The 56092-nt window shown below is 72.7% G+C and carries 53 protein-coding genes and 1 pseudogene (2 of these 54 cut by a window edge); 31 read left to right on the forward strand and 23 right to left on the reverse strand.

Features of this window, described 5'->3' with window-relative positions; genetic code table 11:
• Positions 1–570, reverse strand: the beginning of a protein-coding gene (locus tag HD595_RS22730; RefSeq protein WP_253772162.1) for an MFS transporter. Its footprint begins 588 nt before the window's first position; 570 of the gene's 1158 nt are visible here — the first part of the coding sequence; its start codon is at positions 568–570; its stop codon lies off the left edge, out of view.
• 21 nt (positions 571–591) lie between these two features.
• Complete coding sequence (locus HD595_RS22735; protein WP_253772164.1) at positions 592–1128, reverse strand: DUF998 domain-containing protein; 537 nt, start codon at positions 1126–1128, stop codon at positions 592–594.
• A gap of 144 nt (positions 1129–1272) precedes the next feature.
• Between HD595_RS22735 and HD595_RS22740 the strand changes: the two genes are divergently transcribed.
• A complete protein-coding gene (locus HD595_RS22740) occupies positions 1273–1920 on the forward strand; it encodes a DUF1707 SHOCT-like domain-containing protein (RefSeq protein WP_253772166.1) in 648 nt (215 codons plus the stop codon).
• A gap of 1 nt (position 1921) precedes the next feature.
• Here the strand turns inward: HD595_RS22740 and glpX are convergent, their stop codons facing one another.
• Positions 1922–2956, reverse strand: a complete 1035-nt coding sequence (gene glpX, locus HD595_RS22745) for a class II fructose-bisphosphatase (RefSeq protein WP_175603061.1) — start codon at positions 2954–2956, stop codon at positions 1922–1924.
• A gap of 195 nt (positions 2957–3151) precedes the next feature.
• On the opposite strand from glpX, the gene HD595_RS22750 reads away from it, so the two are divergent.
• Genes HD595_RS22750 through HD595_RS22760 form a run of 3 tightly spaced genes read left to right on the forward strand, consistent with a single transcriptional unit; the run spans position 3152 to position 4601 of the window.
• A complete protein-coding gene (locus HD595_RS22750) occupies positions 3152–3763 on the forward strand; it encodes a TetR/AcrR family transcriptional regulator (RefSeq protein WP_253772168.1) in 612 nt (203 codons plus the stop codon).
• Between the two features lie 11 nt (positions 3764–3774).
• Positions 3775–4305: a DUF4245 domain-containing protein gene (locus HD595_RS22755; RefSeq protein WP_253772170.1), complete on the forward strand. Its 531-nt coding sequence runs from the start codon at positions 3775–3777 to the stop codon at positions 4303–4305.
• Between the two features lie 59 nt (positions 4306–4364).
• A complete protein-coding gene (locus HD595_RS22760) occupies positions 4365–4601 on the forward strand; it encodes an exodeoxyribonuclease VII small subunit (RefSeq protein WP_175592747.1) in 237 nt (78 codons plus the stop codon).
• Positions 4602–4665: 64 nt separating this feature from the next.
• On the opposite strand, the gene HD595_RS22765 is transcribed toward HD595_RS22760, so the two are convergent.
• Positions 4666–5079 (reverse strand): nitroreductase family deazaflavin-dependent oxidoreductase, encoded by a 414-nt coding sequence (locus tag HD595_RS22765; protein ID WP_253772172.1) that lies wholly within the window; start codon positions 5077–5079, stop codon positions 4666–4668.
• Between the two features lie 111 nt (positions 5080–5190).
• On the opposite strand from HD595_RS22765, the gene HD595_RS22770 reads away from it, so the two are divergent.
• Entirely contained in the window at positions 5191–5823 is a 633-nt protein-coding gene (locus HD595_RS22770; RefSeq protein ID WP_253772174.1) for a TetR/AcrR family transcriptional regulator, read from the forward strand.
• A gap of 70 nt (positions 5824–5893) precedes the next feature.
• On the opposite strand, the gene xseA is transcribed toward HD595_RS22770, so the two are convergent.
• Positions 5894–7207 (reverse strand): exodeoxyribonuclease VII large subunit, encoded by a 1314-nt coding sequence (xseA, locus tag HD595_RS22775; RefSeq protein WP_253772176.1) that lies wholly within the window; start codon positions 7205–7207, stop codon positions 5894–5896.
• Positions 7208–7233: 26 nt separating this feature from the next.
• Positions 7234–8364, reverse strand: coding sequence for a hypothetical protein (locus HD595_RS22780; protein WP_253772178.1), 1131 nt, complete (start codon positions 8362–8364; stop codon positions 7234–7236).
• Between the two features lie 100 nt (positions 8365–8464).
• Between HD595_RS22780 and HD595_RS22785 the strand changes: the two genes are divergently transcribed.
• Complete coding sequence (locus HD595_RS22785; RefSeq protein ID WP_253772180.1) at positions 8465–9424, forward strand: 4-hydroxy-3-methylbut-2-enyl diphosphate reductase; 960 nt, start codon at positions 8465–8467, stop codon at positions 9422–9424.
• Between the two features lie 50 nt (positions 9425–9474).
• Here the strand turns inward: HD595_RS22785 and HD595_RS22790 are convergent, their stop codons facing one another.
• Entirely contained in the window at positions 9475–9969 is a 495-nt protein-coding gene (locus tag HD595_RS22790; RefSeq protein WP_253772182.1) for a DUF6542 domain-containing protein, read from the reverse strand.
• Positions 9970–10012: 43 nt separating this feature from the next.
• Positions 10013–11269 carry a DNA recombination protein RmuC gene (locus HD595_RS22795; RefSeq protein WP_253772184.1) on the reverse strand — a complete coding sequence of 419 codons (1257 nt, stop codon included), beginning with the start codon at positions 11267–11269 and terminating at the stop codon, positions 10013–10015.
• A gap of 81 nt (positions 11270–11350) precedes the next feature.
• On the opposite strand from HD595_RS22795, the gene HD595_RS22800 reads away from it, so the two are divergent.
• The 7 genes and pseudogenes from HD595_RS22800 to HD595_RS47260 form a co-directional block, all read left to right on the forward strand.
• Positions 11351–12085, forward strand: coding sequence for a hypothetical protein (locus tag HD595_RS22800; RefSeq protein ID WP_253772186.1), 735 nt, complete (start codon positions 11351–11353; stop codon positions 12083–12085).
• Positions 12086–12167: 82 nt separating this feature from the next.
• Positions 12168–13244 (forward strand): redox-regulated ATPase YchF, encoded by a 1077-nt coding sequence (gene ychF, locus HD595_RS22805; RefSeq protein ID WP_253772195.1) that lies wholly within the window; start codon positions 12168–12170, stop codon positions 13242–13244.
• Between the two features lie 109 nt (positions 13245–13353).
• Positions 13354–14004 (forward strand): flavin reductase family protein, encoded by a 651-nt coding sequence (locus HD595_RS22810; RefSeq protein ID WP_253772197.1) that lies wholly within the window; start codon positions 13354–13356, stop codon positions 14002–14004.
• A 96-nt stretch (positions 14005–14100) separates the two neighbouring features.
• Entirely contained in the window at positions 14101–14490 is a 390-nt protein-coding gene (locus HD595_RS22815) for a hypothetical protein (protein ID WP_253772199.1), read from the forward strand.
• Positions 14491–15259: 769 nt separating this feature from the next.
• A complete protein-coding gene (locus HD595_RS22820; RefSeq protein WP_253772201.1) occupies positions 15260–15976 on the forward strand; it encodes a conjugal transfer protein in 717 nt (238 codons plus the stop codon).
• Positions 15977–16057: 81 nt separating this feature from the next.
• On the forward strand, positions 16058–16303 hold the full coding sequence (locus tag HD595_RS22825) for a hypothetical protein (protein ID WP_205303807.1): 246 nt from the start codon (positions 16058–16060) through the stop codon (positions 16301–16303).
• A 55-nt stretch (positions 16304–16358) separates the two neighbouring features.
• A pseudogene (locus HD595_RS47260) lies at positions 16359–16604 on the forward strand (conjugal transfer protein); the annotation flags it as partial.
• A 29-nt stretch (positions 16605–16633) separates the two neighbouring features.
• On the opposite strand, the gene HD595_RS22830 reads toward HD595_RS47260, so the two are convergent.
• A complete protein-coding gene (locus HD595_RS22830) occupies positions 16634–17026 on the reverse strand; it encodes a hypothetical protein (protein WP_253772204.1) in 393 nt (130 codons plus the stop codon).
• Positions 17027–18554: 1528 nt separating this feature from the next.
• Between HD595_RS22830 and HD595_RS22835 the strand changes: the two genes are divergently transcribed.
• From HD595_RS22835 to HD595_RS22865, 7 genes are all read left to right on the forward strand, one after another.
• Entirely contained in the window at positions 18555–20036 is a 1482-nt protein-coding gene (locus HD595_RS22835) for a hypothetical protein (RefSeq protein ID WP_253772206.1), read from the forward strand.
• 47 nt (positions 20037–20083) lie between these two features.
• Entirely contained in the window at positions 20084–22558 is a 2475-nt protein-coding gene (locus HD595_RS22840; protein ID WP_253772213.1) for an ATP-binding protein, read from the forward strand.
• Entirely contained in the window at positions 22555–25221 is a 2667-nt protein-coding gene (locus HD595_RS22845) for a type IV secretion system protein (protein ID WP_253772215.1), read from the forward strand. The genes HD595_RS22840 and HD595_RS22845 overlap by 4 nt, the downstream gene beginning before the upstream one ends.
• A gap of 2 nt (positions 25222–25223) precedes the next feature.
• Entirely contained in the window at positions 25224–25856 is a 633-nt protein-coding gene (locus HD595_RS22850; protein ID WP_253772217.1) for a hypothetical protein, read from the forward strand.
• Positions 25853–26941, forward strand: a complete 1089-nt coding sequence (locus tag HD595_RS22855) for a C40 family peptidase (RefSeq protein ID WP_253772220.1) — start codon at positions 25853–25855, stop codon at positions 26939–26941. Before HD595_RS22850 ends, HD595_RS22855 begins: the two co-directional genes overlap by 4 nt.
• Positions 26938–27330, forward strand: coding sequence for a (deoxy)nucleoside triphosphate pyrophosphohydrolase (locus tag HD595_RS22860; RefSeq protein ID WP_253772222.1), 393 nt, complete (start codon positions 26938–26940; stop codon positions 27328–27330). The genes HD595_RS22855 and HD595_RS22860 overlap by 4 nt, the downstream gene beginning before the upstream one ends.
• 130 nt (positions 27331–27460) lie before the next feature.
• A complete protein-coding gene (locus HD595_RS22865; RefSeq protein ID WP_253781475.1) occupies positions 27461–28759 on the forward strand; it encodes a hypothetical protein in 1299 nt (432 codons plus the stop codon).
• Between the two features lie 59 nt (positions 28760–28818).
• Here HD595_RS22865 and HD595_RS22870 read toward each other — a convergent pair whose 3' ends face one another.
• The 7 genes from HD595_RS22870 to HD595_RS22900 form a co-directional block, all read right to left on the reverse strand.
• A complete protein-coding gene (locus HD595_RS22870) occupies positions 28819–29571 on the reverse strand; it encodes a succinate dehydrogenase/fumarate reductase iron-sulfur subunit (protein ID WP_253772224.1) in 753 nt (250 codons plus the stop codon).
• Positions 29568–31454 carry a fumarate reductase/succinate dehydrogenase flavoprotein subunit gene (locus HD595_RS22875; protein WP_253772226.1) on the reverse strand — a complete coding sequence of 629 codons (1887 nt, stop codon included), beginning with the start codon at positions 31452–31454 and terminating at the stop codon, positions 29568–29570. The genes HD595_RS22870 and HD595_RS22875 overlap by 4 nt, the downstream gene beginning before the upstream one ends.
• A 9-nt stretch (positions 31455–31463) precedes the next feature.
• Entirely contained in the window at positions 31464–32255 is a 792-nt protein-coding gene (locus HD595_RS22880; protein WP_253772228.1) for a hypothetical protein, read from the reverse strand.
• A gap of 195 nt (positions 32256–32450) precedes the next feature.
• Entirely contained in the window at positions 32451–32897 is a 447-nt protein-coding gene (locus HD595_RS22885; protein WP_253772230.1) for a response regulator, read from the reverse strand.
• Positions 32897–34075 (reverse strand): sensor histidine kinase, encoded by a 1179-nt coding sequence (locus HD595_RS22890; protein ID WP_253772232.1) that lies wholly within the window; start codon positions 34073–34075, stop codon positions 32897–32899. Before HD595_RS22890 ends, HD595_RS22885 begins: the two co-directional genes overlap by 1 nt.
• Positions 34072–35208 (reverse strand): PP2C family protein-serine/threonine phosphatase, encoded by a 1137-nt coding sequence (locus HD595_RS22895; protein ID WP_253772234.1) that lies wholly within the window; start codon positions 35206–35208, stop codon positions 34072–34074. Before HD595_RS22895 ends, HD595_RS22890 begins: the two co-directional genes overlap by 4 nt.
• 36 nt (positions 35209–35244) lie before the next feature.
• The gene (locus tag HD595_RS22900; protein WP_253772236.1) at positions 35245–36174 is read right to left on the reverse strand and encodes a LysR family transcriptional regulator; all 930 of its coding nucleotides are present in this window, start codon (positions 36172–36174) and stop codon (positions 35245–35247) included.
• Positions 36175–36309: 135 nt separating this feature from the next.
• On the opposite strand from HD595_RS22900, the gene HD595_RS22905 reads away from it, so the two are divergent.
• Genes HD595_RS22905 through HD595_RS22915 form a run of 3 tightly spaced genes read left to right on the forward strand, consistent with a single transcriptional unit; the run spans position 36310 to position 39733 of the window.
• On the forward strand, positions 36310–37074 hold the full coding sequence (locus HD595_RS22905; RefSeq protein WP_253772238.1) for a succinate dehydrogenase cytochrome b subunit: 765 nt from the start codon (positions 36310–36312) through the stop codon (positions 37072–37074).
• Positions 37071–38996, forward strand: a complete 1926-nt coding sequence (locus HD595_RS22910) for a fumarate reductase/succinate dehydrogenase flavoprotein subunit (protein ID WP_253772240.1) — start codon at positions 37071–37073, stop codon at positions 38994–38996. The genes HD595_RS22905 and HD595_RS22910 overlap by 4 nt, the downstream gene beginning before the upstream one ends.
• Positions 38993–39733, forward strand: coding sequence for a succinate dehydrogenase/fumarate reductase iron-sulfur subunit (locus HD595_RS22915; protein WP_253772243.1), 741 nt, complete (start codon positions 38993–38995; stop codon positions 39731–39733). The genes HD595_RS22910 and HD595_RS22915 overlap by 4 nt, the downstream gene beginning before the upstream one ends.
• Before the next feature lie 35 nt (positions 39734–39768).
• On the opposite strand, the gene HD595_RS22920 is transcribed toward HD595_RS22915, so the two are convergent.
• Positions 39769–40404, reverse strand: a complete 636-nt coding sequence (locus HD595_RS22920; protein WP_253772245.1) for a phosphotransferase — start codon at positions 40402–40404, stop codon at positions 39769–39771.
• Between the two features lie 135 nt (positions 40405–40539).
• On the opposite strand from HD595_RS22920, the gene HD595_RS22925 reads away from it, so the two are divergent.
• Positions 40540–42228, forward strand: a complete 1689-nt coding sequence (locus tag HD595_RS22925) for an ABC transporter ATP-binding protein (RefSeq protein ID WP_253772247.1) — start codon at positions 40540–40542, stop codon at positions 42226–42228.
• A gap of 2 nt (positions 42229–42230) precedes the next feature.
• The gene (locus tag HD595_RS22930; RefSeq protein WP_253772249.1) at positions 42231–44027 is read left to right on the forward strand and encodes an ABC transporter ATP-binding protein; all 1797 of its coding nucleotides are present in this window, start codon (positions 42231–42233) and stop codon (positions 44025–44027) included.
• 22 nt (positions 44028–44049) lie between these two features.
• On the opposite strand, the gene HD595_RS22935 is transcribed toward HD595_RS22930, so the two are convergent.
• The 4 genes from HD595_RS22935 to HD595_RS22950 are packed head-to-tail and all read right to left on the reverse strand — an operon-like array spanning position 44050 to position 49378.
• Positions 44050–45138: a winged helix DNA-binding domain-containing protein gene (locus HD595_RS22935; RefSeq protein ID WP_253772251.1), complete on the reverse strand. Its 1089-nt coding sequence runs from the start codon at positions 45136–45138 to the stop codon at positions 44050–44052.
• An 8-nt stretch (positions 45139–45146) separates the two neighbouring features.
• The gene (locus HD595_RS22940; protein WP_253772253.1) at positions 45147–46115 is read right to left on the reverse strand and encodes a helix-turn-helix transcriptional regulator; all 969 of its coding nucleotides are present in this window, start codon (positions 46113–46115) and stop codon (positions 45147–45149) included.
• 47 nt (positions 46116–46162) lie between these two features.
• Complete coding sequence (locus tag HD595_RS22945) at positions 46163–47254, reverse strand: epoxide hydrolase family protein (RefSeq protein ID WP_253772255.1); 1092 nt, start codon at positions 47252–47254, stop codon at positions 46163–46165.
• Positions 47255–47311: 57 nt separating this feature from the next.
• On the reverse strand, positions 47312–49378 hold the full coding sequence (locus HD595_RS22950; RefSeq protein WP_253772257.1) for a S9 family peptidase: 2067 nt from the start codon (positions 49376–49378) through the stop codon (positions 47312–47314).
• 45 nt (positions 49379–49423) lie between these two features.
• On the opposite strand from HD595_RS22950, the gene mshB reads away from it, so the two are divergent.
• From mshB to HD595_RS22965, 3 genes are all read left to right on the forward strand, one after another.
• Positions 49424–50329 (forward strand): N-acetyl-1-D-myo-inositol-2-amino-2-deoxy-alpha-D-glucopyranoside deacetylase, encoded by a 906-nt coding sequence (mshB, locus tag HD595_RS22955; protein WP_253772258.1) that lies wholly within the window; start codon positions 49424–49426, stop codon positions 50327–50329.
• Positions 50330–50437: 108 nt separating this feature from the next.
• Positions 50438–50893, forward strand: coding sequence for a DUF6113 family protein (locus HD595_RS22960; RefSeq protein ID WP_253772260.1), 456 nt, complete (start codon positions 50438–50440; stop codon positions 50891–50893).
• Positions 50894–50902: 9 nt separating this feature from the next.
• Entirely contained in the window at positions 50903–51406 is a 504-nt protein-coding gene (locus HD595_RS22965; protein ID WP_253772262.1) for a flavin reductase family protein, read from the forward strand.
• A gap of 261 nt (positions 51407–51667) precedes the next feature.
• On the opposite strand, the gene HD595_RS22970 is transcribed toward HD595_RS22965, so the two are convergent.
• Positions 51668–52660 carry a hypothetical protein gene (locus tag HD595_RS22970; protein ID WP_253772264.1) on the reverse strand — a complete coding sequence of 331 codons (993 nt, stop codon included), beginning with the start codon at positions 52658–52660 and terminating at the stop codon, positions 51668–51670.
• An 84-nt stretch (positions 52661–52744) separates the two neighbouring features.
• On the opposite strand from HD595_RS22970, the gene HD595_RS22975 reads away from it, so the two are divergent.
• The 3 genes from HD595_RS22975 (at position 52745) to HD595_RS22985 (ending at position 55546) form a co-directional block, all read left to right on the forward strand.
• A complete protein-coding gene (locus tag HD595_RS22975; RefSeq protein WP_253772266.1) occupies positions 52745–53152 on the forward strand; it encodes a hypothetical protein in 408 nt (135 codons plus the stop codon).
• 133 nt (positions 53153–53285) lie between these two features.
• Positions 53286–54479: an MBL fold metallo-hydrolase gene (locus tag HD595_RS22980; RefSeq protein ID WP_253772268.1), complete on the forward strand. Its 1194-nt coding sequence runs from the start codon at positions 53286–53288 to the stop codon at positions 54477–54479.
• Positions 54480–54865: 386 nt separating this feature from the next.
• On the forward strand, positions 54866–55546 hold the full coding sequence (locus HD595_RS22985) for an L-2-amino-thiazoline-4-carboxylic acid hydrolase (protein ID WP_253772270.1): 681 nt from the start codon (positions 54866–54868) through the stop codon (positions 55544–55546).
• A 15-nt stretch (positions 55547–55561) separates the two neighbouring features.
• Here the strand turns inward: HD595_RS22985 and HD595_RS22990 are convergent, their stop codons facing one another.
• Positions 55562–56092, reverse strand: the 3' portion of a protein-coding gene (locus HD595_RS22990; protein ID WP_253772272.1) for a hypothetical protein. 357 nt of this gene lie beyond the right edge of the window; the window shows 531 of its 888 coding nt (coding positions 358–888); its start codon lies off the right edge, out of view — the gene reads right to left on this strand; its stop codon occupies positions 55562–55564.

The following is a 56092-nucleotide window of genomic DNA, read 5'->3' on the forward strand; positions in this document are numbered from 1 at the left end:
CTCGACCTTCTCCTCCTCGGCCGTGCAGAGCCGCGGCCCGGCGTAGAGCGAGGCCGCCACCGCCAGCACCATCGGCACGCTCATGACGACCCCGAGGTCGAGGCCCGACGCGGCCGACGCCCACAGCGCGCCGAACAGGCTGAACACGCTCCACACGCAGTGGAAGCCGTTGAGCACGGCCCGGCCGTACCTGCGCTCGACCGCGACGCCCTGCATGTTGATGCCCGCGTCGACCGCGCCGACCGCCAGCCCGAACACCAGCAGCGCGACCACCAGCACCGGCACGTTCGGAGCGAATCCGGCGAGCACCACGCCCGCGGCCACGGTCGGCTGCGCGGCCCGCAGCAGCGGCTTGCTGCCCTGCCGGGCGGCGTAGGAGCCGGCGGCCACGCTGCCGACGCCCGCGAAGACGGGGACGACGAGCAGGAGCAGGGTCAGCGTGCCCTCGTCGAGGCCGTGCCGGTTCTGCAGGTTGGCGACCTGTGTGAGCAGGGTCGCGAACGACAGTCCCTGCACGGCGTAGGCGACGTACGTGGCGATGCGGGCCTGGAAATCACGGGGGGTCGGCACGGAGGCCTCCAGGTGGGGGGTTCAGCAAACGTGAGGCGCGGTCAGGTTAGCGTTCGACCGGCCCTTTCGCCAGGGCGCACACACCCAGCGCCACCACGGCCGCCACCTCGGTGACCGCCAGACCGCGTTCCACCAGGGCCGGGCGATGACCAGCGCCGCCACCGGCAGGCTGAGGAACGCCACCAGGCTCCCCACCCGGTGGATGCTGCCGCTCAGGCTCGGGCCGACCGACCAGTCGTGCTTGGGGAACCAGGCCGTCACCAGCAGCCCCGCGCTCCACGCCATCAGCGCCAGCGTGCCGAACGCGCCCGCGAGCCGGGTGCGGGCCAGCGCGACCCCGATGGCCGCCGACCCCGCCGCGAGCAGCGCGACGCCGAGCCCGAAGATCCAGCCGTACGTGCCGAGGCCGTGCTCGCTGATGGTCCTGCGCAGCGGGTTGACCTCGCCCGTCCCGGCCCCGGCCAGGTCCAGGCCGGCCACCACCGCCACACCGGCGCCCACCGCGCCGAGCCCCCATCGCGCCGCCTGCCGCACCAGCCGCCCGCCTCTCCGCGCCACCCCCCCGGTCAACGGGCGGGCACGCCGGTGGATTCCGCCCTTGGCCGCCCATGACCGTACGAAACCAGGACTCGTACGGACTCGTCACCTTGGCCGGACCCGCGGAGGCCAGCACGCGGGCCCCGCGCCGGATATCGTCGAGACGTGAACGAGCGCCCGGGAGCCTGGCTGCCCCGCCTGCAGGAGGTCGGCGAGCGACTGGCCGAGGAGTGGATCAGCGCCCGGCGCCCCGCCCGGCCCGACACCCCCCAGCCACAGGAGCTGCGCGCCTCCGACGACGACCGCGAACGCGTCGCGCAGGTGCTCCAGGACGCCCACGCCGACGGCCGGATCACCCTGGAGGAGCTGGAGGAGCGGCTCGGGGTCCTCTACTCCGCCCGCACTCTCGGCGACCTCGTGGACCTCACCGCCGACCTGCTCCCGGCCGACGAGCAGCCGCTGCGGCTCGACGGCCGGCCCGTGTCGGCGTTCTTCAAGCAGGAGCAGCGCGGCGGGCGCTGGGTGGTGCCGGCCGAGCTGGACGTGACCGCCATGTTCGGCACGACCAAGCTCGACCTGCGCGACGCCATCCTCCAGAACCGGCGCATCGTGATCAACGCCACGCTCGTCTTCGGCGGGCTGGAGATCCACGTGCCGGAGGACCTGGAGGTCATCCGGGTGACCAAGGACAAGACCGTACGGCTGACCAAGCAGCCGACCGAGCCGGGCGCGCCCGTGGTCGAGGTGCGCACCACCAACTTCGCCGGCGAGGTCAAGGTCAAGGAACCACCCCGCCGCAAGCGCCGCCGCTGACTCAGCCGGCGGTGTCGAAGTTGATCGCGCTGTAGGCCCGCAGCTTCCAGAGCTGGTGCTCGCTGTCGACCTTGCGGATCGTGCCCGAGCGCCCGCGCATGACCAGCGAGCTGGTCATCGCCACGCCCTTGCCGTAACGCACGCCCTGCATCAGCTCGCCCTGCGTGATGCCGGTCGCGGCGAAGAACACGTCGTCGGAGCGGACCAGGTCGTTGGTGGTGAGCACCTTGTCGAGGTCGTGCCCGGCGTCGACGGCCCGCCCGCGCTCGGCGTCGTCGCGCGGCCACAGCTTGCCCTGGATGACCCCGCCCAGGCACTTGAGCGCGCACGCCGCGACGATGCCCTCGGGGGTGCCGCCGATGCCCATCATCAGGTCGATGCCCGTGCCGACGCGGCCGGCCATGATGGCGCCCGCCACGTCGCCGTCCACGATGAACTTGATGCGCGCCCCGGTCTCCCTGATCTCCTTGACGAGCTGCTCGTGCCGCGGCCGGTCGAGCACCACGACCGTGACGTCGGAGGCCGAGCAGCCCTTGGCCCGGGCCACCGCCGCGATGTTGGCCGCGACCGGCGCCTCGATGTCCACCACGTCGGCCGCCTCCGGCCCGGTGACCAGCTTCTCCATGTAGAAGACGGCAGACGGGTCGTACATCGAGCCGCGCTCGCTCACCGCGATCACCGACACGGCGTCGGGCATGCCGAGCGCCGTCAGCCGGGTGCCGTCGATGGGGTCGACGGCCACGTCGCAGTCGGGCCCGCTGCCGTCGCCGACGTGCTCGCCGTTAAACAGCATGGGGGCGTCGTCCTTCTCGCCCTCGCCGATGACGACGACGCCGTTCATGGACACCGTGTTGATCAGCTGGCGCATCGCGTTGACCGCGGCGCCGTCCGCCCCGTTCTTGTCACCCCGCCCGACCCAGCGGGCGGCGGCCATCGCGGCCGCCTCGGTGACGCGTACCAGCTCCAGGGCGAGGTTGCGGTCGGGGGCGTGCTCGCCCGTCGCCAGCGCTGGGGGTACGGACGTCTGATCGGACATGATGGCGGGCCCTCCTTTGGACAACTGAGTCGATGGTAGTTGCGTACCCAAGGTCAACCCAGAAATGGGTGCGCCCATCGTCCTCGGGTCGCCCGCGCGGTGCCGAGCCGTCCCCGAGGCCACGTCCGTGTACCCCGGCCGGGCGGATGCCGGTTGCCCATGTATCCCCGGACAGCGGAGGATAATGTGCCTGCCATGAGCAGCGATGTGGAACAGCCGGTCACAGCCCGCACCTCCGAGCGGGGCGCGGCCACGCGCACCGCGCTACTCAAGGCCGCCAAGGAGGTCTTCGTCTCCAAGGGCTTCGCCGAGGCCGGCGTCACCGACGTCGTGGGCCGGGCCGAGGCCAGCGTGGGCAGCCTCTACCACCACTTCTCCGGCAAGGCCGACCTCTACCTCACGCTGTTCGAGGAGTTCCAGGCCAAGCAGGCCCAGCGCACCAGCCAGGCCGCGCGCGAGGCGCGCGCCGAGGGCGAGAGCGACCCGATGAAGGTGTTCATCCGCGCGGCCCGGGCCTACCTCGACGGGTGCCTGGAGGAGCGGGAGGTGGCGGCGCTGTTCCTGCGCGGCGACGGGCCGCCCGGCTTCGAGGTGGTCATGCGCGACCGGCTGCGCAAGTGGGCCGAGCGCAACGCCGCCCTGTTCGACGACGACGAGGGCGCGCTGGTCGTGGTGATCACGGGCGCGCTCGCGGCGGCGGTGTCGGAGGTCGTGCGCACCGGTGACCGCGACCTGGCCGAGGACGTGCTCGCGATCATCGGTCAGATCCGACCGGCCGCTTCGGCGACCGGCGCGGCCGGCGGGTAATCTCGCCAGGTGTGCGACGGTTCACTGAGGGGTTCTACGGCTACGCGGTAGCGCTGTTCGTCTGCCTGGGGGCGGCGGGCCTGTTCCTGCTGGTCGCACCGCAGGGCCGCGAGGAGCACATCCCCCGGCGCGACTACTCGATCACCGTCGCCAACTTCGGCCGCACCGTGCCGTACCAGGTGTGGGCCCCCCAGCAGGACCCGGCCGGCTGGATCCCCAACAGCAACCGCATCGCCAAGGGGGAGAACGGCGCGCAGGTCCTCTCCATCGGCTACGCCACCGCCAAGCGCGAGCACGCCATGCTGCTGCAGAGCGACGAGAAGCCGGCGGCCGGGTTCGCCAGCCGCATGGCCAACACCGACAAGGCGATCGGCGGCCAGCAGGTCGCGGGGCAGACGTGGGAGCGCCGCTACCGCGAGGACAAGAAGCAGCGGACGCTGGTGCGCGTCCTGCCGGACGTGACGCTGGTGGTCACGGGCACGGCCGACTGGCCCGAGCTCGGCGAGCTGGCGGCCACGCTCCAGCAGCGCCCGAAGAGCTGACTTCCGGACGCGCCGAGGTGATGGCAGCGCCCGCGTTCCCGTGACTCTAGGGTGGTGACGTGGCAGACGAGAAGACGCCCTCATACGAGCAGGCCCGCGAGGAGCTGACCGAGGTGGTGCGCCGCCTGGAGACCGGCGGGCTCACCCTGGAGCAGTCGATCGAGCTGTGGGAGCGGGGCGAGAAGCTGGCCGCGATCTGCGAGGAGTGGCTGCAGGGGGCCAGGGTCAAGCTCGCCGCCGCGATGGCCCGTCGCACCGAGGCGGGCGCCGCCCGCGACGACGACGCCCCCTTCTGACTCCCGACTTCCGGCCTTACGGCTCCCGACTTCGGGCTCGCGGCCTTCCGGCTCCCCGTGGTCGTCAGGCGGGCTGGAGGTCCAGGGCGACGACGGGGATGCGGCGCTCGGTCTTCTTCTGGTACTCGGCGAAACCCGGGGCCTGCTCCACCATCCGCGCGAAGAGCCGGTCGCGCTCCTCGCCCTCCACGACCTCCGCCTTGCCGTGGTACGTCTTGCTGCCGATCTCGGCGGTGATCTCGGGGTTGGCCACCAGGTTGTGGTACCAGGCGGGGTGGTGGTCGGCGCCCGCGTAGGACGCGATCACGATCACCCGCTCGCCGTCCTTCAGGTACATCACCGGCGTGGTGACCTGCTTGCCGCTCTTCCTGCCCGTGGTCGTCAGCAGCACCAGCGGGGCGCCCTCGAACATCCCGCCGACCTTGCCGCCGTTGGCGCGGAACTCGTCGATCACCTGCTGGTTGAAATCGTTGGCCATGGCCGTGCTCCTTGAACCGGAAACATCTCCGCTTGAGTGGAGCACAGCCTAAGCGGAGAAAATTCCGCTTACAAGCGGTTCCGCTGACAAGCCGGAGGTATGCTCGGCGGCGTGTGCGGACGCGAGCTCCTGCCCGTCCTCGGGCAACCCCAGCCCGAACGCGCCGACGCCGCCCGCAACCGCCGGCGCATCATCGACGTCGCCTCCCGGCTCGTCGCCGAGCGCGGCGCCCACCAGCTCTCCCTGGACGAGGTCGCCCGCGAGGCCGGCGTCGGCGTCGGCACGGTCTACCGCCGCTTCGGCGACCGTACCGGGCTGGTGTTCGCGCTCATCGACGAGCACGAGCGGCGCTTCCAGGCCGCGTTCATGACCGGGCCGCCGCCGGTCGGCCCCGGCGCGCCCCCGGAGGTGCGCCTGCGCGCCTTCCTGCGGGCGCTGGTGGACCGGACGGTGGCGCAGCAGGACATCTACCTGCTGCTCGACCTCGCGGCGGCCAAGGGACGGCACGGCGGGCCGTACCGGATCCACCACACGCACGTGGCGGCGCTGCTCGCCGAGGCGCGACCGGACATCGACGCGGCCTTCTTCGCCGACGCGCTGCTCGCCTCCGTCAACGTGCGCCTGATCCGCCACCAGCTCGACGAGCGCGGCAGGTCGGTCGAGGAGGTCAAGTCGGGGCTCGACGCCCTGAGCGCGGCCGTCCTCCACGCCCCGCGGGGCGGGCGCCCCGGCGGGGAGGCGTAGCGCCCGTCCTGGTCGGCGTCAGCTCTGGCTCGGGCGTCAGCCCTGACCGCGGTCAGCCCTGGCTCCGGCGTCAGTCCTGGTCGGCGTCGGTCCGGCCCGCGGCGGCCGGCTTGGCGCGGGGCTTGCGGGCCTTGGCGGGGGCGGGCGGGTCCTGCGGGGTCTCGGGGGAGTCGTCCGCGTCCGGGCCCAGGGCGCGGACCGACAGACGGTCGTCGGTGAGGCGGATCGTCAGCAGCGCCCCCGGCGACACGTCCTTGGCCAGCCGTACGACGTCGCCCGAGGGGTGCTGGACGATCGCGTAGCCGCGTTCGAGCGTGGCGGCCGGCGACAGCGCCACCAGCCGGGCACGCAGGTGCGTCATCGAGTCGCCGGCCCGGTCGAGCGAGCCCGCCAGCGAGCGCCGGGCCCGGTCGCGCAGCGCGTCCACCTGCTCCGCCCGCCGTTCGAGCTCGCGCACCGGGTCGGCCAGCGACGGCCGCGAGCGGGCCGACGTGAGCCACGACATCTCCCGGTCGAGCCAGCCGCCCAGCACCCGCCGCCCCCGGTCGCGGAGCTGGCGCACCAGCGTGAGCTGCTCTCCGACGTCCGGCACCACCTTCTTCGCGGCGTCGGTGGGCGTGGAGGCCCGCACGTCGGCCACCAGGTCCAGCAGCGGGCTGTCCTGCTCGTGGCCGATCGCGCTCACCACCGGGGTACGGCACCCGGCCACGGCCCGCACCAGCGTCTCGTCCGAGAACGGCAGCAGATCCTCCAGCGAACCGCCGCCCCGCGCGATGACGATCACCTCCACCGAGGAGTCGGCGTCCAGCTTCCGCAGGGCCTCGGTGACCTCGCCCACCGCGTACGGCCCCTGGACGGCGACCTCCTCGACCTTGAAGCGCACGGCGGGCCAGCGGCGCCGGGAGTTCTCCAGCACGTCGCGCTCCGCCGCCGAGTCACGCCCGCAGATCAGCCCCACGGTGCCCGGCAGGAACGGCAGCCGCCGCTTGCGGTCGGTGTTGAACAGCCCCTCGGCGGCCAGCAACTGCCGCAGCCGCTCCAGCCGGGCCAGCAGCTCGCCCACGCCGACCGGCCGGATCTCCAACGCGGTGAAGGCGAACGACCCTCGGTTGACCCAGAAGTCGGGTTTGACGTGGACCACCACGCGGGCGCCGTCGGCCGGACGCGGCACGGCCGCCTCGTACACGCCGCGTGGAGCGGTCACCCGGGCCGAGACGTTGGCCACCGGGTCGCGCAGCGTCAGGAACACCGTGCCGCCGCGCGCGCTCAGGTCGGTGATCTGGCCCTCCACCCAGACCGTGCCCAGCTTGCCGATCCAGCCGCCCACCATCTGCAGGACGGTGCGGATCGGCAGCGGGGACTCGGGCGAGGTCTTCGTGGTCATGCCGGAAGACTACGGGGCCGCGGCGGCTATTCCCCGGCCTGGAGCTTGGCCAGGCGGTTCTCGAACATCTTGATCACCTCGGGGCGGCCGGCCGTGGCCTGCTCGTACGTCAGCAGGCCGCTGATCTGCTCGGCGGACTTGCCGCGCATCCTGGCGCGCAGGGAGGCCACGGTCAGGTCGCCGTAGCCGGGCAGCGGCTCGGCCAGGGTGGTCGCGCCGGTGGCGCCGTCGGCGGCCTCCGCTGCCGCGGCGGCTTCCGGGGTCGCGGCGGCGGCCTCCGCGAGCGCGCCGGTCGGCTCGGCGGCCGGGGCGGCGGCTGCGGCGGCGGGCTTGGCGGCCTTCGCCGGCTTCGCGGCCTTCGCGGCGGGCTTGGCCTCCGCCTCCTTCACGGCCTCGGCCTCCGCCTCCTTCACAGCCTCCGCCTCGGGCGCGGCCTCCGCCTCCTTCACGGCCTCGGCCTTGGCCTGGGTCGCGGGCGCGGCCTCCGCCTCGGGCGCGGTCTTGGGCTCCGGCTTGGACTCCGCGACGGTCTCCGGCTTGACCTCCGGCTTCGTCTCCGGCTCGACCTCGGGCTCGGCGGCGGGAGCGGGCTCGGGCGTCACGGCGACCGGCTGGACGGGCTCGGCGGGCTCCGCGCCCGGCGCGGGCTCGGCCGCGGCGACGGGCTCAGGCGCCGCGGCGGGCTCGGGGGCGGCGACGGGCTCGGCGGCGCTCGACTCCTGAGCGGCGGGCTCAGGGGTGGCGGGCTGAGGAGCGGTGGGCTCAGGGGTGGTGGGCGCGGCGGGGGTCTCCGCGGCCGGCTTGGCCGGGGTGAAGATCACTGGCTCGGGCTTGGCCTTGGCGGCGGAGCCGTTCTGCTCCCCGGTCTTGCCCGCGGCGCCGGACGGGCGCGGCGCGAAGATGACGGGCTCCTTGCGGGCGGGCCGCTCCTCCTCACCCTGGACGGCCGTCTCACCGGCCGCCTCCGGGGACCGCGTCTCGGTCTCCTCCTCCTTGGAGCCCAGCCCCTTGATGGAGTTCTTCACCCGGTCCACCAGCAGCAACGCCTGCCCGGCTGCGCTCAACGTGGACTGGACGACCATGAGAGGAAGCTCTTTGGCCTTCTCCTTGTCGGTGACGGTCTTGGCGATGTTGCGTATCACGTCGCTGAGGGACATGACGTCTCCCTGGGAGGTCTGTATCGGAGGGCCAGTGTGGCAAACGGCGAGCGGGCGTGCACGCGCGGTCCAGCCCGTCCTCCACGTAGCATTACCAAGTATGGAGCCCCGTACTTCCCGCAGAGTCCTCGTAGCCAAGCCCCGCGGCTACTGTGCCGGCGTCGATCGGGCCGTGGTCGCGGTCGAGAAGGCTCTGGAGCAGTACGGCGCGCCGATCTACGTCCGCAAGCAGATCGTCCACAACACCCACGTCGTCAAGACGCTGGAAGCCAAGGGCGCCATCTTCGTCGAGGAGACCGAGGAGGTGCCCGAGGGCGAGATCGTGGTGTTCTCCGCCCACGGCGTCTCCCCGGCCGTGCACGGCGAGGCCAGGCAGCGGGGGCTGCGCACCATCGACGCCACCTGCCCGCTGGTCACCAAGGTGCACAACGAGGCCAAGCGGTTCGCCGCCCAGGACTACGACATCCTGCTGATCGGCCACGAGGGCCACGAGGAGGTGGAGGGCACCTCCGGCGAGGCGCCCGACCACATCCAGCTCGTCGACGGCCTCGACGCGGTCGGCAAGGTCCAGGTGAAGGACCCGTCCAAGCTGGTCTGGCTGTCGCAGACGACGCTGTCGGTCGACGAGACCACCGAGACGGTCACCCGGCTCAAGGAGCGCTTCCCGACGCTGATCGACCCGCCGAGCGACGACATCTGCTACGCCACCCAGAACCGTCAGGTCGCGGTGAAGGAGATCGCCGCCCAGGCCGAGCTGGTCATCGTCGTCGGCTCCGACAACTCCTCCAACTCCAAGCGCCTGGTCGAGGTGGCCAAGGATCACGGCGCAGACGCCGCCTACCTCGTCGACAACGCCTCGTTCATCCGCGACGAGTGGCTGGAGGGCGTCACCACGGTCGGCCTGACCAGCGGCGCCTCGGTGCCCGAGGAGCTGGTGGACGAGGTGCTCGCCCACCTGGCCCGCCACGGGTTCGGCGACGTGGAGCAGGTCGAGTCGGTGCAGGAGAGCATGCGCTTCGCGCTGCCCCACGAGCTGCGCAAGGACCTGCGCGCCTCCTGAGACGCGCCCCCTGAACCGCGGAGCCCGAAACCCGGAGCGGGCCGGGGCGGTCAGTCCTCGGTCTGCGTCCGGGGCGTGCCGTAGACCCGGGGCTCGAAGTAGCCCTCGGGTTCCGGCTCGTACGCCTGCTTGCGTGACGGGCGGGCCGCCTCGGCGCCCGCCCGCAACTCCTCGCGCAGCTCGCGCACGTTGTCGCGCAGCCCGCGCCGCAGGGCCACGCCGAGCACCACGGCCGAGCCCGCGAACAGCCAGGGCGCGCCCGCCGACAGCGAGGTGTACAGCCCGATCGCCAGCGACTGCGCCAGCTTGCCGGAGCCGAGCGCGCGGACGAACTCGACGACGAGCGTCGCCGCGAAGAACACCAGCGGCGGCGTCACCACCAGCGACAGCAGGTCGCGCGGGTTGACCAGCAGCACGCCGACCAGGCTGGCCGCCACGAACACCGCGCCCACCAGGAACGGCAGGCCGAGCGGCGCGGCCAGCGCGTAGGCGGCCACGGTGACGGCCAGGGCGAGCACGATGGCGCCGCGGGCGGTCAACCTCACGCCCGAGCGCCTGCCCTTCTCACTCACTGGCCCCCGCCCCCCCTTACTGCGATCCGTTGGCCAACTTACCGTTGACCGGGGAAATCAGAGACGGGGTTTCCAGCAGTTCGGGTGAGGCGAGCGGCCTCGGCAGGCCCTCCAGCATCTCGGGAGAGCCCAGCTCGCCGTCCACGACGCCCAGATCGTGCAGTTTGCGCGCGCTGACGAGCACGCGGCTCTCCAGGGATCCCACGGTCTTGTTGTACGCCTCGACGGCCCGGGTGAGCGACTTGCCGAGGGTGTCGACGTTCCTGCCCAGCGACGCGAGCCGCTCGTACAGCTCCTTGCCCAGCTCGAACACGGCACGGGCGTTCTCGCTGAGCGCGGCCTGCTGCCAGGCGTAGTGCGCGGTGCGCAGCATGGTGATGAGCGTGGTCGGGGTGGCGATGTGCACGCGCCGGGTCATCGCGTACTCCAGCAGCGCCGGGTCGCGCTCCAGCGCCGGGGCGAGGAACGCCTCGCCGGGGATGAACAGGACGACGAACTCGGGCGACGGGTTGAACGCCTGCCAGTAGGACTTGCTCGCCAGCCGGTCGATGTGCTCGCGGACGTGCCGGGCGTGCGCGTCGAGCCGCACGGAGGCCAGCGACTCGTCGGCCGCCTCCGCGGCCTCCAGGTAGGCGGCCAGCGACACCTTGGAGTCGACGACGATGTTCTTGCCCCCGGCCAGCCGCACCACCATGTCGGGCCGCATGGCGCCCTCGGTGACCTGCTCGTCGAAGTCGCAGTGGCGCTGCATGCCGGCGATCTCGACGACCCGGCGCAGCTGCAGCTCGCCCCACCGGCCGCGCGCCTCGGGCCGTTGCAGGGCGCGTACCAGGGCGGTGGTCTGCGAGCGCAGCTCCTGGCTGCTCTGCCGGACGAACTCCATCTGCTTGGCCAGCTCGGCGCGGGCGGCGCGCTGCCCGGCCTCGGTGTCGCGCAACTGCGCCTCGACCCGGGCGAGCGCGTCCTTCAGCGGCTCGACCAGGTGCTCGACCGCCTGCCTGCGCTGGTCGAGGTCGCCCGCGGCCTCGGCCCGGGTGGCGGCCAGCCGGGTCTCGGCGAGTTCGAGGAAGCGCAGGTTGTTGACGTCGAGGGCGCGCGTGGACAGCGCCTGAAAGCGCTCGGTGAGCTGCTCCTCGACGTAGGTGAGCTTGTCGCCGGCGGTTCTGGCCCGCGCCTCCGCCTCGGCCACCCGCACGGCCGCCCTCGTACGGGCGATCATGAAGCCGATGGCGAGACCGGCGGCGAGTCCGACGAGAAGCGAGACGACGTCCATCACAGCGATGATGGCAGGATCGCCGGGCCCGATCCGCGAGACACGCTTGCGCGGGCCCCGACCGTCACGCAGAGTACCCACATGACTACTGGTTTGCGCACGGCGCTGTCGCTCGCCGTGGCGGCCTTCGGGGTGGCGGGCGTGGTCGTGCTGGCGGGAACGGCCGTCCGCACGGGGCCGTCCGCCCCTGACGCGACCAGAGCGCCGCTCCACTGGGAGCCGGGCGCCTGCGTGAACGGCTCGGACGCCGGTTACGTCCTCACGCCGTGCAACGGGGGACAGTACGAGGTGCTGGCCATCGCCGCCGACCCGCCCGGCCACGGCGGCTGTCCCGACGACACCGACGACGTGGTGCGGATCGGCGACGGCCGCACGGCCTGCGTCCGCTCCTACCTCGACCCGCACCTGGGCGCGCCGGGGGTGGGCGGGGGCATGCTCAGGGCGGGCGACTGCGTCACGCTCGACGGCCGCGAGCGGCCCTGCGCGCAGCGCGGCTGGTACGGCAGGGCGCTGGCGATCGAGACGCGGGCCGCGGCCTGCCCCTCCGGCACGCTGGACACGGTCGGCACCGGGCCCGTCGCCTGTCTGGGGCCGGGCGGCCAGGTGCTGGACCGCGGCATGTGCGTGGCAAGGCCGGACGGCGACACGGTGGACCGCGCCGCGATCACGCGGGTGGGGTGCGGCTCGCGGGGCGCGTGGGCGCGGGTGACCTCGTTCGAGACCAGGCCGCGGAGCTGCCCGAAGGGCTCGCAGCGCTACCTTCGGGCCCGGGGGGCCTACCGGCCGGTGACCTGCCTGCGTCTCGTCAGCAAGTAGACTCGCTGGACGTGAGCGAGCGCAGCCAGGCAACCACCACCAGCAGCGGCCGGGGGCTCGTGCGGCCGGTTAAGGAGCACGCATGAGCCTGTCCATCGGCATCGTCGGCCTGCCCAACGTGGGCAAGTCCACGCTGTTCAACGCGCTGACCAAGACCGGCAACGCGCTGGCCGCCAACTACCCGTTCGCCACCATCGAGCCCAACGTGGGCATCGTCGGCGTGCCCGACGACCGGCTGCCCAAGCTGGCCGAGATCTTCGACTCGGCGCGCATCCTGCCCGCCAAGGTGGAGTTCGTCGACATCGCGGGCCTGGTCAAGGGCGCCTCCGAGGGTCAGGGCCGGGGCAACCAGTTCCTCGCCAACATCCGCGACACCGACGCGATCTGCCAGGTGATCCGGGTGTTCAGCGACCCCGACGTGACCCACGTCGACGGCGAGATCTCGCCCAAGCGCGACATCGAGACGATCAACACCGAGCTGATCATGGCCGACCTGCAGACGGTCGAGAAGGCCATCCCGCGCCTGCAGAAGGAAGCGCGCAACAACAAGGACAAGAAGGCCGCGCTGGAGGCCGCCGAGAGCGCCCTGAAGGTGCTGGAGACCGGCAAGACCATCTTCGAGAGCGGGCTCGACGGCGAGGGGCTGCGCGAGCTCCACCTGCTGACGGCCAAGCCGTTCCTGTACGTCTTCAACCTCGACGCCGACGAGCTGACGGACGCCGACCTGCGGCGGCAGCTCGCCGACCTGGTGGCCCCGGCCGAGGCGGTGTTCCTCGACGCCAAGATCGAGTCGGAGCTGGTCGAGCTCGACGACGAGGAGGCGCTGGAGCTGCTCCAGTCCGTCGGCCAGGAGGAGTCCGGGCTGTCCCAGCTCGCCCGGGTCGGTTTCGAGACGCTCGGCCTGCAGACCTACCTGACGGCCGGGCCCAAGGAGACCAGGGCCTGGACGATCCGCAAGGGCGCGACCGCGCCGGAGGCGGCCGGCGTCATCCACACCGACTTCCAGCGCGGCTTCATCAAGGCCGAGGTCGTCTCGTTCGACGACCTGATGGAGGCCGGCTCGATCGCCAAGGCCCGCTCCCTGGGCAAGGCGCGCATCGAGGGCAAGGACTACGTCATGCGCGACGGCGACGTGGTGGAGTTCCGCTTCAACGTCTGAGGCCGCGCCGGAGCGCGTACGCGAGGTCCGATTTCCACCGGCGTCCCGCGTCCGGATCGGGGAGAGTCGTCACGACCGACCCCTATGCGGAAGTTGAGGACCAGCGGTAATGCACACGATCTCCGACCTGAAGGTGCTGTACTTCGGCACGCCGGTGGTGCTGATCGGCTCGCGCAACGAGGACGGCTCGTCCAACCTCATGCCGATGTCGTCGGCCTGGTGGCTGGGCGAGCACGCCATGCTCGGTGTGGGCAACAGCTCCCAGACCTCGGCCAACCTGGCCCGTGAGCGGGAGTGCGTGCTCAACCTGGTGCCGTCGTCCCTGGTGGACGCCGTGGACAGGCTCGCGTTGCTGACCGCGAACCCGGCGATCAACGAGCGCCGGGTGGAGCAGGGCTACCGGCACGAGCGGAACAAGTTCGCGGTGGCGGGGCTGACCGAGCAGGCGGCCGACCTGGTGAAGGCGCCGAGAGTGCTGGAGTGCCCGGTGCAGCTCGAATGCGTCGTGGAGGAGAGCCGCCCGTTCGGCGGCCCGGACGGGAACGCGACCGCGTTCCAGGTCAGGGTGGTGCGCGCGCACGTGGACGAGGAGCTGATCATCCCCGGCACGCACTACGTCGACCCGGTGGGCTGGGACCCGCTGATCATGAAGTTCTGCGAGTTCTTCGGCGGCGGGTCCAACCTGCGCCCGTCGCGTCTGGCCAAGGGCTGGCGGATGCCGCACCGGCTGGAGCGGGAGGAGGGCGCCGCGCGCGGTTGAGCATCGGCCCACCCGGGAAAAGGATGAGGCGTCAACCACTTTGGGCACCTGGGCGTCGAATCGTCACGGCGTTCACGCTGACTCGGGAGGGCCCTCATGATCCGTCGCATCATCCGGAAACGACGTCCCGCACCCTCGCTCACGGGGATCACCCTTGAGGAGGAGCTCGCCCTGCTCAGGGTCGAGCTGATGTACGGCCTGCGGGTGAACCGCGAGGCGTACCTGCGCAGGAAGGCGGACGAGCGGGAGGAACTGGCGACGTGGGTGCGCGAGCGCGACGCCGCCGCCATGCTCGCCGAGCTGCGCGGGGCCCTGGAGCGCACCGTCCCCCGGCGCGACCTGCCCGCCCCCGCCGTCCGCGACCTGCCCGCCGCGTCCGGGCGTGACCTGCCCGCCGCGTCCGGACGTGACCTGCCCGCGACGGCCAGGGACATGCGCGTCGTGCGCCGCCCGGCCGCCGCGGGCGACTCGGAGCCGGCCGCCTGATCCTTTCCGTCACCGGAGGGGCGCCTCGCGAAGGGCGCGACGCTCTGGGGAGCGCGCATGGGGGCGGCACGTACGCGCAGCGCGTAACGCCTCCCCTTGCCCCACGTCCCGCGGTATAGGCGCTGACCAGGCCGCATGCCCGTAGCGGCGTGCGGCCTGCCCGTCATATACCAAATGCGCAGGTCGCGACAGTCCCTACGCCATTTGGACAGGAACCTCTGGCCGCCGGGTAATGCGACAAAGGGCATCTGGCCTGGTCAAATGCCTATTCCGCGCGTTCGGCGCAAGAACCAACACTCCGGGGAGTCATGCGTACTCGGTTTGCCCCCGGACGGCGATGCCTGCAGCATGGGCGTGGCTTTCCTGGAACAATGGCGGAGACCGGATAGGGTGACTGCTTCACCACGGATGATGGGGATCGGCAACGGACGACACCGCGCCAGCCGGGGGGATTGGCGCGAGCGGAGGCGTGATGGCTCGTAGGTCAACCGTCCAGCACGGTCCTCGGATCGCTGGCGACCCCGAGCTTTCGGCGCGCCCTGAGCTCTCCGACTACGACCTGCCGCCCTCGCGGCGGCCGCGCCGCGGGCGCTGGTCGGGTGGTGGCGGGCGCTGGCTGGTCTGGATGGGCCGCGCCATTCTCTGGGCGCTTATCGTGGTAATCGTGGTCAATGGGGTCCGTGCACCATTTGAGCGGTTTACCCAGCAAAACGCCCCCGCGCCGAATGCGTCGCCCGCGACGGGCACCGGATTCCCCACCCAGCGTGGCATGGCGTTCGCCGCCCAGTTCGCGGGCGTCTATCTGAATTTCAGCCCGGCCGACGCCACGAGCCGGCAGGGCAAGCTCGCCGCGTTCCTGGCCGAGGGCATGGCGCCTCAGCTCGGATGGGACGGCAACGGCAAGTTCGCCGCCGTCGCCATCCAGCCGTACGACATCAAGGCCGACGACGCCCACAACGCCGTCGTCTCGGTCGCCTTCCAGTCGGGCACGCGCAGGATGCTGCTGTCCGTGCCGATCTACTACTCCGGCGACGACGCCGGCGGCCGGTTCGTCGTCTCGGGCAGGCCCGCGATCCTGCCCGCGCCCGCGCCCGCCGACCTGCCCCAGGTCGCCGCGGCCGAGACCGACGACGTCGCCGAGGCGGAGCTCAAGCCCCAGATGGAGGGCTTCTTCAAGGACTACGCCTCGGGGGACGCCGCGGGGTTGCAGCGCTACCTCGCCGTCGGCGCGAGCGTGCCGAGCTTCGGCGGCGCGTTCACCTTCGGCGGGTTGCAGGATCTCGTGGTGCCTGTGGGGGGTGCCACCCGAGAGGTCGAGGCAGTGGTGGTGTGGGTCGTGCCCGGCGCCTCGCCGTCGGCCGACGCCGGCGCCGACGCGAGCGCGGCGGCCGGCCGCATCGAGCAGGCCTACCGCCTCACCGTCGAGAAGCAGGGCGACAAGTGGTACGTCAAGGACATCCGCGGCGCCGGTCGGGCCGTTGGATAGACGCACGACCGCGCTGCTGATCGGCACCCCCCGGGAGGACAAGAAGTGATCTTGAAGACCATAGTGCTCAACCTGATCCACATGACGCCGTCGCCCGCGCCGACCGGCGTCAACACCGAGGGGCTCGCCGACTTCCTGCGCGCCTTCTTCGCCCCGCTGTTCCTGGTCGTCGTGTCGGTGGTCGCGCTGTTCTTCCTCTTCACCCGCGAGATCACCAGGTTCGTGCAGTTCCTGATCCTGGCCGTGGCCATCGGTGTGATCTTCTACGTGCCCAACATCATCGAGGTGACGGCAAAGGCGATCGCGGGCGCGCTGGGCATCAAGTAAAGGATTGAGACCGCTCCACGGCGGTCATGAACGAGCGGGTGGAGAGGAGGACCGCGTGGACCTGCCCACGTACACGAACATCTGGCGCATCGAGAAGCGGCTCTACAAGCTGTACGACCTACGGCTGCCGATGCCGTTGCCGATCGTCTGGATAGGCGTGTTCGTCGGGGTCTTCGTCCCGTGGTCGCTCCTGCTCGTGCTGATCGGCGTGCCCGTGGCGATGCCGTGGCACGTCCTTTTCCTGGTGCCGCCGGGCATCGTCACGTGGCTGGGCACCCGCCCCGTCATCGAGGGCAAGCGGCTCACCGAGCTGCTGGAGTCCCAGCTTCGCTACCTCGGGCAGCCGCGCGCCTGGTACCGCCTGTCGCCGATGTCCGAGCCCGAGACCGTCAGCTTCTCCGGCCGCATCTGGCACACCGCGCCCGTTCCTGTGCGTGTGAAGCGCCCGAAGAAGGCCCGCAAGGCCGGCGCCGCGCAGCGCAGGTCGCGCGCCGTCGAGACGCCCGCCGGGCCGCGCGCCGTGCGCCCCGCCGTCGCGGCCGCCGCTGCCGCCGCCGCGCAGGCCCCGGTGGCCGAGCCCACGCCCGTCGCCGCCGTCACGACCGGCCGCACGGGCCGGGGCGTCACCGCCCGGCGCGGCACGGCCCCCGCCCTGGGCCACCGGGACGAACCGGTGACCGTGCAGGGTGAGGCGTCGACGGTCACCCTCCGGGGCGACGTCACGGTCGGAGGTGACGTGACGGTACGCGGCGACGTGCACGTGGAGGGCGAGGTCACCGTACGGGGGGAGACGCCGTCGCCGGTGCGGTGGGGCGAGCTGTACGGCGAGGAGGGGACGGAGCGCGCTTCCGCCAGACGGGGCGTGACGCCCTCGCAGATCGTGGCGCCTTCGGAGCCTTCGAGGTCTTCGGAGTCTTCGGAGCCTTCGGACGAGGGTGTGCGGCTCGCGGACGGAGGCGCGCCCGAGGAGGGAACCGACCGTCCGTCGAAGCGCCGGAAGGCGCCCCGAGCGGGTGACGGCCGGCCCGAGGATGAGGACGTCGCGGGAGCCGGCGGCGGTGCGTCGGGACGCGGAGAGCTTGCCGAAGAGGGACGTGGCCGGGCCGCGCAGTCGGAGACGGCCGAAGAGGCGAATGGCCGGTCGGGGTCTCGGGCGCTTGCCGAAGACGGCCGTGGCCGGTCGGTGAACCAGGAGGATGCCGGAGAAGGGGCCGGTCGGTCGGGGCGTCGAGAGCCCGCCGAAGACGGGATCGGCCGAGCAGGGGGTCGGGAGACGGCCGACAAGCGGGGCGGAGCCGCCGGGGGCGAGCGAGGCGTAGCCCCTGGAAGCGGGGAGCGAGAGCCCGCCGGGCGGCGTGACGAGCGTCCCGGAGTGCGCCAGGAGCCCGTGGTGGGCAAGCCCATCGACACGGAGGCCCTCCGCCGCCTGCGCAAGCTCGCGGCCAGCGCCGACCCGCAGCGCTCAGCCTCTGCCGGTGGCTCACCGGCTCTACCCGGCCCGGGCTCGTCCGCGCTTCCTGGTCAGGGCTCGACCCGGCTGTCTGGTGAGGGCTCGCCCACGCTTCCTGGTCAGGGTTCGTCCAAGCGGCCGGGTCAGGGTTCATCCTCAGTGTCCGGCTCCCGAAGCGACCTGCCCGCGTCCCCCTCACGACCCGGTCGACCCGCGTCCGGCCCGCAAGCTGACGCACCCGCACAGTCCACGCCGCGGGAGGTATCGCCGTCCGTCCGTGAGGTCGGAGGGTCCCCGCAGCCAGAAGAGGGTCGCGGCGGCGTCTCGCCGCAAGCTGGTCTGCCTGAGTCGTCAGCGCCGCAGGAGGGGGCACCGTCCGTTCGTGACGCCGGAGGGGCCACGCAGCCTGAGGAAGCCCGTGGCGACGCCTCCTCGCTTGCTGACATCCCCTCGCCGACGGACGCCTCGACACCTGCCGAAGTCTCCCCGTCTGCGGACGTCTCCTCGTCTGCGGACGTCTCCTCGTCTGCGGACGTCTCCGCGTCTGCGGACGTTTCCGCGTCTGCGGACGTCTCCAGCTTCGCCGAAGCCTCCCTGTCTGCTGAGATCATCCCGTCGTCCGAGGTCATCCCGCCTGCTGAGGTCGCCCCGTCTCCCCAGGACGGCGCCGGTCGAGAGGCGGCTGCTGCGGGCGAGCCGGTATCGGGCGGCGAGTCGGCTTCGGACGCGTCCGGCGAGGCGGTCGGGCGCGCTGGAGGGCGGTCGGGGAGCGGAGAGACGCGTGACGACGAGGCGGCGCGCATGCAGCACCGCAAGGGGCAGCCGCCCCGCCAGGTGCCGCCGGTGCCGGGCGCGCAGCAGGTGCGGCCGTCGCAGGGATCAGGCGCCAAGCCCGTTCGTCTCGTCCCGTCGGTCATCGACGGCCCCGACGCCAAGCAGGCGGCCTCTAACGAGCCTGTCGCCTCCGCGTCGGGCGACGACCAGAACGTGACGCCGACGCCCGGCGGCCGCGACATCCCCGCGCCCGAAAGCCGCGAAGCCTCCGCCCCCGAGGGCCGCGATGCGTCCGCACCCGTAGACCGTGACGTCCCCGAACCCGGAGACCGTGACGTCCCCGAGCCCGGAGGCCGTGACGTTCCCGCGTCCGGAGGCCGCGACATCCCCGCGCCCGGAGGCCGCGAGGCGTCCGCGCCCGAAAGTCGCAACGCCCCCCATGACGACGGTCCTCAGGCGGCCGGCGCGCCGGCCGAGGGAGTCGGGGGCATCGGGCAGCCAGGTAGTGGGCGGCCGGTGCAGCGGGTCGGCGGGGGCGGGTCGCGGGAAGGGCGCGTGCGCAGGGTCGAGTCCGTGGTCGGGCGGGACTCCGGCGGGTGGCGGCGCATCGCCCAGGTCGTCGTCGGCGGCGGCGGGGTGCGCAGCGACGGGTCCGAGATCGACGAGGCCCGCGCGCGGGGCGTCTTCAACGGCAGCCGCAGGATCGTGGTCCTCGGCTGCACCGGCGGCGCCGGTCAGAGCACGACGGCCCTGATGCTGGGCCACACCCTGGCCAGGTACCGCGACGACAAGGTGATCGCCGTCGACGCCAACACCGGCGGCGAGACGCTGACGAGCCGGGTGGCCCCCGAGACGCCCGAGACCCTGGCTTCGCTGCTGGCCGGGCTCGACCACGTCGGCGGCTACCTGTCGATGCGGGGCTACACCACCCGCACCGCCTCCGGCCTGGAGGTGATCGGGGCCGACACCGACGCGGACGCCGAGCGGCGCCTGTCGGACCGCAAGCTCTTCTCCGACCACCGCCTCGGCCAGGTCATCCACCTGCTCGACCGCCACTACAAGCTGACCGTCATCGACCCGGCCGCCGCGCTGGCCGCGCGGGTCCTGCCGTACGCGGACCAGCTCGTCCTCGTGGTCCCGGCGAGCGAGGAGGCGGCGGAGGCGGTGGCGATGACGTTCGAGTGGCTGGACGGGCACGGCTGCGCCGACCTGCGCAGGCGGGCGGTCATGGTGGTCAACGGGGTGAGCAGGCGCTCGATGTCCGACGTCGAGCAGGCGGAGGCGGTGGCCCGGGGCAGGTGCCGGGCCATCGTCCGGGTCCCCTGGGAGGACGACCTGGCGCCGGGGGGCGCCGAGCTCGTCGACCCGGGGCAGTTGCGCGCGGCCGGACGCCGGGCCTACCTGGCCCTCGCCGGCGTGGTGGTCGCGGGCTTCGCGGCACAGTCCGTCCGAGTGAGCGAAGAGGAGTTGGCGAGTGACCCCCCGGGCACGAGAATCGGTGAGCGTTAAGTGAACGAGCGAGCGGGGACGCCCGGCTCATGCGCCGAGGGGGTGGCATGAGCCGGGCGTCCAGAGCGCACCAGCGCCTCGCGGTCCGCTACTTCGACGACCGCATCCTGCTCACCGACACCAGCGCATGGGCGTACTTCCGCCTGCCGACGGTCAGCTACGAGTTCGTCACCCCCGACGAACGCGAGGCGCTGGCCACCAACATCACGATCGCGCTGGCCGCGATCCGGATGCCCGACGCCGAGGTTCACCTGCGGGTGGCGCACCGCACGTACCCCGCGGCCGAGTGGGCGATGGCGCTGAACGGCACCTCCGACGAGGGGCCGGGCTGGCGCGACTATCTGGAGGAGATGTACCGCCACGTCTGGGCGAAGGACTTCTGGACGAAGGAGGTCTACCTCGGCGTACGGCTGGGCCCGCGCGGCCGGCAGATCGGCGGCGGCGTGCTGTCGCAGCTGTTCGGCTTCTACCAGCGCACCGAGAAGGTGCTCGGCATCGACGACGACCACGTACACGACGGCGAGATCGCCCGCTGGACGGAGCAGGCCGAGCGGCTCGGCAGGGCGCTGGCCTCCAGCGCCCTGTACGCCCGGCACGCCACCTCGATCGAGGTGGCGTGGCTGTTCCAGCACGCGGCGGCCGGCGGCATCGGCGACCCGCCGCCGTCGGCGAGCCCGAAGCGGCGCTGGGGCAGGGGCGAGATCGAGTCGCTGGTGGAGGGTGAGATCCACAACGGCCGGTCGCTGCTGCGCATCGTGCAGCCGCAGGGCGACTCGTACGTGGCGCACCTGTCGTTCGCCCGTTTCCCCGACCTCATGCCGTTCCCGGACGGCGAGCCGTGGCTGCACTTCGCCGACCAGCTCCCGTTCCCGGTGGAGATCTCGTCGCGGATGCGGCTGATCCCGCCGGTGAAGGCGTCCAAGGACGTCGCGCGCAAGCTGGCGCACGCCCGCGACATGGACATCCACATCCGGGAGGCGGGCGCCGAGGCGCCGATCGCGCTGGCCGAGCAGATCGACGCCGCCCGCATGCTGGAGCACGGCATCACCAAGGAGCGGCTGCCCTTCGTGTACGGCTGGCACCGGCTCATCGTGGCGGCGCCGACCGAGGACATCTGCGTGCAGCGGGTGGAGGCGGTCGTCGAGCACTACCGCGACATGGGCATCGACGTGGTCAACTCGACCGGCGACCAGTTCTCGCTGTTCTGCGAGGCGCTGCCGGGCGAGAAGGTACGGGTCAACGCCTACGCCCAGCGTCAGCCGCTGCGCACGATCGCGGGCGGCATGGCCACGGCCACGGTCGATCTCGGTGACCGGCTCGGCGAGGGCAGCGAGGGCTGGCACGGCCCGTACATCGGCGAAACCGTGGGCCGGGCGCGCAGCATCGTGCACTTCGACCCGCTGGTGGCGGCGACCCGCAACCGGCCGACGGCCATCGCGATCACCGGCGAGCCGGGCGGCGGCAAGACCACGCTGGCGCTGTTGATGATCTACCAGATGGCGCTGCGCGGCGTGACGGTGGCGGTGATCGACCCGAAGGGTGACGCCGAGTCGCTGGTGGAGCTGCTGCAGAAGCGGGGACGCAGGGCACGCGTCATCCCGCTCGGCTCGGCCTCGCCGGGACTGCTCGACCCGTTCTCGTTCGGCGACGACATCGCGGCCAAGAAGACGATGGCCACGGAGACGCTGCGCCTGCTGCTGCCCCGCATGTCGGAGGAGCGGGAGTCGGCGATGATCCAGGCCGTCGCCGCCGTGTCCAACCAGCCGGACCCGTCGCTGGGCAAGGTCGTCGAGTTCCTGGAGCAGTCGGAGGACGCGGCCTCCAAGAACCTCGGCGCGGTCCTGCGCTCCATGTCGGAGATGCACCTGGCGCGGCTGTGCTTCGACCCGTCGGGCGGCGAGCAGGTCGACAGCGAGGGCTGGACGACGGTGTTCACGCTGGGCGGGCTGACGCTGCCGGACGCGGCGACCGGCCGCGACGACTACTCCTACGAGCAGCGGCTGTCGGTGGCCCTGCTCTACCTGGTGTCACAGTTCGCGCGGCGGCTGATGAACGGGCTCGACCGCCGTGCCCCGAAGGCGATCTTCCTGGACGAGGCGTGGGCGATCACGTCCACGCCGGAGGGCGCCAAGCTGGTGCCCGAGGTCAGCCGGATGGGCCGGTCCCGCAACACCGCGCTCGTCCTCGTGTCACAGAACGCCGGCGACCTGCTCAACGAACAGGTGACCAACTGCCTGTCGTCGGTGTTCGCGTTCAGGTCCACCGAGCGCGTCGAGGTGGACCACGTCATGTCCCTGCTCGGGGTGGAGCCGTCGGAGGAGCACAAGGCGGTGCTGCGCTCGCTCGGCAACGGCGAGTGCGTCTTCCGTGATCTGGACGGCCGGGCCGGCCGCATCGCAGTGGACCTGATCTCGGAGGAGCTGCTGCGCTGGCTCGACACGAATCCGACCCACGACAAACCCGGCGAGAGCGGGCATGATCTTCAAGGGGGAGTGGGCCGAGCGCAGGAGGTACGGTCATGAAGGTCCGGCTACCCAGGCGGCTCGCGCTCGCGCTGGCCCTGATCGCGGGCATCCTCGTGGTCCCGATCGTGGTGGGCGGCATGTCGCCGGCCGCCGCGGGACCGTGCGACCTGTCGCCCGCGCTGACCCCCGAGGTGATCGGCAGCGGCGTCGACGGCATGATCCAGCCGCCGGCGCCCGAGGGCACGACCCCGGCGGCGGCCACCAACTACGCGCAGTTCGGCATGAGCGGCCAGTTCTGGCACACCTACGGCCTGGGCTGCTCCGACATCGTCGCCGTCCTCGGCAACGGCTGGGCCAACACGGTCTTCCTGTGGGCCAAGGCGATCGACCGGGTGACGATCACCACCTACCAGGCCGCCGCCACGGAGGGGCCGCTCCAGTCCATCAAGGACGTGGTGGACGACATCGTGACGAACCTGTCGGAGGCGATGTACTGGCCGTTCCTCCGCCCGATCGTGATTCTCGGCGCGATCTGGCTGGCCTGGTACGGCCTGATCCGCAAGCGGGCCACGACCACGGCCGAGGGCGTCATCTGGATGGTGCTGGCGGTCACGGTCGCGACCTGGTTCTTCAGCCGCCCGGGTGACTTCACCGGCCTCGGCAAGATCGTCACGGACAAGACCGGCGAGGTGGTCAACTCCGCCTTCTCCGGCCTGCCCGGCGCGGGCGGCGCCTCCTGCCTGCCCGGACCCGGCCAGACCAACCCCGTGGTGAAGGCCGGCGGCTACGGCCAGAGCGGCACGCCGGGCGTCGACCAGAACGCCGACGCCCTGTGGTCCACGCTCGTCTGCAAGCCGTGGCTGGTCGGCCTGTTCGGCACGGCCGACCCGAACGCGCCGGTGGTGCGCGACTACGGCCGGCTCATGCTGGAGACGCAGGCGATCCCCGCCCCGCAGGCCGGCCAGCAGGGCGCCGACGCGGCGGCGCACCAGGCGAAGTACGCCGAGATCGCCGAACAGCTCAAGAACGACCCGCGCTTCGCCATCTTCCAGGGCAAGGACTGGACCTCCCGGCTCGGCGTGGCCATCGGCGCGCTGATCGCGGCCCTGGTCGCGGGCGTGCTGATCTTCCTGGTGGCGGTCTCGCTGCTGGTGCTGAAGGTCGGGTTCCTGCTGTTGCTCATCCTCGGCCCGGTGTTCCTGCTGATCGGCGTGCATCCGGGCAGCGGGCGCATCATCGCGATGCGCTGGGTGGAGATGCTGGTCGGCACGCTGCTCCGGCAGGCCGTGCTGGCGCTGGTGCTGGGCGTGCTCGTGTACGGCTACGCGCTGATCATCTCGACCGCGATGCCGTGGGGTCTGCAGATTTTGTTCATGGCGTTGCTGACGATCGCGGTGTTCTTCTACCGCAGGCCGTTCCAGCACCTGTTCGCCTCCATGAACGGCCACACGCTGGCCACCCGCATGCTCGGCGAGGCGGCCAGCTCCCGCACGCTGGAGCGCTCGGCCGTGGCGCTGCCGCCGGTGGCCTCGGCCCGCATCGGGCGCTGGGGCGTGCGCAAGGCCGAGCCGCTCATTCAGGCCGCGGCGACCGGCGCGGCGGCCGGGACGGCCGCGGCGAGCGCGGTCGCGCAGGGCCGGGTCCGCGCGGAGGAGGCGGCGGCCGGCGCGACGCAGCAGGGCACGCGGGTGCCCGCCACGGCGGCTCCGCTCGGCACCGACCAGCAGGGCGGCAAGGCGGCGTCCCGGCAGGTGCCCGCGCCGCGTCCGGGGTCGGCGCCGCCGCTCAACCTCGGCGGCACGCCGGCCCGCACGCGCGGCGCCGGGGCGGCCGGTGGTCCCCGGGCGACGGGTGGCGCGGCCGGTGGAGCGGCCGGCGGCGCTCCGGGCGGTTCCGGCGCTTCGGGTGGCCGGGGCGGCTCGGGGGGTCGCGGCGGTTCGGCGAGTGGCGCGGGTCCGCGTGTCTCCGGCGGATCGGCGGGTGGCGCCGGGCCGCGGGTGTCCGGCGGCGGATCGCGGGTGTCGGGCGGAGCCGGCGCGGCGTCCCGGCTGTCGGCCGCGGCGGGCGGCGGCAGCGGCGGAGGTCACGGCGGTTCGTCCGGTGGCGGTTCGGGCTCCTCGGGCGGTTCGGGCTCGGCGGGCGGTGGCTGGTTCGGCGGCCGGTCCGGTGGCGGCTGGGCGTCGCGAGGCGGCCGGTCGGGCGCCTCCGGTGGCTCCGGCGGTGGGATCTTCGGCGGGTCCGGATCGGGTGGATCCAGGTCCGGCGGGTCGAGGTCGGGCGGTTCCGGCGGTGGTCTGTTCGGTGGCGGCGGTTCCGGGTCAGGCGGGTCGCGGTCGGGTGGGTCCGGGTCGGGTGGGTCCGGGTCGGGTGGGTCCGGGTCGGGCGGTTCCGGTGGCGGTCTGTTCGGCGGCGGCTCCAGGTCCGGTGGATCGGGCGGCGGGTCGAGGTCCGGCGGCGGTCTGTTCGGCGGCGGGTCCGGGTCGCGTGGCGGCGGCAGAGGCTCCGGCGGCTCCCGGTGGGGCGACTCGGGCGGTTCGCGGTCGTCGAGCGGCGGCTCGTCGGGCGGCGGGATCTTCGGCGGGTCGTCGCGCGACGCCTCGCGCGGTCGCGCGGAGGAGCCGCCCCCGCTCTGGCTGCCCAGCCGGCGCGGCAGCGGCTCCGGCGGTGACGAGCCGCCCGTGCCGTTCTGGCTCAAGCCCGGCAGTCAGGACAAGGACTGACGATGGCCCTGCCCGGTGACAAGCGGGGGCTGGCGTTCGCCGCCATCGTGGTGGTGATCGCCGCCGTCGGCCTCTACCTCACCATGTGGCCCGGCTCCGGCGACTCCCCCGAGGAGGAGCCGGCCGCCGGACGCACGCCGCGCAGCGTGGTGACCGTACCGCGCAGCACGCCGCTGGCCACGGCCAGCAACGCCCCCTTCGACATCTACGCGTACCTGCCGCTGACGAAGGAGCAGCTCGCGGCGGCGGCCGACCTGGCCGAGCGGTTCACCGCCGCGTACGGCACGTTCCGCTACGACGAGGACCCGGCCGCGTACGCCGACCGGGTCAAGGTGTTCACCACCGCCGACCTCGGCAGCGTGCTGGCGCGCACGCTCACCTCACCCGGCACGGTCGAGCGCAACCAGGCCGACGAGGTGGTGTCCACGGGCACGGCCAAGGTCAAGGAGATCAGGTCGGTCGAGAAGACGTCCGTGGTCCTGGTCGTCACCGGCACCCAGCAGATCACCGCCAAGAGCGGCGCGAAGCAGCTCACCGACGACTACGCGGTCACGGTGAGCGAGCTGGGCACCGACTGGAGGGTCTTCGACATCCAGCCCGCCGAGGACGGCCAGAAGGGGGACGAGTCGGGGTGAACCTCTCCCGTACACGCGTCGCCCTGGCACTCGGCGCGGCCGGGGCGGTCCTGCTCGCGCTCGTCATCGTCTCGCCGATGCTCCTCACCTCGATCCCGTCGTTCATCGGCAACGGCGGCGAGCAGCCCGACTGCTCGGGGGGCAAGAAGGCGCAGGAGGCCTCCGACTCGGCCGCCTCCGACATCCCGCCCGACTACCTGGAGCTGTACAAGAAGAACGGCGAGAAGATCGGCGTGCAGTGGACGATCCTCGCCGCCGTCGGCAAGCGCGAGACCGACCACGGCCGGTCCGACCTGCCAGGCGTCAAGAGCGGCACGAACTACGCGGGCGCGGCCGGGCCGATGCAGTTCCTCATCAGCACGTGGGGCGGCAAGGCGCGGATCCCGATGTCGTCGTCGGTCAGCGGCTACGCCTCCGACGGCGACGGCGACGGGATCGCCGACGTCTACAACCCGGCCGACGCGATCCTCGGCGCCGCCAAGATGCTCAAGCGCAACGGCGCCCCGGAGAACGTGCGGCGGGCGCTGTTCGTCTACAACCGCGCCTGGTGGTACGTCGACCAGGTCCAGGAGATCGCCCGCCGCTACGCCAAGAGCGGCGAGGTCGAGACGCCTCCGGAGGCCGACGACTCCTGCGACGAGCCGCTGGTGGAGGCCGCGCCGAGCGAGGTGGTGGCCGACATCCTCGCGTTCGCGCTGGCGCAGCGCGGCAAGCCGTACCTGTGGGGCGGCACGGGTCCTGACGCGTTCGACTGCTCGGGCATCATCTACGCGGCCTACCAGGCCGCGGGCCTGAGGATCCCGCGCACCACCTTCCAGCAGTGGCCGTTCGGCGTGAAGGTGGCGCAGGGGGATGAGCAGCCGGGTGATCTGGTGTTCTTCAACGCGGGGCCGGGCACGTCGCCCGACAACCCCGGTCATGTGGGGATGGTCGTGTCGAAGGGGAAGATGATCGAGGCGCGGTGCCGGCTGTGCGGGCCGATCAAGGTGACGGGGTACGAGGGCCGCGGGAACATCGTGGGCTTCACCAGGCCGCTGCAGAATCCGGACGTCGTCGACCAGCTCAAGAAACTGCGGTCGCTATGACGGTGGTCGTGGTGGCGGCGGTGATCGTGGACCCGCGGGGGCGGGTGCTGGCCGCGCAGCGCGCGGAGCCGCCCGCGCTGGCCGGCGGGTGGGAGTTCCCGGGCGGCAAGGTCGATCCGGGGGAGAGCGAGGCCGAGGCGCTGGTGCGCGAGTGCCGCGAGGAGCTCGGCGTGGAGGTCGCCGTGGGCGAGCGGGTCGGCGGCGACTGGGCGCTGGCCGAGGGCTACGTCATGCGGGTGTGGCTGTGCTCGCTCGCCGACGGCACGCCGGTGGCCAAGGAGCACCTCGCGCTGCGGTGGCTGGGGCCCGGCGAATACTACGACGTGGCGTGGCTGGGGGCGGACCTGCCGGTGATGCGGGCGGTCGAGGACGTGCTGCGCGCCCGGTGACCTGGCCTCCGCCCAGCGCAACCGGCAGTACGCGCATTTGTCGGTAAAACGTGGGGTAATTTCGTCTTTACTGTGTCTTTTACCGGACTAAGATTCCTTTGACCATGGTTCCGGATCGCGGAGGGCACAGGTGGCACGCACGCGAGCGACGGCCGTTTCCGCGATGGTCCTGTCGCTGGGCCTGACCGGCATCGGCGCCGCGCCGTTCGTCGTCCAGAGCGCCAGCGCGTCGGTCGTCGCGTACGACCCGAACGTCGACCCGTGCGACACCGACCAGGCCTGCGAGAGCACGCCCGAGGTCACGGTCACGGTCACCACCACCCTCCCCACGCCTGAGGAGGAGCCGGAGACCACGATCACCCGCACGATCACCAAGTCGCCGCCCGCCACCAAGACGGCCAGGCCGACGCCGAAGAAGTCCACGACCAGCGCGGCGCCGACTCCTCCGCCCAGCACCCCGACGCAGAACCTGCCGCCCGTGCAGCCGCCGGAGACCACGGCGGAGCCGCCGAGCGTCCCGCAGGCCACGGAGCCCGCGGAGCCCACGGAAGAGCAGAGCGTCCAGCTCCCGAGCGTCGCGGGCACCGACACGCCCACGCAGCCGCAGCCCACGGCCACGCCTCAGGACACCACGACCAGCGAGTCGGTCCAGCTTGAGGTACGCGCCGCCACGCCGGAGTTCGACCAGGCCGAGATGGCGCAGAAGCTCAGCATCCCGGCGCTGGTCATGGTGCTGCTGGTGCTGTTCGCCGTACTGATCTTCGAGGGGCGGCTGCGCCGCATGGCGCACGCGGCGGCCGTCCGCCGGGCCGGCCCGCTCCGGCCCGACCTGGGCGGCCCCGGCCATCCCGCCGGCCACGGCCACCCGGCCGGCGGCTATCCCGCCGGTGCGGGCTACCCGACCGCCCCCGGTGGCTACCCCGCCGGTGCGGGTTACCCGACCGGTCCCGGCGGTTATGCGGCCGGCCCGGGCTACCCGCCCGGCCCCGGTGGCCCCGGCTACCCGACCGCCCCCGCCGGATACCCCGCGGGCCCCGGCTACGCCTCCACCGGCATGCCCCCCGGCTATCCGGCGACCACCGCGTACGCGCCGATCCTCAGCTTCGTGCCGGTCCAGGCGTACCCCGGCGGCCCGGTCCAGTACGGGGCCGTCTACCCGGACCCGGCGACGTACGAGGAGTCCGGCCTCCCGGTGCTCCCGCCGTCCGGCCAGACCGGCCCGGACCCGGCCCCCGAGCCCGTGGTGCTGCACCCGGACGACTACAGCAACGAGCCGGTGCGGGAGGAACCCCAGGGGACGCACCGGGGTCTGTTCGAGCCGGCGGTCCCGCCGGAGCAGCCGGAGGGCCCGGCCACGGGTGACGCGACGCTGATCGACCACCTGCCGGGCCAGGAGCCGGACGGCGGCCGGCACCGCCGCACCGACTAGAGACCAGGCACGAAACAGGCGGCCGGTGGAAGCTCCACCGGCCGCCTCGTCGCGTCAGGTCACTTGGGACGACGGAAGATCTTGTTGCCCAGCCACACCAGCGGGTCGTACTTGCGGTCCACCACGCGCTCCTTCATCGGGATCAGCGCGTTGTCGGTGATCTTGATGTGCTCGGGGCAGACCTCGGTGCAGCACTTGGTGATGTTGCAGTAGCCGAGCCCGTGCTCCTCCTGCGCCGACTCCTGGCGGTCGGCCACGTCGTACGGGTGCATGTCCAGCTCGGCGATCCGCATGAGGAAGCGCGGCCCGGCGAAGGCCGGCTTGTTCTCCTCGTGGTCACGGATGACGTGGCAGATGTTGTTGCACATGAAGCACTCGATGCACTTGCGGAACTCCTGGGACCGCTCGACGTCGACCTGCTGCATGCGGTACTCGCCCGGCCGCACCCCCTGCGGGGGCGTGAACGAGGGGATCTCGCGTGCCTTCTGGTAGTTGAACGAGACGTCGGTGACCAGGTCCTTGATGACGGGGAAGGTCCGCATCGGCGTGACCGTGATCGTCTCGTCCTCCTCGAAGGTGGACATGCGGGTCATGCAGCCCAGCCGCGGCTTGCCGTTGATCTCCATGGAGCAGGAGCCGCACTTGCCGGCCTTGCAGTTCCAGCGGACCGCGAGGTCGGGCGCCTGGGTGGCCTGGAGCCGGTGGATGATGTCGAGGACGACCTCGCCCTCGTTGACCTCGACGGTGAAGTCCTCGAGCTTGCCTTCGCCGCCCTCACCGCGCCAGACCTTGAACTTCGCCTTGTAGCTCATTTCGAAATCCCGTCGAACTCGGACATCTCTTCGTCGGTGAGGTACTTCTTCAGCTCGTCGCGGTCGAACAGGGTGATCAGGTCGTCGCGCATCGCCGGCTGGACCTTCTCCTCGACGGTGATCGAGGAGCCGTCGGCCGTGGAGCAGACGAGCAGCTTGCGCCGCCACTCGGGGTTCATGCCGGGGAAGTCGTCGCGGGTGTGGCCGCCGCGGCTCTCCTCGCGCAGCAGCGCGGCGCGGGCCACGCACTCCGATACCAGGATCATGTTGCGCAGGTCGAGCGCCAGGTGCCAGCCCGGGTTGTAGATGCGCGACCCGGCGGCGCCGACGAGGCGCACCCGCTCCTTGAGCTTCTCGACGACCTCCAGGGCCTCGGCGACCTCCTCGGCCTTGCGGATGATGCCGACGAGCTCGTTCATGGTGCGCTGGAGCTCGTGGTGGACCTCGTACGGGTTCTCGCCGGTGCGCTGGAGGGGGGCCAGCGCCTCCTCGCGGGCCTCGTCGAGCTGCTCCTGGCCGATCTTGGGCCGGGCGGGCAGCGCGTCCACGTACGCGGCGGCGCCCGCGCCCGCGCGGCGGCCGAAGACCAGCAGGTCGGACAGCGAGTTGCCGCCGAGCCGGTTGGAGCCGTGCATGCCGCCGGACACCTCGCCCGCGGCGAACAGGCCGGGCACCGCGGCGGCGCCCGTGTCGGCGTCGACCTCGACGCCGCCCATGATGTAGTGGCAGGTCGGGCCCACCTGCATGGGCTCGGCGGTGATGTCGACGTCGGCCAGCTCCTTGAACTGGTGGTGCATCGACGGCAGCCGCCGCCTGATCTCCTCGGCGGGCAGGCGGGTGGACACGTCGAGGAAGACGCCGCCCTGGGGTGAGCCGCGCCCGGCCTTCACCTCGGCGTTGATGGCGCGGGCCACCTCGTCACGGGGCAGCAGCTCCGGGGGCCGCCGGTTGTTGGCCTGGTCGGTGTACCAGCGGTCGGCCTCCTCCTCGGTGGTGGCGTACTTGTCCTTGAACACCTCGGGGATGTAGTTGAACATGAAGCGCTCGCCGGCGGAGTTGCGCAGCACGCCGCCGTCGCCGCGGACCGACTCGGTGACGAGGATGCCGCGCACCGACGGCGGCCAGACCATGCCGGTCGGGTGGAACTGGATGAACTCCATGTTGATGAGGTCGGCGCCCGCGAGCAGCGCCAGGGCGTGGCCGTCGCCGGTGTACTCCCAGGAGTTGGAGGTCACCACGTACGACTTGCCGATGCCGCCGGTGGCCAGCACCACGGCCGGGGCGTCGAGGACGACGAAGCTGCCGCTCTCGCGCCAGTAGCCGAACGCGCCGGAGATGCGGTCGCCGTCCTTGAGCAGGCGGGTGACCGTGCACTCGGCGAAGACCTTGATGTAGGCCTCGTAGTCGCCGTGCTGCTCGTAGTCCTCCTGCTGGAGGGCCACGACCCGCTGCTGGAGGGTGCGGATCAGCTCCAGGCCGGTGCGGTCGCCGACGTGGGCCAGGCGCGGGTACTCGTGGCCGCCGAAGTTGCGCTGGCTGATCTTGCCGTCCTTGGTGCGGTCGAACAGCGCGCCCCACGCCTCCAGCTCCCACACGCGGTCGGGAGCCTCCTTGGCGTGCAGCTCGGCCATGCGCCAGTTGTTGAGGAACTTGCCGCCCCGCATGGTGTCACGGAAGTGCACCATCCAGTTGTCGTCGGAGTTGACGTTGCCCATCGCGGCGGCGGCCCCGCCCTCGGCCATGACCGTGTGGGCCTTGCCGAACAGCGACTTGCACACGATGGCGGTGCGCTTGCCCTGCTGACGGGCCTCGATGGCGGCCCGCAGCCCGGCGCCTCCCGCGCCGATGACGACGACGTCGTATTCGTGACGCTCGATTTCCACTGAGATTCCTTACGCGTACGGGAAGGCGATGATGCCCTTGGCGACCAGGCGGACGTAGAAGTCGGCGCCCATGACGGAGAACATCGAGGCCCACGCGAGGGGCTGGTGCTTGGCGTTGAGCTTGGAGACGAAGGTCCAGGCGCGGTAGCGGACCGGGTGGCGCGAGAAGTGGTTCAGCCGGCCCGCGGTGATGTGCCGGCACGAGTGGCACGACAGCGTGTAGGCGGCGATGAGGACGGCGTTGAGCAGCAGGATCCAGGAGCCGAGGCCGAGCGGCTTGTGGACGAGCGCGAGGATCGCGTCGTAGGAGAGGATGGCGCCGATGACGATGGCCGCGTAGAAGAAGTAGCGGTGGATGTTCTGCATGATCAGCGGGAGGCGGGTCTCGCCGGTGTACTTGCCGTGAGGCTCCTGCACGGCGCAGGCGGGCGGCGACAGCCAGAACGACCGGTAGTAGGACTTGCGGTAGTAGTAGCACGTCAGCCGGAACCCGCCGGGCAGGCCGAGGATCAGCAGGCCGGGCGGCAGCGTGTACCAGTCGCCGAACGGCGCCAGGCCGAACAGCCGCGCCCCCTCGGGACACGAGGTCGCCAGGCAGGGTGAGGAGAACGGCGCGATGTACTCGGCGCCGGGCACGTAGTACGGGGTGTCGAAGATGGCCCACACGCCGTAGACGAGGAAGGCGCTGAGTCCGAGGAAGGTCAGCAGCGGGGCCAGCCACCATCGGTCTGTGCGCAGGGTGCGCACCTTGATCTGCGCGCGCTGCCTTCTGACGGGCGCGTCGGACGTCGTCTGGCTCATCGGGGACCTCTCCACCTCCCGCGGACCCTCGCTCGCCTGGGGTCCGGGTCGTTCGCTGGTTGCGCGTGGCGCGGGGCGTCGTCTCCGCTCGGGCGCGCATTGGTGGGGGATACGTTACGACGCCCACGTGAGCATTTGTGACAAGGGTCACTCACTTTTTCGATGACCCGCTGTGATTCCTGTCACGTCCACGCGTCAGAGGCGGTTCCCCTGGTGCGGCAACTTAACCACCGTGACGAAAAAATCATCTATTTGCCGGACAACTCGGATAAATTGCTCAAAATCCACCGGCTTGGCGACGTACGCGTTGGCGTGCAACCGGTAGCCCTGGAGGATGTCCTCCTCGGCCTCGGAGGTCGTCAGGATGACGACCGGGATCGTCCGCAGGTCCTGGTCGTCCTTGACCTCGCGCAGCACCTCCATGCCGTCCATGCGCGGCAGGTTGAGGTCGAGCAGCACCAGGTCGGGCCGCGGCGCGTCGCGGTAGCGCTCCTCGCGGCGCAGGAAGGCCATCGCCTGCTCGCCGTCGTTGACCACGTGCAGGCGGTTGCGCAGCTTGTTGAACTCGAACGCCTCCCGCGTCAGCAGGATGTCGCCCTGGTCGTCCTCCACCAGCAGCACCTCGATGGGCCGGCCCTCCATCACGCGTCCTCACCCTCCCCGGACGGGGCCGCGTCGCCGGCCGCCGGGAGGGTCCACCGGAAGGTCGCGCCCGGCCCCGGAGCGTCGGGGTCGAGCCAGAGCCGCCCGCCGTGGTACTCGACGATCTTGCGGCAGAGCGCCAGCCCGATGCCCGTCCCCGGGTAGACGTCGCGCGGGTGCAGCCGCTGGAAGATCAGGAAGATCCGGTCGGCGTACTCGGCCTCGATCCCGATGCCGTTGTCGGAGCAGGCGAACTCCCACATGCCGTCGCGGCGCACGGCCTCGATCCGGACGCGGGGCGGATCGTCGGCGCGGAACTTGACGGCGTTCTCCACCAGGTTCTGGAAGAGCTGCGTGAGCTGGAGCCCGTTGCCGAGCACGCGGGGGAGCGGGCCGGCGGTGACGCTCGCGCCGGCGTCCTCCAGGGTGGCCGACAGGTTGTCGAGGGCCGCCGACAGCGCCTCGCCGGCCTCGACGGGGGCCCGCCCGCCGCTGACCCGGCCCACGCGGGAGAAGTCGAGCAGGTCGTTGATGAGCACCTGCATGCGCCGGGCGCCGTCCACCGCGTAGTGGATGTACTGCTTGGCGCGCTCGTCCAGCCGGTCGCCGTAGCGCTGGTCCAGCATCTGCGTGAAGCTGGCGATCTTGCGCAGCGGCTCCTGGAGGTCGTGGCTGGCCACGTACGCGAACTGCTCCAGCTCGCCGTTGGAGCGGCGCAGCTCGGCCGCCTGGTCCTCGGCATTGCGCCAGGCCGCCACGATGCGCTCGCGCATGGCGTCGACGTGGCCGGACAGCTCGGCCAGCTCCGCCGGCTGTTCGACGCTCGGCCGGTGGTCGAAGTCGCCGGCCGCGACCCGGCGCACCTGCTCGTTCAGGCTGGCGATGGGCTTGAGCACGACGTAGCGCACGACGAGGAACAGCACCACGCCGGCCGCCAGCAGCAGCACCAGCAGCACCACGAGGGCCACGTACAGCCGGGACAGGTGCGCCTCGACCTCCGGACGCGGCCGGGCGGCGTGGACCTGCTCGATGAGCATGGCCGTGAGCACGATCCCGACCACGAACGCGAGCGTGAACGCCGAGCCGACGACGGCGAACCAGCGGCCCATCGGCAGGCGGCCGAACCCGGTGGGCGCCGGCGGCGACGGCAGCGGCCGGATGCCCGCGCCGGCGCTCACGCGCTCCGCCCGCGCACGAGCAGCATGGCGAGGTCGTCGTCCGTCGCGCCCACGTGCTCGATGAGCCGGTCGAGGTCGATCGAGCCGTGCCGGCGTACCAGCTCGACCAGGCCCTCCACCCCGAGCGGCCGGTCGTGACCGCCGGAGGCGGCCTCGATGAGGCCGTCGGTGTAGAGCATGATCGCCCACTCCTCTCCCAGGGGGACGTCGATGACCTTCCACGCGGCGTCGGAGAAGATGCCGAGCGGCGGCCCGGACGGCGCGCCGTCGACCACGTCCACCACGCCGTCGCGCACGAGCAGGGGCGGCGGATGGCCGACGACCCGCATCCGGGCGTGGCGCAGGTCGGGCGTGATCGTGGCCATGCACAGGGTCGTGAAGATCTCCGGGGCCTTGCGCTCGGCCCGCAGCAGCGCGTCGAGGGTGTGCAGCAGCCGCTCGCCGTTGTGCCCGGCGAGGACCAGCGTGCGCCAGGCGATGCGCATCGCGACGCCGAGGGCCGCCTCGTCGGGGCCGTGGCCGCACACGTCGCCGATCACCACGTTGATCGCGCCGTCCGGGGTCTGCACGGTGTCGAGGAAGTCGCCGCCGAGCAGCGTGCCCTGGTTGCCGGGCAGGTAGCGGGTGGACTGCTCGACCCGGTCGCCGCGCAGCAGCGCGACGGGCAGCAGGCCCGCCTCCAGCCGGGCGTTCTCCTTGGCGGTCAGCTCGGCCTCGACCAGGCGGAGCTGGGCCAGGTCGGCCCGCTTGCGCTCCATGGCGTAGCGGATGGCCCGGGCCAGCAGCCGGGCGTCGATGTCCTGCTTGACGAGGTAGTCCTGCGCGCCCGCCTGCACCGCGGCGACGCCCACGTGGGCGTCGCGCAGACCGGTCAGCACGAGCACGGCCGCGTGCGGCGCCAGCCGCAGCACCTCACGCAGTGCTTCCAGGCCCGAGGCGTCCGGCAGCGTCAGGTCGACCAGCACGCACTGGATCGCGCCGGTCAGCCGCGACCTGGTCTCGCGGAGGCTGCGCACCCAGATGATCCTCGGCGGCGCCTCCGCCTCCTTGAGCAGCTCCTCCACCAGGAAGGCGTCACCGTCGTCGTCCTCGACGAGGAGCAGCGTCAGGGGCTCGGTCAGTGATGCCGTCACACGCGGGCCTCTTCACAGCAGTAGGACTGTCGCAGCTCATTCTGCGATGAGCTCCACCCCTTGCGGAAGCGTCCCCTCCTGTCCCGCCTCGACCACGAACGCCAGGAGCGTCGCGCGGAACGCCTGCGCGGCCCTGGTCGGCTCCACGTCCCTGCGGTGGGCGAGCGCCACCGTACGGCTGAGCCCCGGCGGCGCGAGCGGCGTGGCGGCCAGACCGGGACGCCCGTCCAGGACCATCGACGGCACGACCGCCACGCCCAGCCCCGCCTCCACGAACCGCAGCACCGCGTCCATCTCGCCGCCCTGGACGGCCAGCCGGGGCTCGAAGCCGGCCTGCCGGCAGGCGGCCAGCGTGGCCTCCCGAAGGTCGTAGCCGCGCCGGAACATCACCATCGGCCGGCCGCGCAGGTCCTCGATGCGCAGATGCGGCTTGCGCAGCGGCTCGTGGGAGGAGGTGACCACGACCAGGTTCTCCCGCAGGACCTCCTCGGTGACCAGGGCCGGGTCGTCGCCCTGCAACGGCATGATGATCAGCGACAGGTCGATCTGCCCGCGGGCCAGCGCCCGGACCAGGTCGCGCGAGCCGCCCTCCTCGACGAGCAGCTCGATGCCCGGGTAGTCGCGGTGGAAGCGGGCCAGCGCGTCGGCCAGCAGCCCGGTGCACAGCGACGGGGTCGCGCCCAGCCGCACCCGGCCCTTGCGCAGCCCGGCCAGCTCGGCGACCTCCTGGCGGGCGGTCTCGGCGTCGGCCAGCATGCGGCGGGCCAGCGGCAGCAGCGCCTCGCCGGCGGCGGTCAGCGTGACGTTGCCGCGCGCGCGGGAGAACAGCGGGGCGCCGAGGTCGGCCTCCAGCGCCTTGATCTGCTTGCTGAGCGACGGCTGGGCGACCCGCATCCGCTCGGCCGCCTGGGTGAAGTGCCTGGTCTCGGCCACCGCGACGAAGTAGGAGAGCTGCTGCAACTGCATGTGATTTTCCTCGCACCGGCGCGCGCCGGGCCGCGCAGGTTAGCCGTACAAACCAGACATCATAGCCAGCGGCTATGGAAACCAGGCCCGTGATGACTTGGACGGATCATCCCTGCATACCTAGCGTCAGGAAATGTGACTGCCACGATAGAGCGCGGCTCCGCCACCGCGCCTGTTAGTTCCCCCAAGTCCGCCCCGCCGGCGAAGAAGCCCACGGGCCGCAGGCCGCGCCCGTTCATGGCCTCCTCCAACGGCAAGAAGGCCGTCATGGCCGTCACGGGCGCCGTGATGGTCGGCTTCCTGCTGCTGCACATGCTGGGCAACCTCAAGATCTTCCTCGGGCGCGAGTCGTTCAACGAGTACGCCCACGCGCTGCGCACCCTCCTGGAGCCCATCGCTCCCTATCGGTCGGTGCTGACGGTCCTGGAGATCATCCTGGTCGTGTCCGTGGTGCTGCACATGTGGGCCGCCATCTCCCTCGCCCGCCGGGCCAGGCAGGCGCGGCCGGTGAAGTACGTCGCCAAGAAGTCGCAGGCCGGCGGCTACGCCACGCACATCATGCGGTTCGGCGGCCTCACCATCGCGCTCTACGTCGTCTGGCACCTGCTCGACCTGACCTTCGGCGTGGTCAACCCCAAGGGCTTCGACTCCGCCCCGGCCGACCGGATGATCGCCGGGTTCGACCCGTCGCGCTGGTGGGTGACGCTGATCTACCTCGTGGCCGTCGTCATGGTGGGCCTGCACCTGCGGCACGGGGTGTGGAGCGCCTTCCAGACGCTCGGCTGGGCCAACCGCGCCCGCTACAAGGCGCTGCGCGCGACCGCCTCGCTCGTGTCGGCCGTCCTCGTCGTCGGCTTCCTCGCCCCGCCGCTCGCCATCACCTTCGGAGTCGTGAAGTGAAGTTCGTAGAGGGCTCGGAGATCCGGGACACCAGGGCGCCCGAGGGCCCCATCGAGGAGCGGTGGGAGAAGCGCAAGTTCGCCGCCAAGCTCGTCAACCCGGCCAACAAGCGCAAGCTCAACGTCATCGTGGTCGGCACCGGCCTGGCCGGCGGCTCGGCCGCCGCCACGCTCGGCGAGCTGGGCTACAACGTCAAGTCCTTCTGCTACCAGGACTCGCCCCGGCGCGCCCACTCCATCGCCGCCCAGGGCGGCATCAACGCCGCCAAGAACTACCGCGGCGACGGCGACTCGATCTACCGGCTGTTCTACGACACCGTGAAGGGCGGCGACTTCCGCGCCCGCGAGTCGAACGTCTACCGCCTGGCCCAGGTCTCGGTGAACATCATCGACCAGGCCGTGGCCCAGGGCGTGCCGTTCGCCCGCGAGTACGGCGGCCTGCTCGACACCCGCTCCTTCGGCGGCGCCCAGGTCTCGCGCACCTTCTACGCCCGCGGCCAGACGGGGCAGCAGCTCCTGCTCGGCGCCTACCAGGCGCTGGAGCGGCAGGTGGCGGCCGGGACCGTGCAGATGTTCACCCGCCACGAGATGCTCGACCTGATCGTGGCCGACGGCCGCGCCCGCGGCATCATCGTGCGCGACATGGTGACCGGCGAGATCGAGCGGCACGTCGCCGACGCGGTCGTGCTCGCCACCGGCGGCTACGGCAACGTGTTCTTCCTGTCCACCAACGCCAAGGGCTGCAACACCACGGCCATCTGGCGGGCCCACGAGCGCGGCGCGTACTTCGCCAACCCCTGCTACACGCAGATCCACCCGACCTGCATCCCGGTGTCGGGCGAGTACCAGTCGAAGCTCACGCTGATGTCGGAGTCGCTGCGCAACGACGGCCGCGTGTGGGTGCCGCTGCGCAAGGGCGACGACCGCGCGCCCGGTGACATCCCCGAGGACGAGCGCGACTACTACCTGGAGCGCATCTACCCGGCCTTCGGCAACCTCGTCCCGCGTGACATCGCCTCCCGCGCCGCCAAGAACGTCTGCGACGAGGGCCGCGGCGTCGGCCCCGGCGGGCTCGGCGTGTACCTCGACTTCCGCGACGCCATCAACCGGCTCGGCCGGGACGCCGTGGAGAAGAAGTACGGCAACCTGTTCGAGATGTACGAGCGCATCACCGGCGAGAACCCCTACGACGTGCCGATGCGCATCTACCCGGCGGTCCACTACACGATGGGCGGCCTGTGGGTGGACTACGACCTGCAGTCCACGATCCCCGGCCTGTTCGTGATCGGCGAGGCCAACTTCTCCGACCACGGCGCCAACCGCCTCGGCGCCTCCGCGCTGATGCAGGGCCTGGCCGACGGCTACTTCGTGCTGCCCACCACCATCGGCGACTACCTGGCGGCCGGGCCGTTCGGCGAGGTCGACGAGGAGGCCGTGGCCGAGGCCGAGCTCAAGGTCCGCTCCCGGATCGAGCGCCTGCTGGCGGTCAACGGCACCCGCACGCCCGACTCCTTCCACCGCGAGCTGGGCAGGCTCATGTGGGACCACTGCGGCATGGAGCGCACCGAGGAGTCGCTGCGCAAGGCCCTGGAGCGCATCCCCGAGCTGCGCAAGGAGTTCTGGGAGAACGTCAAGGTCAGCGGGACCGCCGAGGAGCTGAACCAGGTCCTGGAGAAGGCCGGCCGCGTCGCCGACTTCTTCGACCTGGCCGAGCTCATGTGCCTGGACGCCCTGGTGCGCACCGAGTCGTGCGGCGGCCACTTCCGGGCCGAGTCGCAGGACGCCGACGGCGAGGCGCTGCGCGACGACGAGCACTTCGCGCACGTGTCGGCGTGGGAGTACTCGCCGGAGGGCGTCCCGGTGCTGCACAAGGAACCGCTCGAGTACGAGTACGTCAAGATGACCCAGCGGAGCTACAAGTGAACCTGACACTCAAGGTCTGGCGGCAGAGCGGCCCCACCGACGCCGGGCGCATGGTGACGTACAAGGTCGAGGACGTCTCGCCCGACATGTCGTTCCTGGAGATGCTGGACGTCCTCAACGAGCGGCTGATCGTCGAGGGCGACGACCCGGTGGCCTTCGACCACGACTGCCGCGAGGGCATCTGCGGCATGTGCGGCATGGTCATCAACGGCGTCGCGCACGGCGAGCAGCGGGCCACCACGACCTGCCAGCTCCACATGCGCCACTTCGAGGACGGCGCGACCATCACCATCGAGCCGTGGCGCGCCGCGCCGTTCCCGGTGGTCAAGGACCTGGTCGTGGACCGGTCGGCGTTCGACCGCATCATCCAGGCCGGCGGCTTCGTCTCGGTGCCGGCCGGCTCGGCCCCGGACGCGCACAGCGTGCCGGTGCGCAAGGAGGACGCCGACTCGGCGTTCGACGCGGCCACCTGCATCGGCTGCGGCGCCTGCGTCGCGGCCTGCCCGAACGGCTCGGCCTCCCTCTTCACCGCCGCCAAGATCACCCACCTGAGCCTGCTGCCGCAGGGCCAGCCGGAGCGCCTCACCCGCGCCAAGGCCATGGTGGACCAGATGGACGCCGAGGGCTTCGGCGGCTGCACCAACACCGGCGAGTGCACCGCGGTGTGCCCCAAGGGCATCCCGCTGGACACGATCGCCCGCATGAACAGCGACTACCTCCAGGCCAACAAGAAGTAGCCGCACCCCGTGCCCGGGGGCCCCGCGCCCCCGGGTCAGCCCCCGAGCCAGGCGGTGGTGGTGTCGAGGCGGTCGCGCCAGAGCTTCTCGCCGCCCCCTCCCGGCTCCCAGCGGGCCGTGAAGTCCAGCAGGTCGCGGCAGCGGGCCAGCATCGCCGCGTGCCGCGCGTCCCACGCGGGCACGTCGAGCCCGCCCTCCTCGCGGTAGGCGTCGAAGAAGCGCGGCAGCAGCGCCACGTGCTCCGGGTGGTGCGTGCGCACGATCCACTCGCACCACGACAGGTCCTCGACCGGCGGGCCCGGGTGCGCCCACTCCCAGTCGAGGATGGCCACCGGCTCGTACGTCTCCGGGTCGAACAGCATGTTCTGCGGGCCGTAGTCGCCGTGGACGATCCCCAGCCGGTGGATCCGGGCCAGGGCACGCCCGCAGGCGGCCAGCACCTCCGCGGCCCGGCCGTCGTCCAGGAGGTCCTGGCCGTGCTCCCCCGGCACGAACCGGGTCGTCACGCTCGTCGGCGTGATCTTGTGGATGCGCGGCACCGGCAGACGCCCCCGCAACCGGCGCAGGAACCTGCTCTCCGTGCGCAGCCGGACCTCCGCCTCGGGGCCCTCGTAACACTTCACGACCAGCGCGCCGTCGCCCACCGTGCTGTTGGTGTACCCGTGCCTCACAGAGACCGATTCTCGCCTACCGCCACGCCGGGCGCACCGGTCGGCGGCCGTTGACTCCGACGGCCCAGGGAAGGACGGTCCAGGGGCGAAAATGGTTTGCCGGGCTGTCGGGACCTTTGTCAACCTTGACGGGCCATGCGCTCCCTTCCTCAAGCCGATCCCGGCATGCCCGACGTCCGCGGCCCGCTCCGCTACCTGTGGTGGAACGCGCGCCGCCAGTTGCCGTCCCTGCTGGGCGGCATCGGCTTCGCCACCGTCTGGTGGCTCGTGCAGGCCCTCGTGCCGGCGGTGATCGGCAAGGGCGTCGACGCGGTCACCGCCGAGGACGCCCGCGCGCTGGTGCTGTGGTCGCTGGCCCTGCTGGGGCTCGGCCTGGTCCAGGCGTACACCGGGATCATGCGGCACCGGCTGGCCGTCTACAACTGGCTGGCCGCCGCGTACCGCACGGTCCAGGTGACCGCCCGGCAGGCCGCCCGGCTCGGCGCCACCCTGCCCAAGCGCCTGTCGACCGGCGAGGTCGTCAGCGTCGGCAACTCCGACATCGCGCACATCGGCAACTCCATGGACATCCTGCTGCGCGGCACCGGCTCGGTCGTGGCGATCGTCACCGTCACCGTGATCCTCATCTCGACCTCGCTGCCGCTGGGGCTCATGGTGCTGGTCGGGGTCCCGCTCATGGCCGTGGCCGTCGGGCCGCTGCTGCGGCCGCTGCACCGCAGGCAGAAGGCCCAGCGCGACCTGACCGGCGAGCTGTCCACCCGGGCCGCCGACATCGTGGCCGGCCTGCGGGTGCTGCGCGGCATCGGCGGCGAGCGGGTGTTCGCCGACCGCTACCGCGAGGAGTCGCAGCGCGTCCGCCACGCCGGTGTCTCCGTGGCCGGGGTCGAGTCGCTGCTCGAAGGGGCGCAGATCCTGTTGCCGGGCGTGCTCATCGCGGCCGTCACCGGCGTCGGCGCGTCGTTCGCGATCGGCGGGCAGATCTCCACGGGCCAGCTCGTCGCCTTCTACGGCTACGCGGTCTTCCTGATCGGCCCCATGCGCACGCTCACCGAGGCCGCCGACAAGCTGACCAAGGGCCACGTGGCCGCCCGCCGGGTGGTCCGCATCCTGGCGATGGAGCCCGAGGTGTCCGGCGGCACCGGCACCAGCGGGGGCGGCGTGCTGCGCGACACGTTCAGCGGCGTCACCCTCCAGCCGGGCACGCTCACCGCCGTGGCCGCCGCCGCGCCCGAGGACGCGATCGCCATCGCCGACCGCCTCGGCCGCTACACCGCGGGCGACGTCACCTTCGGCGCGGCCGACCTGGCCGAGCTGCCCATCGAGGAGGTCCGCTCCCGCATCCTGGTCGCCGACAACGGCGCCCGCCTGTTCACCGGCCGGCTCCGCGACGAGCTGGACGTGCGCGGCGAGGCGTCCGACGACGAGGTGCGCGCGGCGCTGCGCGCCGCCTGCGCCGAGGACATCGTCGAGGCCCTGCCCGACGGGCTGGAGGCGCGGGTGGCCGAGGGCGGCCGGGAGTTCTCCGGCGGCCAGCAGCAGCGGCTGCGGCTGGCCCGCGCCCTGGTGGCCGACCCGGAGGTGCTCATCCTGGTCGAGCCGACCAGCGCCGTGGACGCCCACAGCGAGGCCCGCATCGCCGACCGGCTGACCGGTGCGAGAGCCGGCCGCACGACGCTGGTCTGCACGACCAGCCCGCTGGTGCTCGACCGCACCGACCACGTGATCTACGTCGAGGACGGCAGGGTGCTCGCCGAGGGCACCCACCGGGAGCTCCTGGAGTCCTCGCCCGCCTACGCCGCCACCGTGACCCGAGGGGAGGACTGACGATGGCCCGCGAGATCCTGCCGGTCGCCGACCAGGCGCGGGTGCGCGCCTACGCCCGGCGGCTGACGCTGAGGTACCCGCGCCGGCTCGCCACCGCCCTCGTCCTGCACGGGCTGGCCGCCGTCGCCGGGCTGGCCGTGCCGTGGCAGCTCGGCCGGCTCGTCCAGGACGTCAAGCTGGGCGCCCCGGTCAACGTGGGGCTGGTCGCGGCCGGCATCGGCGCGTTCCTGCTGCTGCAGGGCGTGCTGGTGCGGTACGCGGTGCTGGCCTCGGCCCGGCTCGGCGAGAAGGTGCTGGCCGAGCTGCGCGAGGAGTTCGTCGACCGGGTGCTGGGCCTGCCGCTCTCGACGGTCGAGCGGGCCGGCTCCGGCGACCTGATCACCCGTACGTCCCGCGACGTCGACTCGCTGTCCAGGACCGTGCGGCACGCGGTGCCCGAGACGCTGATCGCGGTCGTCACGTTCACGATCACGCTCGGCGCGCTGGTGCTGGTCGGGCCGCTGCTCATGCTGCCGATGCTGGTGGCCGCGCCGCTGCTGTGGTTCTCCACCCGCTGGTACCTCAAGCGGGCCCGCGACGGCTACCTGCGCGAGAACGCCGCCTACGCCGACATGACCGAGGGCCTGGCCGAGACCGTGGAGGGCGCGCGGGCGGTCGAGGCGCTCGGCCTCCAGGAGCGGCGCAGGCAGCGGACCGACCGCGACATCGCCCGCTCGTTCGGCGCCGAGCGCTACACGCTCGGCCTGCGCACGATCTGGTTCCCGGCGGTCGAGCTGGGCTACGTCATCCCGGTGGTGTCCACGCTGCTCGTCGGCGGCCTGCTCTACATCGACGGCCACGTCACGCTGGCCCAGGTCACCGCCGCCACCCTGTACGCCCAGCAGCTCATCGACCCGCTCGACCGGTTCCTCATGTGGATCGACGAGCTGCAGGTGGGCGGGGCGGCCATGGCGCGGCTGCTCGGCGTGGCCGACGTGCGCGACGACCGGGCGCCCTCCGGCGTCCGGCCCTCCGGCGAGCTGATGGAGGCCGACGACGTCCGCTACGCCTACCGGGAGGGCCGCGACGTGCTGCACGGCGTGTCCCTCACCGTGCGGCCGGGCGAGCGGCTGGCCATGGTGGGGCCGTCGGGCGCGGGCAAGTCCACGCTCGGCAGGCTGCTGGCCGGCATCCACGGCCCGCGCTCCGGCACCGTGTCGGTGGGCGGCGTCCCGCTGGTGGAGCTGCCGCTGGACGAGCTGCGCGGGCACGTCGCGCTGGTCACCCAGGAGCACCACGTGTTCAAGGGCACGCTGCGCGACAACCTGCTCATCGCCCGGCCCGAGGCCGACGACGAGGCGGTGCGCGCCGCGCTCGCGGCGGTGGACGCGCTCGACTGGGTGCTCGCCCTGCCCGACGGCCTCGACACGGTCGTCGGCTCCGGCGGCACGGAGATCTCGCCCGCCCACGCGCAGCAGCTCGCGCTGGCCCGCCTGGTGCTGGCCGACCCGCACACGCTGGTGCTCGACGAGGCCACGTCGCTGATCGACCCGCGCGCCGCCCGCCACCTGGAGCGCTCGCTCGCCGCGGTGCTGGACGGGCGCACGGTCATCGCGATCGCCCATCGCCTCTACACCGCCCACGACGCCGACCGGGTGGCGGTGGTCGAGGACGGCCGGATCACCGAGCTGGGCTCCCACGACGAGCTGGTGGCCGCCGAAGGCTCGTACGCGGCCCTGTGGAGCAGCTGGCACGGCGTTCCGGCCCGTACCGGCGGGGGAGAGCCCGCCCTGGACGTCCCGGCCGGTACGACCGGCTGAGCCCCGCACGCGTCGTCCGGGTTCAGCTCATGGCTTCGAGGCGGAGGTCGAGCTCCGGCGCTCCGGCGGCGGCGAAGTGGAGCAGGCGCTCGCCCTCCTCCGCGACGGTGGCCTCCTCCGCGCCGGTCAGAGGCGCGAAGAGGCGGACCGTCAGCGTCGCCGCCCCCTTCGCCCGCCGGATCTCCCACAGTCCGCGCACGAAGCCGTCCACCAGCAGCGCCGGGTACACCCCGACGTGCCGGCGGGCCTCGGCGCCCATCAGCCGCCGCCGGTCGGCGTGGCCCAGCAAGACGTTGTCGAGCGGGGCCAGGAACCTGACCGGGGCGGGGGTGTCCGGGTCGGGCCGCGGCGCGTGCGGCAGGTCGAGCAGTTCGGCGCCCTCCTCGTCGCGGAACACCGCCAGCCGGGGCCGCAGCTCGTCGGCGACCGCCCGCAGCCGGGTCAGGCCGCTCCACGCCTGCGCGTCACCGACCGTGGCCGGGCCGAAAGCGGCGAGGTAGCGCAGCAGCAGCTCACGCGCCCCGTGCGTGGGCGCGGCCGGTGGGGTGCCGAGCCAGTCGTCCGCCAGCGCGAACGGCGTCGGCCCGCGCCGTCCCCAGGTCCCGTCGGGTGGCGGATGCACGACCGGCAGCAGCCCCTGCACCGAACGGGCCAGCGCGACGGGATCCGCCTCCGGCCAGCGCTCGGCCAGCGCCCGGCCCAGCTCCGGCCGGGTCAGCACCTTGCCCGCGAGCAGGTCCCGCGCGCTCCCGGCCAGCTCGGCGGGGTCCACGCCCGGCGTCGCCCGGCCGAACGCGCCCTTGCGCCACCGCTCCAGCATCGGCCCCAGCAGAGGACGCAGCCACCGGTGGTCGGCCGCGCTCACGAGGTGCTGGGTGCCCCGGTACAGCGTCGCCCGCACGACCCGGCGCTCGTACAGCAGCGTCGTCAGGTCGTCGTGCCGGAAGCCCGTGACGCGGCTCCAGAGGCCGACGTACGGCGGGTCGGGGTCCTGGGCCTGGAGGCCGGCCAGCCGTTCGACCACCTCCAGCGCCGGTGCGCCGGTACGCCCCAGCAGGAGCTGGCGCTCCAGCGTGGCCCGGTTGAGGGCGCGCCGGGAAAGGACGTCCATCGGTCTCCTCACTCGTCCTCGGCGGGCCGGGTCGCGCGCCGGAGCCGCCCCGTGAGCGTGCGCAGGTGCTCCAGCAGCTCCGGCGGCTCCCGCACCTCGAACTCGAACCCGAACGCGGCCACCCACACCGCCAGGTGGTCGAGGCTGTCGGAGCCGATCCGCAGCACGCACGTGCGCTCGTCGACCGGCTCCACCACGCCGAGCGTGACCGGCACCTCGCCAGCCACCTCGGCCGCCGGGGCGTGCATGGTCAGGACCGCCTGGTGGCGGTGCGGCCGGGTGGCCGTGCCCAGGGTGAGGTAGCGCGCCACGTCCTCGTCGGGCAGCGGGCGCGGGACGAAGCGCGGGCCGTTAGGCACCCGCAGGGACATCCGGTCCACCCGGTACGTGCGCCAGTCGTCCCGGGCCGTGTCCCAGCCGAGCAGGTACCACCGCCGGCCGCCGCTGACCAGCCGGTACGGCTCGGCGTCGCGCGCGCTCTCCTCGCCCTCGCGCGCGACGTACCCGAACCGCAGCCGCTCCCGGTCGCGCACCGCCGCGGCGATGGCGGTCAGCGTCGCGGGGGCCACCGTGGGACCGGCGGCCGGCATGGCCACCATCGCGGCGCTCAGCGCCCCGACCTGGTGGCGCAGCCGCGAGGGGAGGACCTGGTCCAACTTGGCCAGGGCGCGCACGGACGTCTCGGCGATGCCGGTCACCGCGCCGCCCGCGGCCGTGCCCAGCGCCACCGCCACGGCGACCGCCTCCTCGTCGTCGAGCAGCAGCGGCGGAAGGCCGCCGCCGCTGCCCATCCGGTAGCCGCCGCCCACCCCGCCGACCGCGTCGAGGGGGTAGCCGAGGGCGCGCAGCTTGTCGGCGTCGCGGCGCAGCGTCCGCGGGCTGACCCCGAGCCGCTCGGCCAGCTCGGGGCCCGGCCAGTAGGCGCGTCCCTGCAACAGGCCCAGCAGGCGCAGCAGCCGGGCGGAGGTCTCCAGCACACGACGACTCTGCCACCGATCGCGGCCGGTTTCCGGCCGCGATCCATCTAGGTGAGTGCGCGGAAGAACGTCCGGACGTCCTCCGCGAACACCTCCGGCTCCTCCAGGGCGAGGAAGTGGCCGCCCTTGTCCTGCTGCGACCAGTGGACGATCGCGTGGTCGCGCTCGGCGTACGGCCGGATGCCGTACTCGTTCGTCCCCGCCAGCAGCACGCCCGTGGGGACGGTGCCGCGCGGCCGGGGCGCCCAGCCCGCCGGGTCGTTGACCTGCTCGTAGTAGATCTGCGCCGCCGAGCCCGCCGTGCCGGTCAGCCAGTAGAGGGTGACGTCGGCGAGGAACAGGTCGCGGTCCACCGGCCCGCCCGCCCAGCGGTGGAACATCTCCGCGATCCAGGCGAGCTGCGCGGCCGGGGAGTCGGTCAGGCCGTACGCGAGGGTCTGCGGCGAGCGCGACTGGATCGCGACGTACCCGGCGGTCGCCTCGTCGAGGGCGGCGGCCCGCTCACGCTCCGCGTCCGTCAGCCGGGCGTCCTCCTCCGCGTCGCCCGCCGGGAACGACAGGATGCCGGTGAGGTGGACGCCGACCACCCGCTCCGGGGCCAGGCGGCCCATCTCCGGGGCGACGAACGCGCCGGTGTCGCCGCCGTGCACGCCGTACCGGTCGTAGCCGAGGATCTCCATCAGCCGCGTGAACGCCCCGGCGACGCGGCCGGCCGTCCAGCCCGGCCCGGCGAGCGGCGACGAGAACGCGAACCCGGGGATCGACGGGATCACCAGGTGGAAGTCCTCGCGCAGCGGCTCGACCACCTCCAGGAACTCCACGAAGGACATCGGCCAGCCGTGCAGCAGCACGAGCGGCAGCGCGCCGGGGTCGTCCGAGCGGACGTGGGCGAAGTGGATGGTCTGGCCGTCGATGACGGTCGTGAACTGCGGCAGCGCGTTGAGCCGCCGCTCCTGGGCGCGCCACTCGAAGTCCGAGCGCCAGTAGGCGGCCAGCTCCTTCGCGTGCTCCACAGGGGTGCCGCGGGTCCAGCCGGCGCCGGGCAGGTCGGCGGGCCAGCGGGTGGCGTCCAGGCGGCGCCGCAGCTCGTCGAGCTCGGCCTCGGGGACGTCGATCTGAAAGGGAATCGGTGAGGACATGGCCGCGACCCTAGGAAGGATCGCGGCCACCTTCTGTCCTCCGGTGCCGGGCCGGGGTCAGTCGCCCAGCGCGCGCTTGAGGAAGTCGACCTGGAGCAGGAGGAGGTTCTCGGCGACGACCTCCTGCGGCGTCATGTGGGTGACGCCCGACAGCGGCAGCACGCTGTGCTGGCGGCCCGCCGCGAGCAGCGCGGACGACAGGCGCAGCGTGTGGGCCGCCACCACGTTGTCGTCGGCCAGGCCGTGGACGAGCAGCAGGGGCCGCTCCAGCTTGGCCGCGTCGCCGAACAGCGACGAGTTGTCGTAGACGTCCGGCTGCTCGTCGGGGTGGCCCAGGTAGCGCTCGGTGTAGCAGGTGTCGTACAGCCGCCAGTCGGTCACCGGAGCCCCCGCGACGGCCGCGTGGAACACGTCCGGCCGGCGCAGCACCGCCAGCGCCGCCAGGTAGCCGCCGAACGACCAGCCGCGGATGGCCACCCGCCCCAGGTCGAGATCGTCGGGGTACTGCTGGGCCACGCCCTGGAGCGCGTCGATCTGGTCCTCCAGGGCAGGGGTGGCCAGGTCGTTGAGCACGGCCCGCTCGAACTCCGGCCCCCGGCCCGGGGTGCCGCGGCCGTCGGCCACGACCACCGCGAACCCCTGCTCGGCGAACCACTGGCTCTCCAGGTAGCCGCCGCGCCGGTTGAGCACGCGCTGCGCGTGCGGCCCGCCGTACGGGTCCATGAGGACGGGCAGCCGCCCCGAGCCCGGCTCGTACCAGGAGGGCAGCACCACGGCGGTGGACAGCTCGCGACGGCCGGAACGGCCGAGCGAGACCCGCAGGTCGAGGCCGGGACGCTCGGCCACGGACGGGATCGGGATCGCCACGCCGTCGCGGCGCACGACCGTCGTGGACACGCCCTCGGCGTCGAGGCTCTGCTCGGTGAGCACGCCGACGCCCCCGGCCATCCGCCCCGAGAACACCCCGGAACGGGTCGAGACCGGCAGCAGCGAGTGGCCGTCCCACGTCCAGAGCTGGATCTCGGTCGGGTCGCCGCTCGCGCTGAACAGCACGCTGTCGTGGTCGACGTCGAGCACGGCGCGCACCTGGAGCGTGGGCGGCGTGACCGCGCGGTCGCCGACGAACAGCCGGTGGCCGCCCTCCGCCGCGGCCACCCACACCAGCGAGCCGTCGTCGAGGTGGCCCGGCACGCCCGGGACGACGTCCACCCACGCCGGGTCGGTGTCCTCGCGCACCAGCGTCGAGGCGCCGGTCGCCGGGTCCACCTCGAACAGGCGCAGCGCCTTCTGGTCGCGCGGCATCGTCACGATCGACAGCGCGTGGGAGTCCCAGGTGGCGGTGGTCAGGTACTCGTCGGCGAACGGCACGGCCACGCGCGAGCCGTCCAGGCCCAGCACGAACAGCTCGGTCACCGCGTTGGGCGTGCCGGCCGCCGGGTAGCGCTGGGCCGTCGCCGGCCGGTCGGGGTTGGCCGGGTCGGAGACGTACCAGGTGTGGACCGGCGCGTCGTCGGCCCGCTCCACCAGGAGCGCGTCGCCGCCGGGCGACCACCAGTGGCCGCGCATCCGGTCCATCTCCTCGGCCGCGATGAACTCCGCCAGGCCGTACGTCACGGTCGGCGCCTCGGGCGTCGCCAGCGCGCGGTCCTCGCCCGAGGCGAGCTCCTGGACGCGCAGGGCGCCCTCGCAGACGTAGGCGACGTGCCGGCCGTCGGGCGACAGGCGCGGGTCGATCACCGCGCCCGGCACCTCCAGGCGGCGGGTCGCGCCGCTCGCCAGCTCCGTCACGTACAGGCCGCCCGCCAGGGCGAACACGGCCGTCGTCACGCCGGCGTCGGTGCTGTAGGCGACCACGCCGCCCGCCTGCTCGCGGCTGCGCTCGCGCCGGGCGCGCTCCTCGGGCGGCAGGTCGCCCTCGTCGGCGTCGAGCGCGCGCGGGTCGACGACGAGGCGCTCGACGTGGTTGTCGGTGTCGAGCTCCCACAGGCACGTGACCGGGTCGGTGCCGGTCCTGGTCCGCAGGAACACCACCCTGGATCCGTCAGGGGAGATCGTGAAGCCCCTGGGCACACCGAGGGTGAACCGGCGGGTCCTGGCCGACAGACGCGGGAAGCTCTCACTCATGGCCCCAATCCTGCCAGGAAGCGGGAATTGGTTACGCTCGGACTCATGACCGATCGACGGCTGCTGCTCGTGCACGCTCACCCCGACGACGAGTCGATCGGCACCGGCGCCACCATGGCCCGCTACGTGGCCGAGGGCGCCCACGTCACGCTGGTGACCTGCACGCTCGGCGAGGAGGGCGAGGTCATCCCCGAGCACCTGGCGCACCTGGCCGCCGACCGCGACGACGCGCTCGGGCCGTACCGGATCGGGGAACTGGCGGCGGCCTGCGAGGCCCTGGGGGTGCGCGACCACCGCTTCCTCGGCGGGCCCGGGCGGTGGCGCGACTCGGGGATGATGGGCGTCGCCTCCAACGAGCGTCCCGGCGCGTTCTGGCAGGCCGACCTGGACGAGGCCGCGGGTGAACTGGTCGAGGTCATCCGCGAGGTGCGGCCCCAGGTGCTGGTCACCTACGACGCCAACGGCTTCTACGGCCACCCCGACCACATCCAGGCCCACCGGGTGTCGCGGCGGGCGTTCGAGCTGGCCGCCGACCCGGGCTTCGGCGAGGGCGAGCCGTGGCAGATCGCCAAGCTCTACCACACGGCCGCGGCCCGTTCGGTGCTGCGGCGCACGGCCGAGGCGCTGCGCGAGACCAAGTCGGGCTTCCTCGTCGAGGACGTGGACGACATGCCGTTCGGCAGCCCCGACGAGGCGATCACCACGGAGATCGACGCGCGGCCGTGGGTGGGGGCCAAGCTGGCCGCCCTGCGCGCCCACGCCACGCAGGTCACGGTACGGGAGCCGTGGTTCGCGCTGTCCAACGGCATCGGGCAGGAGGCGCTCGGGGTCGAGCACTACGTGCTGGCGATCGGGGTGCCGGGGCCGTCGATGCCCGGCGCCCCCGTCGAGGCGGGCGGCCTGGGCGAGCCCCACAACCGCGAGAACGACCTGTTCGCCGGAATCCACTGACCTCCCTCACCACCCACCTCCTCCACCCGGTGACCTCCGTCCTGCTCGCCCTCCGCATGGGCGTCTCGGGCGCGAGGGGTTCTCCGGAATCCACTAATCTCGTTCGACATGGAGGATCGCGAGCAGGCCGGTGCGGTGCTGTTCGACAACGAGGAGCGCGGGCAGGCCGGCACGGCGCTGGGCGGCGCCGTCTACGGCATGCTGTTCGTGCTGGGGCTCGTCATGGGCGTCGTGGGCGGGTTCACGCAGGCGGCCTGGCACGTCGGCGCCGTCCCCGTCGCGGCGATCGGCTGGCTGCTGGCGCTGTTCGGCGTCTGCCTGGGAGCGGGCAGGATGCTGCGGGCGCGGGCCGGGGCGGCGGTGACGGCCGCCGGGTGGCTGCTGGTGTCGATGCCGTTCTCGCTGGAGCTCTCGCAGGGCGATCTGATCATCTCCAACAGCCCGGCCGGCTACACCTACCTGTACGGGGGCGTCCTGGCGGCGGTGGCGGCCTTCCTGCTGTCGCCGGCGTCGTCGCGCGGTTCCTGGCTCCTGCGTGGGCACATTCCGCGAAAGCCGACGTAAAGTACATCCGTGCACCATGGTTCCCTCAGCCGGCCCGTGGACCAGCGGACGTACCGGAAGGTCGTCGGGAAGTTCGCCACCGGCGTCGCGGTCGTCACGACCCGGCTCGGGGAGGTGGACCACGCGATGACGGTCAACTCGTTCACGTCCGTCTCGCTGGAGCCGCTGCTGGTGCTCTTCTGCGCCGAGACGGCGGCCCGCTTCCACGCGGCGGTGCTGGAGGCCGGGGTGTGGGGGGTCTCGGTGCTGCCGGCGTCCATGGAGGACGCCTCGCGCTTCTTCGCCCACCGCGGCCGGCCGCTCGACGCCCCGCTCGCCCGCTGGCCGCACCACCGGTCGCCGTCGGGGGTGGTGCTGTTCGACGGGGCGATCGCCACGCTGGAGGCCAGGACGACGGCCGTTCATCCGGCGGGTGACCACTCGATCATCGTCGGCGAGGTCACCCACCTCGGCACCCCGTCCGACTCCGCTCCCCTCCTGTACCACAACGGCCGCTACGGGACCTCGCGATAGCGGATTCGAGGTTTTTCTTCTTTTACGGCAGAGCACGGGAGGGCCCAGGCGCCGCACGTGGCTCGGCTCTGTCCAGGGGCACGCTCCTCCGGCGTGCGTGGCAAGCCGCCGTGACGTGCGCGACGTGAGGCGGGGCCGTGGTGTCTCTGACCGTCGCTCCGCCATGACGGCTTGCCCAGGAAGCACGAAAGCCCGGCGGGCGGGCCGCCGGTGAGGCGGTGGCTCGCCGGGCTCTGACGTGGGCGGATCGCCCCTGGCTGCTTACTGGGGTGGGGTCGTGGTCGGCTCCGTGCCGGGCTCCGGTGTGGGCGGCGCCGTAGGGGGCGCCTCCGACGGCGGGTCCGCGGCCGGTGGGCAGGCGGGGATCGGGTCCGCCGGGGCCGAAGGCGTGGCGGTGGGCGTGGCCGTGGACGTGTCGGTGACGGTGGGGGACGCCGGGTCCGCCGGTGGCGTGGTGACCGTCGGGGTGGGCGTCTCCGGGGCCGGGGTGTCCGTGGGCGGGGTCACCGCCGGGGGAGTGGACGTCGCGGCGCCGTCCGACGGCGTCTCCGGTGCCCCCGGAGCGGGCGCCTCCGGTGTCCCCGGAGCGGGCGTCTCCGCCGCGACCGGGGCGGGTGGCTCCGTGGAGGGCCGGCACGTGAACGTGACCGTCGCCGTCACCGTCTCCGCCGGGGCCGTCACGGTGACCGTCTGGGCCGGGGCCGTCGCCGTGACGGTCGTCGTGACCTGCTGAGTGGCGGTCGCCGTCGTCGTGACCGTCACCGTGTCGGCGGGCTCGGGGGTGGCGGTGACCGTCGTGGTGGGGTTCGCCGTGGGGCTGGCCGTCACGGTGCGCGTGGGCCACGGCAGCGCCCGCGCCTTCACCTGGGGCTTGCCCCGCACCTTGTACGTGCCCTTGCCGAGCTTCCTGCTGGCCTGCCCCGCGCCGGTGGTCACCGGCAGCTCGGTGGTGGCCGTCCGGCAGGACCTGCCCTTGCAGACCCGCTGCTTGACCGTGAAGCGTGCCGCGCCGTCGTACGTGATGGAGACGTTCAGATGAGAGACGCCGTCCTTCTTGACGACCTTCGTCTTCGCGGTGTACTTCCCGACCGTGGGGGTCGGCGTCGGCTTGGGAGTGGGCGTGTGGGTCGACGCGACCACGACCCGGAGAGGGGGATCGGACAAGCCCAAAGGATCAGTGGACGAGGTCTGGGTGATCGCGATGCCACCGGCGCCGGCCAGAGCCAGCGCGCCGAGCAGCGCCCCCAGCGTCATTAATCTCATAATCCTGCTCTCAGGGGAGATTTCAGGACCCAGATCATTATTCCGACTTGTCAAGATTGGTCAAGACTGAGACGCATGAATAGGCGCTACCGGTTCCGGCGGGTGGTGAACTACGTCAATCTCTCCACTCCGCTCGGTCTCCTCATCTCTTTCATCGGCGGAGCCACCAGGCAGTCCGGGCCCAACGGGCTCATCCTCGCCCACGGCTACCGTTACCGCTTCCCCATCGCGGGCGCGTTCACCGTCGGCAACGTCGTCCTGACCCGCCGGACCGAGCTGGACGAGCGGCTCATCCTGCACGAGGGCCGGCACGCCACCCAGTGGGCGTGGTGCGCCGGGCTGCCGATGCTGCCGCTGTACCTGCTGTCCATGCTGGTGTCGGTGATCGTGTGCGGGCATCAGGCCTCGTACAACGTCTTCGAACGGCTGGCGGGCCTGGACGACGGCGGCTATCCGCACGCGCCTCCGCGCTGGCGCAGGTGAGAAGCGGCATACGTGACTGATCCGTCACCCAGGGCAGGGGCGGATCATGACGGAGTCTCCCATTCCCCCGCGTCAGTGGCCCGTTGGCTTCAAGGATCGACTCACCGCCCCCCTCCCCGCCTACCGTGAGCTGTTGAGCGTCACCTGGAACGGCGGCGTCCGCCCCTGCCTCGGCGACGCCGACCTCATCCCCGTGCGCCGCCAGGGCGGCCTGCCCCGCCCGGACACCGGCCGCACCATGGTGACGTGGGTGGGCCACTCCACCTTCGTCGTGCAGATCGGGGGGCTGACGATCCTCACGGACCCGGTCTGGTCACGCAAGATCCCCGGGGTGCGGGGCCGCCTGACTCCGCCCGGGGTGACCTGGAGCGACCTGCCGAAGATCGACGCCGTCGTCATCAGCCACAACCACTACGACCACCTGGACGCCCCCACGGTCCGGCGGCTGCCGCGCGACACGCCGATGTTCGTGCCGGCCCGGTTGAAGCCCTGGTTCGACCGGCGCGGGTTCACGGACGTGACCGAGCTGGACTGGTGGGAGTCCGCGACAGTCGGCGGGGTCACGCTCGACTTCGTCCCCGCCCACCACTGGAGCCGGCGCGGCGTCTTCGACACCTGCCGGACGCTGTGGGGAGGGTGGGTGATCGGCCGCTCCGTCTACTTCGCGGGCGACACGGGGTACGGCGAGCGGCTGGCGCAGATCGGCGAACGCTACCCGGGGCTGGATCTGGCGCTCATGCCGGTGGGCGGGTACGACCCGCACTGGTTCGCCAAGGCGGCTCACGTCAACCCGGCGGAGGCGGTGCGCGGCTGCCTGGACGTGGGGGCCCGCCGGATGGCCACCATGCACTGGGGGACGTTCGTGCTGTCGAGTGAGCCGCTGATGGCACCGGTGGAGCAGGCCCGCGCGGAGTGGGTGGCGCACGGCCTGGCCCGCGAGGACCTGTGGGATCTGGCGGTGGGCGAGTCCCGCGCCTTCACCCCGTCGCCCACCCCCGCGGACAACCCTGCGGTCACTCTGGCGGACGCTCCGGGTCGCGAGCCGGCGGAGGAGCAGACGCTTGTTCCGGTCCCCGCCTCGCGTCGTGAACCGGTGAGGGAGGCCGGGCGGCGGCGCGACCGGGAGGCGGCGCGCCGGACGGCCCGCGAGGGCGCCACGGCCCGCGCCTCAGCGGCCCACCGGGAGGCGCGCGAAGCAGCCATGTCCCGCGCCTCGACGGCTCACCGGGACGCGCGCGAGGAGGCCGCGACGGGCGCGTCGGCGGGAGGTGGGGTCGCGCGTGAGGAGGCCACGGCCAGTGCCCCGGCAGCTCACCAAGGGGCGTGAGGAGGCCACGGCTGGTGTCTCGGCGGGTCACCTGGAGGGCCGCGAGGAGGCCGCGACGGGCGCCTCGGCAGGTCGCGGGGGCGCGCGTGAGGAGGCCGCGGCCGATGCCACCGCGGCTCAGCGGGGCGCGTGAGGAGCGTGACTGGTGCCTCGGCGGGTCGTCGGGGCGTGCGCGCGGAGGCCACGGCCGTGCCTCCGCGGGCCGCCGGATGGACATGATCGTCGCGGATGTGGCAGGCTGACGCCGACACATCAACACAAGCTTGTCAGCGCCTGGTAGGTCGGTGGAGCGCGCTGGCGTGCTCGCTTGGCAGCGGCACGACCAGTCACGCCTCCACGCGGGATCGCGGTCGTGTACGCGCCGAGCCGTACACGAAAGGGCAACCATGTCCACCGACCAGTTCGGACTCGCCGGCGGCGACTACGTCCCCGATCCCGATCGCGACACGACGCTGCTCCTCGACGCGTTCTACGACCATCTCACCGCGGCCCTGCGGGAGCACGCGCTTCCCGGCGATCTCGTGACCGCCATGCGGGCACGACAGCGCGAGCTGGAGGCGGCCGGTCGATCGCTGATCGTCGACGAGCCCGCCCGTCACAACCTGCGCATGACCCTGGCCCTGGTGGCCGCCTACACCGTGCTCAAGCCCCGGCTGGGCCGGGAGACGGCCCTCGCCGTCGTGCGCGCCGCGTTCATCGAACCGCTCGGCGACTCCATGAAGGACGGCACCCGCGCGATGCTCGACAACGCCCCCGACGCCTTCCGGGCCATGGTGGAGCTGAGCAGATCGCGCGAGGAGTTCGCGTTCGGGAAGGGCTTCGTCTTCCACCGGCCCGTCGACGACGACGAGCGATATCACGTCGACGTGCACCGGTGCTTCTACCACGACGTGCTGGTCGCCCACGCGGCGCCGGAACTGACCCCGGTCATGTGCGCGTTCGACGCGAACTGGATCGAGGCCATCGAGCCCGACCGGCACGGCTTCCGGTTCGATCGCCGCACCACCATCGGGACGGGCGGCACCCACTGCCCGTTCCACTTCAGCCGGAACGAAGCAGCGGGCTGATGCCCTGACCGGGGGTCACGCTCTTCGGGGGGCTTCTCCGCGGTCGCGGAGGGGCCCCCACGCGCCCCCGGCGGAGGCGGGACGCCGCCTGGTCAGGTACGGCCACAGGAGGGCCGCCATGGCCACCGTGGAGACGGTGCCCGCCGACAGGACCGAGGCCGTCGCCGGGGCCGCCGCCGTGACGCCCGCCAGCGACAGGCCGCACACCACCCCGGCCACCACCGCGTACGCCCCCAGCGCCAGCCGGACCAGGCGCAGCCGCTGCCGCTCCTCGGGCAGCGTGCGGCCCGCGAGCAGGGCCAGCGCGGGCAGCAGCAGGACGCCGTGCATGAGCACCGCGTGGGCGGGCTTGATCGCCGCGGCCACGGTGTAGGCCGTGTCCTGGTGGCCGGTGCGGGCCTGGGTCACGCCTTGGGCGATCATGAGGGCGCCGAACGCCATGGAGGCCAGCAGCGTGCCGAACCCGGCTCGTACGGCCAGCAGCACGCTGGGCGCCACCTCGGGACGCGGCCGCCACACCGCGACCGTCGCGCAGACCGTCACCAC

The organism is Nonomuraea roseoviolacea subsp. carminata (assembly GCF_024172185.1).
Classification (GTDB): domain Bacteria; phylum Actinomycetota; class Actinomycetes; order Streptosporangiales; family Streptosporangiaceae; genus Nonomuraea; species Nonomuraea roseoviolacea.

Excerpts from the sequence above, each read along its gene's own strand:
- HD595_RS22785 (WP_253772180.1), top strand. The coding sequence starts at position 8,465 with ATGGAGCCCCGTACTTCCCGCAGAGTCCTCGTAGCCAAGCCCCGCGGC.
- HD595_RS22900 (WP_253772236.1), bottom strand. The coding sequence starts at position 36,174 with ATGCAGTTGCAGCAGCTCTCCTACTTCGTCGCGGTGGCCGAGACCAGG.
- HD595_RS22845 (WP_253772215.1), top strand. The coding sequence starts at position 22,555 with ATGAAGGTCCGGCTACCCAGGCGGCTCGCGCTCGCGCTGGCCCTGATC.
- HD595_RS22860 (WP_253772222.1), top strand. The coding sequence starts at position 26,938 with ATGACGGTGGTCGTGGTGGCGGCGGTGATCGTGGACCCGCGGGGGCGG.
- HD595_RS22825 (WP_205303807.1), top strand. The coding sequence starts at position 16,058 with ATGACGCCGTCGCCCGCGCCGACCGGCGTCAACACCGAGGGGCTCGCC.
- HD595_RS22885 (WP_253772230.1), bottom strand. The coding sequence starts at position 32,897 with ATGGAGGGCCGGCCCATCGAGGTGCTGCTGGTGGAGGACGACCAGGGC.
- glpX (WP_175603061.1), bottom strand. The coding sequence starts at position 2,956 with ATGTCCGATCAGACGTCCGTACCCCCAGCGCTGGCGACGGGCGAGCAC.
- HD595_RS22850 (WP_253772217.1), top strand. The coding sequence starts at position 25,224 with ATGGCCCTGCCCGGTGACAAGCGGGGGCTGGCGTTCGCCGCCATCGTG.
- HD595_RS22985 (WP_253772270.1), top strand. The coding sequence starts at position 54,866 with ATGTCCACCGACCAGTTCGGACTCGCCGGCGGCGACTACGTCCCCGAT.
- HD595_RS22970 (WP_253772264.1), bottom strand. The coding sequence starts at position 52,660 with ATGACGCTGGGGGCGCTGCTCGGCGCGCTGGCTCTGGCCGGCGCCGGT.
- HD595_RS22975 (WP_253772266.1), top strand. The coding sequence starts at position 52,745 with ATGAATAGGCGCTACCGGTTCCGGCGGGTGGTGAACTACGTCAATCTC.
- HD595_RS22840 (WP_253772213.1), top strand. The coding sequence starts at position 20,084 with ATGAGCCGGGCGTCCAGAGCGCACCAGCGCCTCGCGGTCCGCTACTTC.
- HD595_RS22950 (WP_253772257.1), bottom strand. The coding sequence starts at position 49,378 with ATGAGTGAGAGCTTCCCGCGTCTGTCGGCCAGGACCCGCCGGTTCACC.
- HD595_RS22930 (WP_253772249.1), top strand. The coding sequence starts at position 42,231 with ATGGCCCGCGAGATCCTGCCGGTCGCCGACCAGGCGCGGGTGCGCGCC.
- HD595_RS22765 (WP_253772172.1), bottom strand. The coding sequence starts at position 5,079 with ATGGCCAACGATTTCAACCAGCAGGTGATCGACGAGTTCCGCGCCAAC.
- HD595_RS22820 (WP_253772201.1), top strand. The coding sequence starts at position 15,260 with ATGGCGTTCGCCGCCCAGTTCGCGGGCGTCTATCTGAATTTCAGCCCG.
- HD595_RS22795 (WP_253772184.1), bottom strand. The coding sequence starts at position 11,269 with ATGGACGTCGTCTCGCTTCTCGTCGGACTCGCCGCCGGTCTCGCCATC.
- HD595_RS22945 (WP_253772255.1), bottom strand. The coding sequence starts at position 47,254 with ATGTCCTCACCGATTCCCTTTCAGATCGACGTCCCCGAGGCCGAGCTC.
- HD595_RS22800 (WP_253772186.1), top strand. The coding sequence starts at position 11,351 with ATGACTACTGGTTTGCGCACGGCGCTGTCGCTCGCCGTGGCGGCCTTC.
- HD595_RS22935 (WP_253772251.1), bottom strand. The coding sequence starts at position 45,138 with ATGGACGTCCTTTCCCGGCGCGCCCTCAACCGGGCCACGCTGGAGCGC.
- HD595_RS22880 (WP_253772228.1), bottom strand. The coding sequence starts at position 32,255 with ATGAGCCAGACGACGTCCGACGCGCCCGTCAGAAGGCAGCGCGCGCAG.
- mshB (WP_253772258.1), top strand. The coding sequence starts at position 49,424 with ATGACCGATCGACGGCTGCTGCTCGTGCACGCTCACCCCGACGACGAG.
- HD595_RS22835 (WP_253772206.1), top strand. The coding sequence starts at position 18,555 with ATGCAGCACCGCAAGGGGCAGCCGCCCCGCCAGGTGCCGCCGGTGCCG.
- HD595_RS22750 (WP_253772168.1), top strand. The coding sequence starts at position 3,152 with ATGAGCAGCGATGTGGAACAGCCGGTCACAGCCCGCACCTCCGAGCGG.
- HD595_RS22780 (WP_253772178.1), bottom strand. The coding sequence starts at position 8,364 with ATGTCCCTCAGCGACGTGATACGCAACATCGCCAAGACCGTCACCGAC.
- HD595_RS22815 (WP_253772199.1), top strand. The coding sequence starts at position 14,101 with ATGATCCGTCGCATCATCCGGAAACGACGTCCCGCACCCTCGCTCACG.
- xseA (WP_253772176.1), bottom strand. The coding sequence starts at position 7,207 with ATGACCACGAAGACCTCGCCCGAGTCCCCGCTGCCGATCCGCACCGTC.
- HD595_RS22925 (WP_253772247.1), top strand. The coding sequence starts at position 40,540 with ATGCGCTCCCTTCCTCAAGCCGATCCCGGCATGCCCGACGTCCGCGGC.
- HD595_RS22810 (WP_253772197.1), top strand. The coding sequence starts at position 13,354 with ATGCACACGATCTCCGACCTGAAGGTGCTGTACTTCGGCACGCCGGTG.
- ychF (WP_253772195.1), top strand. The coding sequence starts at position 12,168 with ATGAGCCTGTCCATCGGCATCGTCGGCCTGCCCAACGTGGGCAAGTCC.
- HD595_RS22870 (WP_253772224.1), bottom strand. The coding sequence starts at position 29,571 with ATGAGCTACAAGGCGAAGTTCAAGGTCTGGCGCGGTGAGGGCGGCGAA.
- HD595_RS22960 (WP_253772260.1), top strand. The coding sequence starts at position 50,438 with ATGGAGGATCGCGAGCAGGCCGGTGCGGTGCTGTTCGACAACGAGGAG.